This is a genomic window from Microvirga sp. HS2 (genome assembly GCF_055792805.1).
The window spans coordinates 54,252-108,328 of the sequence record NZ_JBVVAJ010000002.1; the positions used below are offsets into that span (position 1 = coordinate 54,252).

Here is a 54,077-nt window from a genome sequence, read left to right on the forward strand (position 1 = left end):
GCCCTTGTCGTGGTCGAAGAACACGCCGGGCGAGCGGTGCATCTGCGAGACGATGACGCGCTCGGTGCCGTTGACGATGAAGGTGCCGTTGTCGGTCATGAGCGGCATGTCGCCCATGTAGACGTCCTGCTCCTTGATATCCTTCACGGAGCGGGCGCCGGTATCCGGGTCCACATCGAACACGATGAGGCGCAGCGTCACCTTGAGCGGCGCAGCAAAGGTCATGCCGCGCTGGCGGCACTCATCGACATCGTATTTCGGGGGCTCGAACGTGTACTTCACGAATTCGAGCAGAGCAGTGTTCGAAAAGTCCGAAATCGGAAAAACCGATTTGAAGACGGCTTGCAAGCCCTCTTCCGGCCGGCCGCCCTTTGGTTCTTCGACCATCAAGAATTGGTCGTAGGATGCCTTCTGAACCTCGATGAGGTTCGGCATCTCCGCCACTTCCTTGATTTTCCCGAAGAACTTGCGAATGCGCTTCCGGCCGATCAGTGTATTGGCCATCTGGACCTCGTTCCTCATACACGCCTAATCAAGAACCCCGGGGATCGGGACCCTGGATTAGCCGTCCGGCGAAAGCGCCGGCGCTGGACAAATCCGGGCTCGTGCAAGAGCCCTTTCGGAAGGCCGCCAAAGAAGCTCGACCTCTTTGACGACACAACGGCCCCAAGCGAAAATGCCTGGGACCGTGTGTTTTTGAGCCCCGATCGCTCGGGGGTAACCCTGCGGCCCGAAGGCCGCAAAATTACTTAAGCTCGACCTTGGCGCCGACCTTCTCGAGGGTCGCCTTGATCTTCTCGGCTTCGTCCTTGGATACGCCTTCCTTAACGGGCTTCGGCGCGCCTTCGACGAGGTCCTTAGCTTCCTTGAGGCCCAGGCCCGTGATGCCACGGACTTCCTTGATGACCTCGATCTTCTTGTCGCCGGCCGAAGCGAGAACGACCGTGAACTCGGTCTGCTCTTCAGCCGGAGCAGCAGCGCCAGCAGCGCCAGGAGCAGCAGCAACGGCCACAGCCGCGGCAGCGGAAACGCCCCACTTCTCTTCGAGCATCTTCGAGAGCTCGGCAGCCTCGAGAACGGTCAGCGACGACAGATCGTCAACGAGCTTGGCAAGATCAGCCATTTTTTACTTCCTTAAGTTCAGTTCGAACAATGTGGTGGTTGAGGTTACGGCCTCACGCCGCTTCGCCTGTCTTGGCATAAGCCCCGAATACGCGGGCGAGCTTCGCCGCCGGCGCAGTGCTGAGCTGAGCGATCTTCGTAGCCGGAGCCTGGATAAGGCCGACCAGCTTGCCGCGCAGTTCGTCGAGGGACGGCAGAGTGGCTAGCGCCTTCACTCCGTCCACGTTCAGGGCGGTCGTGCCCATCGCGCCGCCGAGGATAACGAGCTTGTCGTTAGTCTTGGCGAAATCGACAGCGACCTTGGGCGCCGCGACCGGATCGCTCGAATAAGCGATCAGGGTCGGACCTTTCATAAGGTCCGAGATGGACGCGACGTCCTTGCCTTCGAGAGCGATTTTGGCGAGGCTGTTTTTTGCGACCTTCACGGTAGCACCAGCCTGCTTCATCTGCGTACGCAGCTTCTGCATGTCGGCGACCTTGAGGCCAGCATAGTGGGCGACGACGACAACGCTCGTGCTGGAAAACACGTCGTTGAGAGTCGAGACGAGCTCGCGCTTTGCTGCTCTTTCCACTGGGCTCTCTCCGGTTGGCGGAAAATGTCCGCCGGTTGCATTTGCCGTTCAAGGCCCAGGCCTGCGCCCGAGGCACCCGAACGGCGCTCTCGCAAGCCCTGTCCCCCTGTCGCGCCGTGCGGCGCAAAGGGTGAGATGGTTCGAACCGAAACTCGCTGCCTGCGTTGAACAGGCATGAAACTCGGCTTCCCCGTCTATGCAGGCCCTCACGAATTAAGCCGGACAAGCCGGCACCTGCAGTCTCGGACAGGACATAGCCGGAACGCGCCAAAGGCTGCCCTTTGACCCGCCGGCCTGTCACCGCCCCGTCTCCGGAGCGGATTCACAGCCAAAAGCGCGCGCGAAAGCGCAGCTTCGGCATATGTTGGAATCTCAACGCGTTCTAATAAGCCTTCCCGACCCGGTTGCCAAGAGGCTTTTCAAGGAATTTTGACGCTTTATTGATGATACAGTGCTACCCTCAGGCAGCATCGCAGGCCCCTGCCCTCCGGAGGAGAAAGGCCCTCTCCCTCTCGTTGCGGCTCAAGGCCGCCGAGCGTTCGAACTGAGCCTTTGCTTCGGGCAGCCTGCCGGCACGGAACAGGCAATCGCCCTTTGCGGCCGGCAATGGGGCGTAGCCCTCCAGCGCCGAAGACCGCTCGATTTCGGCGATGAGAGCGAGGCCCGCCTCGGGCCCACGGGCCATGCTGTACGCCACCGCCCTGTTGAGATCGACCACCGGCGAGGGCATGACGACACGGAGCGTGTCATAAAGTGCTGCTATGCGGTGCCAGTCCGTCTCCTCGATCCGGGAAGCTCTTGCATGGCAGGCGGCGATTGCAGCCTGGAGGGCATAGGACCCGCTTGCACCCCCCAGAGCCTCCGCCCGGCGGAGGGCCGTAAGACCCCGGTAAATCAGAAGCCGGTCCCAGAGAGCCCTGTTCTGCTCGGTCAAGGGGAGAAGCTCACCTTCTGGCCCGCGACGGGCCGCCAGGCGCGAGGCCTGGATCTCCATCAGGGCGAGAAGGCCGAAGACATCGGGCTCCTCCGGAGCCAAGGCGGCAAGGATACGGCCGAGACGCTGGGCCTCGGCGCACAGGGCGGGGCGGATCAGGTCGCGGCCCGACGTGGCGAAATAGCCTTCGTTGAAGATCAGGTAGATCACCTCCAGCACCGATGGGAGGCGCTCCTCCCGCTCCCGGCCGCTGGGAACCTCGAAGGACAGACCTGCCTTCGCGATCGTCTTCTTGGCCCTGACGATGCGCTGGGCGATGGTCGCTTCGCTCGTGAGGAAGGCTCTCGCGATTTCCTCCGTCGTGAGGCCGCCGATCAGCCGCAGCGTCAGGGCCGCTCGCGCTTGTGGCGGCAGAACCGGGTGACAGGCGGTGAAGATCAAGCCCAGCACCTCGTCGCCCACATCATCGTCCATGGCCGCCTCGACCTGCTCCATATCGGCATCGCGCCGCTCGGATGGGTCGCGGCCGATCTCCGCATGCTTGCGCGCCAGTATCCTGTCGCGCCTCAACCGGTCGATGGCCCGCCGCTTGGCCACGGCCATGAGCCATCCGCCGGGATTGGCTGGAATCCCGGCCCTGCCCCATTCGGTGAGCGCGGTGAGGAAGGCTTCCTGGGCCAATTCCTCCGCCAAGCCCACGTCCCGCACCATTCGGGCCAGGCTTGCGATCAGCCTGGTCCGCTCGATCCGGAAGGTCGCCTCGATGGTTTGCAGGATTTCGGGTGCCGCCACGCAGATCTCATTTGGAGGGGAATGGAAGGCGGGGGCGTCCCCCGCCGACGGTGAGGCTCAGCAGCCTGAGATCTGGGCGCGAAGCCTGCTCTCCCGATCGGCGAGATCCGACGGAAGCGCATCGCCGAAATCCTCCAGCTCGTAGACCGGGCGGATCTCGATCTCGCTCGGACCGGGCATCGGGTTGGGGCAGCGCCTCACCCATTCGATCGCCTCGGCCATGTCCTTGACCTCCCAGAGCCAGTAACCAGCCACGAGTTCCCGGGTTTCCGCGAAGGGCCCGTCGATGATTGTCCGGCTGGGGCCGTCGAAGGCCACGCGTTTGCCCTGTGACGAGGGCTTGAGGCCGTCCCCGGCGAGGAGAATCCCGGCCTTTCCCAGCTCCTCGTTGAACTTCCCCATGGCCTCGAAGAGCTCTGCGGTGGGCATCACCCCCGCTTCGCTGTCCTCGGTCGCTTTCACCATCACCATCACACGCATCGTTCTGTCTCCCTTGGTGCAAGGAGGCCTCGACGGGCCGTCCTGCTCCTATGACGAGCGGGCCTCGACGGAATCGACATCCCGTCTGAACTTTTTTGCACGAAGACGGCGCGGAGGGGATTCCCAAAACAAAAAGCCCGGCGACGAGCGCCGGGCTTCCTGCATTCAATTCGTACAGCCGATCAGCCGTTGAGGACCGAAGACGGATCCACCTTCACGCCGGGGCCCATCGTCGACGAAACGGCGATGCGCTGGATGTAGGTGCCCTTGGCGCCCGAAGGCTTCGCCTTGGAGACGGCATCGGCGAAAGCCTTGATGTTCTCCACGAGCTTGCCCTCGTCGAACGAGGCCTTGCCGATACCGGCATGGATGATACCGGCCTTCTCGACGCGGAACTCGACGGCGCCGCCCTTGGCGGCTTCGACGGCGCTCTTGACGTCCATGGTGACCGTGCCGACGCGCGGGTTCGGCATCAGGCCGCGCGGGCCCAGCACCTTACCGAGACGGCCGACGAGGCCCATCATGTCCGGGGTGGCGATGCAGCGATCGAACTCGATCGTGCCGCCGTTGACGGTCTCGAAGAGCTCCTCGGCGCCCACGATGTCGGCACCGGCAGCCTTGGCCTCGTCGGCCTTGGGCCCACGGGCGAACACGGCCACGCGCACCGTACGGCCCGAGCCGTTCGGCAGGTTGCAGACGCCGCGGACCATCTGGTCGGCGTGACGGGGATCGACGCCGAGATTCATCGAGATCTCGATGGTCTCGTCGAACTTCGCCTTGGCGCGATCCTTGATCAGCTTCACCGCATCCTGGATCGGATACAGCTTGTTGGCATCGATGCCCTCGCGGGCGGCGCGGATGCGCTTACCTTCCTTAGCCATCGTGCCCTCCTTACGCCACTTCCATGCCCATCGAGCGCGCGGAGCCCTCGATCATGGCCATGGCGGATTCAACGGTGTCGCAGTTGAGATCGACCATCTTCTTCTCGGCGATCTCGCGGATCTGGTCGCGGGTGACGCGGCCGACGTTGCCGCCCTTGCCGGGGGTCTGCGAACCCTTGTCGATCTTCGCGGCCTTCTTGAGGAAGTACGAGACCGGGGGCTGCTTCATCTCGAAGGTGAAGGAGCGATCCTGGTAGGCGGTGATGATCACCGGGATCGGGGTGCCCTTCTCCATCTGCGCGGTCTTCGCGTTGAAGGCCTTGCAGAATTCCATGATGTTCAGTCCGCGCTGACCCAGCGCAGGACCGATCGGCGGCGACGGGTTGGCCGCGCCGGCGGGCACTTGAAGCTTAACGTAGCCCGCAATTTTCTTTGCCATAGGACTGCTCCCAATGGACCACCTGCCCGGAGCCAACCGAACCAGATGGGAGTTGCAGATCGCGGTCCAGCCCATCGCTCCCGGCTGGCGACCGGGTAGACCTCCCGCGGATGAAGGCTCTCGAGAGAGCCGGACGAGAGCGCCCGCGAGGCGCCCTCAGACGGTTCAGATCTTCTCGACCTGGCCGTATTCGAGCTCGACCGGCGTTGCGCGGCCGAAGATGGACACCGCCACCTTGAGGCGGGCCCGGGCATGATCGACTTCCTCGACGACGCCATTGAAGGATGCGAACGGGCCGTCGGAGACACGCACCTGCTCGCCGACCTCGAAGCTGACGGACGGCTTGGGATGATCGACACCCTCCGCCACCTGCCCCTTGATGCGCTCGGCCTCCCGGTCCGGAATCGGAACCGGCTTGGCCTTGTCGGCGCCCAGGAAGCCCGTCACCTTCGGCGTATTCTTGATGAGGTGATAGACCTCGTCGGTCAGGTCGCACTTCACCAGGACATAGCCCGGGAAGAACTTGCGCTCGGCATCGACCTTACGGCCGCGGCGCACCTCGACCACCTTCTCGGTCGGCACCATGACTTCGTCGAACTTGTCCTCCAGGCCGCGCTGCGCCGCCTGATCCTTGATCGACTGAGCCACCTTGTTTTCGAAATTCGAGTAGGCGTGGACGATATACCAACGCTTCGTCATGCCATCCACCCCTTAACCGCCAAGCCCGAGGATCACCGAACGGACGCCCCAGCCGATCGCCTGATCGACGACCAGAAAGAAGACGCTCGCCAGCACGACCATCACGAAGACCATCGCTGTCGTGATCATGGTCTCCTTGCGGGTCGGCCAGGTCACCTTCGAGGCTTCCGAGCGGACCTGCTGTATGAAATCGAACGGGTTCGTCTTCGCCATTTGCTTACGTCCACAGGCTTTGAGAGCGACCGCAAACGTTCCCTAAGGGCACGCTTGAGCCCAAATTGAAGGGGCGCGAGGCTGTTTCGCAAGCCTCGCGCCACCTGTTCAAACCATCTTGAGGACGCCTCTTAATCGAAAACGTCCATCTTGTCGACCCGCTGGCAGGAGTGGAGGGACTCGAACCCCCAACCCCCGGTTTTGGAGACCGGTGCTCTAGCCGATTGAGCTACACTCCTACGAGCGGGTCGACAGGTGGCGGCGGACCGCCACCCGGTTGTCTTAATCCATCACGGCGGCGACGACGCCGGCGCCGACGGTACGGCCGCCTTCACGGATTGCGAAGCGCAGCTTCTCTTCCATGGCGATCGGCGCAATCAGCTCGACTTCCATCGTGATGTTGTCGCCCGGCATCACCATCTCGGTGCCCTCGGGCAGCTTCACCACGCCCGTCACGTCGGTCGTGCGGAAGTAGAACTGCGGACGGTAGTTGCCGAAGAACGGCGTATGACGGCCGCCCTCTTCCTTGGTCAGGATGTAGGCCTCGGCCTTGAACTTCGTGTGCGGCTTGATCGAGCCGGGCTTGCACAGCACCTGGCCGCGCTCCACGTCCTCGCGCTTCGTGCCGCGCAGCAGAACGCCCACGTTGTCGCCCGCCTGGCCCTGGTCGAGCAGCTTGCGGAACATCTCGACGCCCGTGACCGTCGTCTTCACCGTCGCCTTCAGGCCGACGATCTCGACTTCCTCACCGACCTTCACGATGCCGCGCTCGACGCGACCCGTCACCACCGTGCCGCGGCCCGAAATCGAGAACACGTCCTCGATCGGCATCAGGAACGGCTGGTCGATCGGACGCTCCGGCTGCGGGATGTAGCGGTCAACCTCGGCCATCAGCTCGAGCACGCGCTCGCGGCCGATCTCCGGCTGACGGTCTTCCAGCGCGCACAAAGCCGAGCCCTTCACGATCGGAATGTCGTCGCCGGGGAAGTCGTACTTCGACAGAAGCTCGCGCACTTCCAGCTCAACCAGGTCGAGCAGCTCCGGATCGTCGACCATGTCGACCTTGTTCATGAACACCACCAGCGCCGGCACGCCGACCTGACGCGCCAGCAGGATGTGCTCGCGGGTCTGCGGCATCGGGCCGTCGGCCGACGACACCACCAGGATCGCGCCGTCCATCTGCGCCGCGCCCGTGATCATGTTCTTCACGTAGTCGGCGTGGCCGGGGCAGTCGACGTGGGCATAGTGCCGGTTCGCCGTCTCGTACTCCACGTGCGCCGTGGAGATCGTGATGCCGCGCGCCTTCTCTTCCGGCGCCTTGTCGATCTGATCGTACGCGGTGAACGTCGCGCCACCCGCCTCCGCCAGAACCTTCGTGATCGCCGCCGTCAGAGACGTCTTGCCGTGGTCGACGTGACCAATCGTCCCGATGTTGCAGTGCGGCTTCGTCCGCTCAAACTTTTCCTTCGCCATTGATCTCTACCTTACATAGGCCAGGAACAAAAAACCCAGGGCGTCCGATATTGCGGTTGCGCCAAATGCGCAAGTGGCAATTTCAGTCTTGCAGAACGTAATTATCGGACCAGCCCTTCTAAAGCCCCCCCTCGGCAGGGACGCTCAAGACTCGTCTGGTCGCGGATTGACGCCCTTAAAGCGAAGCTTCGCGTTCAAAGCAACACAAAACTTCTTGCGAGAAACTATTCTCGCGAAAAGTGAAACCTTTCACGCGAGAAACAAAGAAAACCCAAAGATAAAGAAAGAAGAAGTGGAGCGGGTGAAGGGAATCGAACCCTCGTATTCAGCTTGGAAGGCTGCTGCTCTACCATTGAGCTACACCCGCATGCTCTGCCGGTTGGATGGTGGGGGAAGTAGGACTCGAACCTACGAAGGCATAGCCAGCGGATTTACAGTCCGCCCCCTTTGCCGCTCGGGACATTCCCCCTTGCCAACCCTGACGCAGTGCGCCGAGGTCTTCACCCGAAGTGCCTCACCGGAGTGCGGCCGCTCGGTGGCGCTCTTATGGTGACCTGGATGCCCGGTGTCAACAGCAAAGAGCAATCTTTGTAAGGGAGATCGTGTCCGGCCTCAGCCTGTGGTATGGGCGATCCCCCATCAGACGAGATCGAGAGCCATGAGCGAGCGCCCCTTCCATTCCCGCAAGCCCCGTTTCCAGCGTCCGCAGGGGAAGAAGCAGGGCCGCCGCGATGCCCAGAGCTGGCGTCCGGCGCACGAGATCGACACGACGATCCTGTATGGCTGGCACCCTGTCGTGGAGGCGCTGCGCAACGACAGGCGCACGATTCGGCGCCTCCTGGCCACCGAGAATTCTTTGCGCCGCCTGCAGGAGGAACTGGGAGCGCCCCTGCCCCTGGAACCTGAAATGGTGCGCCCGGACGAGATCAACCGCCTCCTGGAGCCCGATGCCGTCCACCAGGGCCTCTATGCGGAAGCGGATCCCCTGCCCTCGCCCTCCGTCGACACGTTGAGCGGCAAGCGCGTGGTTCTCGCCCTCGATCAGATCACCGATCCCCACAACGTAGGTGCGATCGTGCGCACGGCGGCGGCCTTCAACGTGGAGGCCATCATCACCACCGCCCGCCACAGCCCGGCAGCCACCGGCGTACTGGCCAAGTCCGCCTCCGGCGGCCTGGAGCACGTTCCCTTCATGATCGTGAAGAACCTGGGCGACACCCTGACCGCCCTGGGCGAGCGCGGCTTCCAGCGCATCGGCCTCGATTCCGAGGGCGAGGCCAATATCGATGAACTCCAGCTCAGGCTGCCCCTGGTTCTCGTCCTCGGCTCGGAGGGCAAGGGCCTGCGGCAGAGAACCAGAGAATGCTGCGACGCGGTCGGCCGGCTCGACATGCCGGGAGAGATCAAGAGCCTCAACGTCTCCAATGCCGCAGCCATTTCGCTTTTCGCGGTGACGAAAGCCGTTGCGCGATCGGAATGATTCGCGCAACGTTCACCCAACCCTCTGAATATTAATGCATTTCTAGTCGGACCCCGCATCCTTAGACGGAAGTCGAAACTACGAATTGGCAATTGTGGAGAGTAGCAGCGGCGCTAGCCTCACCTTCCATGGGATTCTTGGCCATCCATCTGGCCACGACGCCTCAGCTCAAGCGAGCAGCCCTCGACTTGACGCGACAGACCCGGACCACCGGGCTGACCAAAAATGGAAGGGAACGCTATGGCAACAGCAGCCACGACAGCGCGTTCGGCCGCCGCACCCCGGCCGATGACGCGCGAAGAGCGGAAGGTGATTCTCGCCTCCTCGCTCGGTACCGTCTTCGAATGGTACGATTTCTATCTCTACGGATCACTCGCCACGATCATCGGCGCGCAGTTCTTCTCCGCGTTCGACGTGACGACCCGCAACGTGTTCGCGCTCCTCGCCTTCGCGGCGGGCTTCCTGGTGCGCCCCTTCGGCGCCATCGTGTTCGGCCGGATCGGCGATCTCGTCGGCCGCAAATACACCTTCCTCATCACCATTCTCATCATGGGCACCTCGACCTTCTTCGTCGGCCTGTTGCCCAGCTACAACCAGATCGGCTGGGTCGCCCCGGTGATCCTGATCGCGCTGCGCATGCTCCAGGGCCTGGCGCTGGGCGGCGAATACGGCGGCGCGGCCGTGTACGTGGCCGAGCACGCTCCCGTGGGGCGGCGCGGCTTCTACACCAGCTTCATCCAGATCACGGCCACCTTCGGCCTTCTGCTCTCCCTCGTCGTGATTCTCCTGCTCCGCACCTGGATGGGCGAGAAGGGCTTCCAGACCGGTGAAGGCTATGCCATCGCCGGCTGGCGCATTCCGTTCCTCCTCTCCGTCGTGCTTCTCGGCATTTCGGTCTGGATCCGCATGCAGATGCAGGAATCGCCGGCCTTCAAGAAGATGAAGGAGGAAGGCACCCAGTCGAAGGCTCCGCTGAAGGAGGCTTTCGGCCAGTGGCGCAACGTGAAGATGGTCCTCATCGCTCTCATCGGCCTCGCCATCGGCCAGGCCGTGGTGTGGTACACGGGCCAGTTCTACGCTCTGTTCTTCATCCAGAGCATCCTCAAGGTCGACCTGCTCACCTCGAACGTGCTCATCGCCTGGTCGCTGATCATCGGCACCGCGGGCTTCGTGATCTTCGGCGCCCTCTCGGACAAGATCGGCCGCAAGCCCGTCATCCTGGGCGGCTGCCTGCTCGCGGCGATCACGTACTTCCCGCTGTTCCACGCCCTCACCAGCGTCGTCAGCCCGCGACTGGAACAGGCTCTGGAAACGGCGAAGGTCCAAGTCGCGGCCGATCCCGCCTCCTGCGGATCGGTGTTCGATCCGGTGGGCATCCGCACCTTCAGCGCCGATTGCGACATCGCCCGCGTCGCCTTGGCCCGCGCCGCTGTCAAGTACGAGCTCGTTCCGGCTGCTGCCGGTTCGCCCGTGAAGGTCACTTTCAACGGGAAGGAGACTCCTCTTCCTCCGACCGATGCGCCCAATCGCCTTGCAGCTAGCATGACCAGCTTCACCAATGCTGCGGCGGAGGCAGGATATCCCAAGGCTGGCGATCCGAGCATCCTGAAGGTCGGCGGCTTCTTCGACGCCCTCGGCAATGCCCAGGCTCTCAAGGCGATCGGGATTCTCACCATCTTCGTGATCTACGTCACGATGGTGTACGGCCCGATCGCGGCGGCTCTGGTCGAGTTCTTCCCGACCCGCATCCGCTACACCGCGATGTCGCTGCCCTATCACATCGCCAACGGCTGGTTCGGCGGCCTGCTGCCTCCCACCGCCTTCGCGATGGTGGCGGCCACCGGCGATATCTACTACGGTCTGTGGTATCCGATCGTGATCGCCCTGGTGACCTTCGTAGTCGGCCTGCTCCTGGTGCCCGAAACGAAGGACCGTGACATCATGACCTACGAGGGTGCACGCTAGGGCATTGGACCCAAAAGCGGATTCTACCTTTGGGATCCATCCGATGCCCCATCCCCAGTGAGTGCATCGTGCAGTCTGAAATGGAAAGCCCCGCCTGAGGCGGGGCTTTTCGTATCTGCGTCAGGTGAAACCTTCGCTCAGTAGCAGATCGTGACCCGCCGCACGATCCAGCCCTCGCCCTCCACGAAGAGCCGCTTGCGGGAGCGATCGCAGGTCGAGGTGTCGGCCGCCTCGGTCTGAATGGAACCGGTCTCGTCCACATCCTTCGCGGCCACGGTCGTGCCTGTGGCCGTCATGGGTTTGGCAGCCGGAGCCTCGCGTGGCATGCGGGCCGCCTCTGCCGGGAACGATGCCAATGCCACCCCGGTCGCGATTCCGAGAGAGGCGATGAATACAATCCTGCCCCCGAAAATGGAATTCCATGTTTCAGTTAAGTCACTTAGACCTTTCACAACACCGTCTCCTTAGCCATCCTTTCCCAGACAATTCCATAATCCGGGGATGGTTGCGGTGCTCTGGAACACTTAATTTTTCGCTTGCGATGGAACTTGCGTCGCGGGCAGGCTGCTGCTACCTCAACATCCACATGAGAGCCGGTGTAGCACAGCGGTAGTGCAGCGGTTTTGTAAACCGAAGGTCGGGAGTTCGATCCTCTCCACCGGCACCATGTTTCTTTCCCCTACCCATATGCAGCGCAAACGATCCGCTTGAACCCTCAGCGGATCCGCTCCTTGCCCCAATTCTCGTGCGCGCCGCGCTCGGACACCTCCCGCTCGACCCGGTTCAGGCGATTGCGGCGATTGGCGAAGAGAAGCATGAAAATCGCGATCAGCACCGGGCCACCGATGATCACGAAGGCCCAGACCCACCCATCTGCAATATCGACCATTCTCGAACTCCTTCCTGAGGGCCGCGAAAGAGAGGCTCCCCCGAATCTGGAAGGCTAACCGGAAGTGAAAGTCGTTGTTCCGCCGGCATTGCTGCCATAGGAGAATGCGCGCCGCGAGCTGTTGCGGTCTATGAAGGACAGCCAATGCCGATTGCCATTTCCGATCCTGACGATCTGCGGATCGAGCCGTATCGCGCCGTGCGCGAGCGGGATCTGGTAGGACGGCAGCACCGCTTCATTGCCGAGGGCGAGGTCGTTCTGCGCGTCCTGCTGAAACAGCGGCGCTTCCAGATCGAATCCCTTCTGCTCGCCGAAAACCGGCTCGAGAGCCTGACGGACGCGCTCGGGAGCCTGCCCGAGGATGTGCCGGTCTACACGGCCAATCGCCAGGTCATGGACGCCATCGTGGGCTTCCCGATCCATCGCGGGATCCTGGCCGTGGCGCGCCGCGAGCCTCTCCCGACCGTCGAAGACTTCCTGGCAGGACTTGCGCAGGACGCGCTGGTCGTCGGCCTCGTCGGATTGGCGAATCACGACAATGTCGGGGGCATTTTCCGCAACGCCGCCGCCTTCGGGGCGCAGGGCGTTCTGCTCGATCACGACAGCTGCGATCCGCTTTACCGGAAAGCGATCCGCGTGTCCGTCGGCGGGGCGCTCGTGGTGCCCTTCACCCGCGCGGCCTCTGCCGATGCGATGGTGCAGGTCCTCCATGCCGCCTCCTTCGAGATCCTGGCGCTCTCGCCTTCCGGAAGCGAAATTCTCTCGCAGGTGAAGCCTTCGCGCCGAACGGCGCTGCTGCTGGGTGCGGAAGGTCCCGGACTGCCGACCGATCTCCTTGCACGGACGCGCACCGTCTCCATTCCGATGAGCGGCGGGTTCGATTCGCTGAACGTCGCCACCACGAGCGGCATCGCCCTGCATCACCTGACCTCCCGAGCCTGTTGAAGGGCCCGGCCCGCCCTCGAGGAACCGTTCCCTGCTCGCCTAGTTGTGAAGAACCGTTCTCTTGTCCGGAACCTTGGCCGTTCTACGCTCATGGCGTCGCTGTCGAGAGGACCCGCTTCATGATCGTCACACGCCGTACCATCCTGGCCGGAACCGCCCTTGCCGCCGCTCCCATCGGAGGATCCATCGCCTTGGCCCAGACCAATACCGCCACGCCCAGCACCTCTCCCTCCCCTACCACCACGGGCCCGCGCCAGGCCCCCGGCTTTTATCGCTACAAGGTGGGCGACGTCGAAGTGACAGCCGTCAATGACGGCTTTGCGCAACGTCCGCTCGAGGGTTTCGTCAGGAATGCGGAGATCAAGGACGTCCAGGCCGCCATGCAGGAGGCCTTTCTGCCGAACGATGCTCTGCCGATCACCTTCAACACCCTCGTCCTGAACCGGAACGGGCGGCTGACCCTGATCGACACGGGCAACGGCGACATGGGTGCGCCGACCTCCGGCCGGTGGATGGAGAATTTCCGCGCCGCGGGCTTCGAACTCTCGCAGGTCGACGCGGTGGTGATCAGCCATTTCCACGGCGATCACATCAACGGCCTGCGCCTGAAGGACGGCACGGCTGTGTTCCCCAACGCAGAGGTGATGGTGCCCGAGGCGGAATGGGCCTTCTGGATGGACGATTCCCGCATGAACCAGGCCCCGGAAGGCATGAAGGGCGCCTTCCAGAATGTGCGCCGGGTGCTCGGCCCCATCGAGAAAGACGTCAAGCGCTACGGAATGGACAAGGAGATCGTGCCCGGGCTCACGAGCATCGCCGCTCCCGGCCATACGCCGGGCCACACGGCCTATATCCTCTCGTCGGGCTCCGGCAAGCTGATGATCATGTCGGACGTCACGAATCACCCGGCCCTGTTCGTGCGCCATCCGGACTGGTCCGCGATCTTCGACATGGATGCCGATCAGGCCCGCGCCACCCGCCGCCGCATGCTCGACATGGCGGCCACCGAGCGGGCGCAGGTTGCGTTCTACCATGCTCCCTTCCCGTCGACCGGTTATATCGCCAAGGACGGCAGCGGCTATCGCTTCGTGCCGGTCCAGTGGAGCCCGGCGGTCTGACCCATCACGCAGGCGGCTCTATCCGCCCGCCGTCTCGGCGACCAGCCAGTCCAGGGTGGCCGCATCGGCGCCCGCGGGTTCGATGAAGAAGATGACCGGCGTCTCGTAGGGATGCCGGTCCTTCAGGGCCTCGTGGACCTGATCCCGGAGGCCGATGCGGGTCTTGAGAATGCCCACGGCCTCCTCTCCCCGCTCGATGGCGCCCTTCCAGGCATAGACCGAGCGCATTCCCGGCAGCACGTTGATGCAGGCGATCAGGCCGTCGCGCACGAGGCTTTCCCCGATCGCGAGCCCGGTGTCCACATCCGGAAAGGTCGTATAGACGAGAAGTGGGCGTTCCATGTTATGCCTGTGCCTCGTAGCCCTTTTCACGAGCAGCGAGGGTATCTGGGCATGGCCCGTCGTTTCAACAAGATTGCATTCGTGGCCAGCGCTGCCCCTGACGCGCAGAGCGCGCTCAAGACCCTGACCAGCGCGTATGAGAGCGTCGCCCCTGAGGAGGCGGACGTCATCGTGGCGCTGGGCGGCGACGGGCTGATGCTGCAGACGCTCCATGCCACCATGGGCACGTCCAAGCCCATCTACGGCATGAACAAGGGCACCGTCGGCTTCCTGATGAACGAGTTTCGGGAGGACGACCTGTTCGAGCGCCTGGAGAGTGCCGAGCGCAGCGTCGTGCACCCGCTTCTCATGGTCACCTGGGACGTGCACGGCGTGGCGCACACGGCCCGCGCCATCAACGAAGTGTCGATGCTGCGCCAGACCTATCAGGCCGCCAAGCTCCGCGTGAGCATCGACAACCGCGTCCGCATCACCGAGCTGATCGCCGACGGCATTCTCGTCGCCACGCCCGCCGGATCGACAGCCTACAATCTCTCCGTCGACGGGCCGATCCTGCCGCTGAACTCTCCTCTCCTCGCCCTGACTCCGATTTCCGCATTCCGTCCCCGCCGCTGGCGCGGCGCGCTGCTGCCGGATTACGCCAAGATCGAGATCGAGGTTCTGGAAGCCGCAAACCGCCCGGTGAGCGCCGTGGCCGACCACACCGAATTCCGCAACGTTTCCCGCGTTCATGTTTCCATGGACCGGAGCGTCGACCTCGTGATGCTGCACGACCCCGGGCACAGCCTGGACGAGCGCATCCTGCGGGAGCAGTTCGGTTATTGATTTCGAAGAGGCATGATCGAAATGCTCTTTCCGGCCCAAGGAGGACAGCATCATGAACGATGAGAACAGGCATCCACGCGGCGGCCTCTATTTCGAGGATTTCGAGGTGGGCGCCGTCATCAGGCACCGGCTGACGAGAACGGTGACGCAGATGGACAACATGCTGTTCTCCAACATGACGCTGAACCCGCAGCCGCTCCACATCGACGCGCATTTCTGCGCGACGGAAACGGAATGGGGACAGCCGCTCATGAACTCCCTGTTCACGCTCGGATTGATGATCGGCATCTCCGTCAACGACACGACCGTGGGCACGACGATTGCCAATCTGGGCATGACGGACGTGAAGTTTCCCGCTCCTCTCTTCGAGGGCGATACCGTCAGCGCGACGACGGAGATCGCAGCCAAGCGCGAGTCGAAATCGCGCCCGAACGCAGGCATCGTCGAGTTCATCCACCGCGCCTACAAGCAGGACGGCACCCTCGTGGCCGAATGCCGCCGCCAGGCCTTCATGCGGAAAAGGAGCGCCTGATGCGCTCGCTTCTCTTCGTTCCCGGCGACAGCCACAAGAAGCTCGGAAAAGCCCTCCTATCGAGCGCCGATGCTCTTCTGATCGACCTGGAGGATTCCGTCGATCTGAACGCGAAAGAGGAGGCACGGCGCGTCACGGCCGAGTTCGTTTCGGAGCATCGTTCCGACGCCGAGCGTCCTCGCCTCTACGTGCGCGTGAACGGGCTCACCACCGGCCTGATCGACGCCGATCTCGATGGAGTCATGAAGGCTGCGCCCGACGGGATCGTCCTGCCGAAGGCCGTCGGCGGCTCCGACGTGGCGCATCTCGGCGCGAAGCTCGCCGTACGCGAGGCCGAGTTCGGCTTGGGCGACGGCGTCACCCGCATCCTTGCCATCGCCACGGAAAACGCCGCGGGCGTCTTCGCGCTCGGCACGTTCGGCGGCGCGAGCCATCGTCTCATGGGGCTGACCTGGGGCGGCGAGGATCTCTCCGCCGATCTCGGCGCGGAAACCAATCGCGATGAGAGCGGCCGCTACACCGACCCCTACCGACTCGCCCGTTCGCTGACCCTTTTCGGCGCGGCCGCCGCAGGCGTCGACGCCATCGATTCCGTCTTCACCAATTTCCGCGACATGGAAGGCCTGGCCGGGGAATGCCGGGCAGCGCGCCGCGACGGTTTCGTGGCCAAGATGGCGATCCATCCGGCGCAAGTCCCTGTCATCAACGAAGCCTTCACGCCGTCGCCGGAGGCGATCGCGCGTGCGCAGGCCGTGATCGACGCCTTCAAAGCCCATCCGGGCGCGGGCGTGGTGGGGGTCAACGGCGAGATGCTCGACCGCCCGCACCTTTTGCGCGCAGAGCGGCTGTTGAGGCGGGCCGGGAAGCTCTAACCGCCCGGCCGCGTCATCGAGAACTTCGTCTCCGGCGTCGCGGCGAAATAGTCGCGATATCCGGCCCGGGTGATAGGGCGCATGGCCGCCGTATCGACAAATCCGTCCACGATGTAGCGGTCATCGACATAGACCCCGACCACCTGGCCGATCACCATGAAGTAGGACGGCTCTCCGCCTCCGAGCGGCGCCAGCGGCACGGTCTGCAGCCACTTGCATTCGAGGGCCGCCGGAGCCTCGGCCACGCGCGGAGGCCTCACGAGGCGGGAGGGCGCGGCAGTCAGCCCCGCAAAGTCCAGCTCGCTTTCGCCGCGCGGCAGAACCTTCGAGGTCGCGTTCACCTGCTCGCGCAGGTCGTAAGCAGCGAGATTGCAGACGAACTCCTGCGTCTCCTCGATGAAGGTCAGCGCATCCTTCCTTCCCGCCGACGAGAACATGACCATCGGCGGGCGTTCGGAAACCGCGTTGAAGAACGAATAGGGCGAGAGGTTCACCTCACCCTTCTCGCTCATCGCCGTGATCCAGCCGACGGGACGGGGCGCGACGATGGCCTTGAAGGGATCGTGCGGCAGGCCGTGGGCGTTGCTGGCGGTTTCGTAGTACATGCGCTTAGAACCGGGTCACGATATCGGTGAGGTTCGGGCGATCCCGATCCGTGGGTTTTTCCTTGGCCGTGCCGATATGGACATATCCGGCCATGCGCTCCGTGGGGCCCAAGCCCAGCGCATCGAGCACCCGGCGGTCGAAGCAGGCCCAGCCCGACAGCCACGAGGCGCCATAGCCCAGAGCCGTCGCCGCATTCAGAAGGTTCATGCACACGGCGCCGGCGGAGAGCACCTGTTCCCATTCGGGGATCTTCACATGAGGGACGACCCGGGACACCACCGCGACCACGAGCGGCGCGTTGGAGAACCGTTCCCGCTCTGCGGCGACCTTCTCCTGGTCCGCGTCCGGATGGTCGGCCAGGAAGGCTTTCACGAGAACCTCGCCCATCCGCTGCCGGGCCTCGCCTTCGATCAGGATGAAGCGCCAGGGCACCAGCTTGCCGTGGTCCGGCACCCGGGCCGCCGCCGTGAGCATGGCCTCGATCTCCTCAGCGCTCGGCCCCGGCTCTCCCAGCCAGCGCGGCGGAACGGAACGGCGGCTCAAAAGGCGGGAAAGGCTTTCATTCATGGGATCTTCATCCGAGCTGAATATTGTGGGACAATGCTTGCGAATGTCCGTGAAGAATAGGGCGGACGGTGGAGGCCTGCCTTGGTCTCGCCGCCTTGCTGCTGTTGAGAGCACGGGCGTTCCAAGACGCGATCCGTTGCACAGTCAACAACCGGCAACGGATGTATAGGGGGAGTGCGGTGATACGCCAAGCCGGTTTTGGTCCTGCGGCAGCTCGGAGAGCTTGCTGAGGATGGAACTGACGCGCAGCGCCGCTTGAAACACATGCAGACATCCGTGTTCGGATCTCACACTTCCGCAGCGACCCTGGCATGGTCCAGGCGCCAGACGCTTTTGGCCGTCGGCCTCATTCTCGCTGTCTGGGCCCTGGCGGCGGCCGTCTGGCCCCTGACCGGCTCCGTCGTCCCCTGGGATTCCAAAAACCAGTTCTACCCCACCCTGCGCTATCTCGGATCCGCGCTCTCCAACGGCGAGCTGCCCCTCTGGAACCCCTACCATTTCGGCGGCCACCCTTCGGCGGCCGATCCCCAGTCGCTTCTGTTCACCCCGACCATGCTGCTGTTCGGATGGCTCGTGCCCGAGCCCTCCATGGAACTGTTCGACTTGGTGATCTTCGCCCATTTCCTTCCCGGCGCGCTGGCCTTCATCCCCCTTTTCCGGCGGCGCGGCTGGCATTGGTCGGGCGCGGTGGTGGCTGCCATCGTGTTCATGCTCGGCGGCTCGGCCAGCGCCCGCCTGCAGCATACGGGCATAATCCTGAGCTACGGCTATTTCCCCCTGGCCCTCTGGCTCCTCGAAGAGGCCCTGGACCGGCATTCCTACCGCTACGGTATTCTCTTCGCCGTCTCGGCCACCCTGATGGTGATCGGCCGCGATCAGGTGGCCTTCCTCTGCGCCCTGACCCTGATCGGCGTGGCGGTTCATCGCATCTGGTCGGCCCCCCGGCGTCTCGCTTACCTGCGCTCGCGCCTCGGCCTCCTGCTCACCATGGGGCTGATCGGCGGCGCGCTGCTGGCGGTTCCGGTCATCCTGACCATGCAGTTCCTCGCCACATCGACGCGGCCCTCCTTCGGCTTCGGCGTTGCGGCCATGGGGTCCCTGCCCCCGGAGAGCCTGGCGACGATCCTGTTCGGCAATATTTTCGGTTCCCTGCGCTGGACCTACGACTACTGGGGGCCGGACTGGCACAGCCTATCCGAAGGCACCTGGACGGACAGGGCGACGAACTATCTCTTCATCGGCACGATCCCAGCCCTGTTCATCCTCTGGCATGGCATCGCCGGCGGCAGGCTTTTCGCCCGGGAGTTCCGGTTCTTCCTGATCGTGGGCCTGGTGGCGCTGTTCTACGCGCTCGGCCGCTATACTCCCGGCTTCGAGGTGATCTTCGATCATCTGCCGGGCGTGAATCTCTATCGCCGTCCGGCTGACGCCACCTTCCTCATCAACATCGCGCTCGCCTTCTCCTCAGGTTACCTCGTCCATCGCTATGCGGCCGAGGGCATGCCGAGCTGGAGCGATGCCGCCCTCGGCCAGACCCGGATCGCGCTCACGGCCCTGGCCTTCGCCCTGGTGATGGCGGCCATCGCCAGCGGCGTCGCCTTCTCCATCGAGGGCGGTCACGTTCTCTCCTCCCTGATGGAGGCGGGCGGCGGGCTGCTTGCGGCGGCGCTCGTCATGGCCCTCCTGGCCAAGCTCAGCGGCAGCCCATATCGGCGGGAAGCCCTCGCGTTCGCCCTCGTGCTTGTGACAGGCGCCGAACTGATCAGCCGACACGCCGCCTCGGCGCTCAATGCCGAGCCTGCCGAGCGGTATACGGTCTTCGCCAAGCTGCCGCCGGAACAGCTGCAGGGCTTGCAGATCCTTAAGCGTGAGCTGGCGGAGCGGCATCGCGAGGGAGAGTATCCGCGCGTAGAAATTCTCGGTCTGGCGGGTTCCTGGCAGAACGCCTCGATGGTTCTCGAAATCGAGGACATCATCGGGTACAACCCCTTGCGTCTCGCCGATTACGAGCGGGCCATCGGCCCCGGAGAGAACGCCGAGGACCCGAACCTGCGCCAGTTCCCCGCATCGTTCCGGGGCTACGAATGCGAGCTCGCGGGCCTGCTCGGGCTCGACTATCTCGTCCTCGACCGCCCGGTCCAGAAGCTGCCTCGCCATTTCCCCCGCCTGGCGGATGCGGAAGTGGTCTACGGAACCGGCAAGATGTGGATCTACCGCCTCAACACCACCGGTCGGCGCGCCTATGTGGCCCATCATGTCCAGGCCGTGGATTCGGAAGCGGTCGTCGGGGCCGACGAATTGCCCGACTTCGACCGTGAGACGGAAGCGCTGATCGACCATGCGAGCATGCCGCTGCTCAAGGCCCATTACGCTCCGGTTCGTCCGACCGCGGAGAAGCCCGCAGACAAGGTCAAGATCGTCAGCTACCGGCGCAATTCGGTGACGCTCGAGGTCGAGAGCCAGGAGCATGGCGTGCTCGTGCTGCACGATATCTATTATCCCGGCTGGGAAGCCCGCGTCGACGGAGAGCGCCGCCCGGTGCTTCGCGCCAACCTGCTGTTCCGTGGCGTGGAGGTTCCGGCCGGGACCCACCGCGTCGAATTCTCCTTCCGCCCCCTCTCCCTTGAGAATTTAGTTGCGGCGGCTTCCGATCTCGTGGAAACCGAGGAGGCACCGATCCAGACCGCAGTCGCCGCTCCTGTCCGGTAGCAGGATTTTTGAACTCTTTTTGATGATGACGTTCCTGATCTCCCGCCTCTCGTTTGTGAGCCTCCTGATGGGGCTGACGGCTTCCGTCGCCTCGGCCCAAACGCTGACTCGGCCCCTCGGAACGGCTCCCCAGCCGTTTGGTCCGCCCGCCCCCGGCGTGCCTTCGCTCTCCCAGGGGCTGCCCCCTCCGGTCGCGGCCAAGCAGGTCGCGGTCAGCACGAGAGCGGTCTTTTCCGAAACCAACGAGCCGATCCGCTCGGGCCTGCTCTGGCGCGTTTTCGAGGACCGGGGCGACACCTCGCAACCGAGCATCGTCGCGCGCTCCAGCAGTCCCATGCCGAATTTCACCCTGGCTCCGGGCAACTACATCGTGCACGTGGCCTATGGCTTCGCCAGCTCCTCCAAGCACATCAGCGTGCAAGCCGGCAGTTTGAACGAGCGCCTCGTCGTCAGCGCGGGAGCACTCAAGCTGAAAGGCGCCGTCGGCGACACCCCGATCGCTTCCAGCCGCGTGACCTTCTCGGTCTACGTGCCGGAGGCGCAGAACTCCGAAGGCCGCCTGGTGATCGCCAATGCCAAGTCCGACGAGGTGATCCGCCTGCCCGAGGGCACCTATCACGTGGTGTCCACCTACGGGGACGCCAACGCCATCATGCGCAGCGACCTGAAGGTGGAAGCCGGAAAGGTGACGGAGGCGACCCTCAATCACCGCGCCGCCACCGTGACGCTCAAGCTCGTGGCTTCCGAAGGGGGCGAGGCTTTCGCGGGAACGGCGTTCAGCGTGCTGACCCCCGGCGGCGACGTGATCCGCGAGGCCATTGGCGCATTCCCCTCCGTCACCCTGGCGGAAGGAGAATACGTCCTGATCGCCCGCCACGAGGGCAAGGTCTACACGAAGGACTTCAAGGTCGAGAGCGGTCTCGACCGGGATATCGAAGTTCTCGTCACCGACAACCCCTGAACCTTTTTCACCCTCGCGGCATTGACCGGGCACGAATTCGGTCGCGCCGGGCATGCGCCCGCACCTCCCGTGCATCGTGGTTTTCCTTCTCGGATCCGATGCCGGGGCGCGACCCTGCGAGGGATGACGCTCATGAGAATTTCAGACATCATGACCCGCAACGTGCGCGTGGTCTCGCCCGAACGAACCATTCAGGAAGCCGCCCGGCTGATGGATGAGATGAATGTCGGCGTCCTGCCCGTCTGCGACGGGCGCCGCCTGCGTGGCATGATCACGGACAGGGACATCACCGTCCGCGCGACGGCGGCGGGCCTACCGCCCGATACGACCCACGTGCGCGACGTCATGTCCGACAATGTCTGGTGGTGCTTCGACGACGACGATGTCGGCCACATCGTGCAACTGATGAGCGATCATCAGATCCGCCGCCTGCCCGTCGTCGATCACGACAAGCACCTCGTCGGCATCGTGGCGCTGGGCGACCTTGCAACCGACAGCGAAGGCGACGCCTCCCGCGCCCTGCACCGCATCTCTACGCCGTCCGAACCCGACCGCACGGGCACGCCGAGCTCGGCCCGCGCCGATCAGACCCGCCAGGGCGGACAGCCGCGCCTGAGCAACGACGAGCGGCGGGAGCTGGATCAGCGCCTGGGGCGCGAAGACGACGACTGGCGCCACCGCCCTCACGACTACCATGAAGGCGTCCGCCGGTATGCGGAGCGCGACAGGCGGCGCGGCGGCGTCGAATTCCGCTACCGCGACGAAGACGATGTGCGCGCCGCCTTCGGCAGCTTCGGCTATCCCGGCGAGGAAGGCATGCGCGATGCGCGGATGCGCGGCGGCTTCGGCGGCGAAGGCTATCAGAACTACGGCGACGAATATGCGGGGCGCGGCTCCGCCGGTCGCGGCTATCGCCCCAAACGCTACGGCGCTTCCACGATCACGGGCGAGCGGGCGCGCCCCGGCGACGACAGCAGCGAGAACGACCGCCTCATGCAGGATCGCGAGCGCACTTGGAGCCTCGTGAATGAGCGCCGGGATCACAGCAACTACGGAGTCGGCCCGGGCAATACCCGCTTCGACAACGATGCCACCGCGAGCCGCGGCGAGGTTCGCCGCGAGGATCATCGCGGGCGCGGGCCCCGCAACTACCAGCGCTCGGACGACCGCATCCGCGAGGACGTGAACGAGCGCCTCAGCGACGACGTGCGGGTCGATGCATCGGAAATCGAGGTCATGGTGCAGAACCGGGAGGTCACCCTCACCGGCACCGTGCGCGACCGGAAAGAGAAGCGCTGGGCCGAGGACATCGTCGAATCCGTCTCGGGCGTCGCGCATGTGCAGAACAACCTGCGCATCGGCCAGCGCCAGGGCGAGCACAGGACCGGCACGGAGGCCGGCGACGCCGTCGCCGCCAGCGGCAATCCCGGTAGTGGCACCGCAGGCACCACGGCCGGAACGGCTCCTGGCGGACGCAAGAGCGGGCGTCAACGGCAGGCGACCTGAAAGATGAAACAAACCTTATCCCCTCCCCCTTGTGGGGAGGGTTAGGGTGGGGGTGTGAGCGATAGCCTATTCAGGTCTGGCGCCCACACCCCCACCTCCATCTCCTCCCCACAAGGGGGAGGAGAGTCACCAAAGCACTTCAGGCCACCGTGCGCGCGACCACGTGATGACCATCGAGAGTGGCGTGGGCGTCGGGCTCGGACACGGCCTGCGCGGCGCGCCTGCGGTCCGGCGTGATCGCCTCCACGGCGAGCGCCCTCAAGGCGTCGTCCAGCCCCATGGTCTGCTGGTTGGGGCTGCCGAGACGGCGGATCGACACCGTGCGCTCGGCGGCCTCCTTCTTGCCGACCACGAGGAGTACCGGCACCTTCACCAGCGAATGCTCGCGGACCTTGTAGTTGATCTTCTCGTTGCGAAGATCGGCCTCCACCCGCAGGCCCATGGCTTCCGCCGCCCTGACCACTTCCATGGCATAATCGTCGCCCTCGGAGGTGATGGTGGCGACGACCGCCTGCACCGGCGCGAGCCAGAGCGGGAAATGACCGGCGAAGTGCTCGATCAGGATACCGGTGAAGCGCTCCATGGAGCCGCAGATCGCGCGATGCACCATGACAGGCGTCTTCTTCTGGCCGTCCGCATCGACATAGAACGCGCCGAACCGCTCCGGCAGGTTGAAGTCCACCTGCGTGGTGCCGCACTGCCAGTCGCGACCGATGGCGTCGCGCAGCACGTATTCGAACTTCGGACCGTAGAACGCGCCCTCGCCCGGGTTGATGGCGGTCTTGATGCGCCCGCCCGACTGCTCCTCGATCTGCTTCAGGACGCGGGTCATCACCTCTTCGGCGTGGTCCCACATCTCGTCGGTGCCGACGCGCTTCTCGGGGCGTGTCGAGAGCTTCACGACGATCTCGTCGAAGCCGAAATCGGCGTAGGTCGAGAGGATCAGCTCGTTGATCTTCAGGCATTCGGCGGCGAGCTGATCTTCGGTGCAGAAGATGTGCGCATCGTCCTGCGTGAAGCCGCGCACGCGCATGAGGCCGTGCAGAGCGCCCGAGGGCTCGTAGCGGTGTACGTTGCCGAACTCGGCGAGGCGCAGCGGCAGGTCGCGATAGGACTTCAGGCCGTGCTTGAAGATCTGCACGTGTCCGGGGCAGTTCATCGGCTTGATCGCGAAGACGCGATCATCCTCTGTCTGGGTCGCGAACATGTTCTCGCGATACCAGCCCCAATGCCCGGAGGTCTCCCACAGGGCCTTGTCGAGGATCTGCGGCGCGTTGACCTCCTTGTAGTCGCCCTTCAGGCGGCGGCGCATGTAGGAGATCAGCTCCTGGAACACCGTCCAGCCCTTCGGGTGCCAGAAGACGACGCCCGGCCCCTCCTCCTGGAAGTGGAACAGGTCCATCTCGCGCCCGAGGCGGCGATGGTCGCGTTTCTCGGCTTCCTCAAGCTGCCGGATATAGGTGTCGAGGTCTTCCTGGCTCGCCCAGGCGGTCGCGTAGATGCGGGTGAGCATCGCGTTGTTCGAATCGCCGCGCCAATAGGCGCCGGCCACCTTCATGAGCTTGAAGGCGTTGCCGATCTTGCCCGTGGAGGTCATGTGCGGACCACGGCAGAGATCGAACCAGTCTCCCTGGAAGTAGATCTTGAGATCCTGGCCTTCCGGGATCGCGTCCACGAGCTCGACCTTGTAGGCCTCGCCCTTCTCGGCGAACACCTTCTTGGCCTTGTCGCGGCTCCAGACCTCCTTCGTGAAGGGTTTGTCGCGCGCGATGATCTCGCGCATCTTGGCCTCGATCGCCGGGAAGTCCTCCGGAGTGAAGGGCTCGTTGCGGGCGAAATCGTAGTAGAAGCCGTTCTCGATCACGGGACCGATGGTCACCTGCGTTCCCGGGAACAGCTCCTGCACCGCTTCCGCGAGCACGTGCGCGCAATCGTGCCGGATCAGCTCCAGCGCGCGGGGATCCTCGCGGTTGAGGAATTCGATCTTGGCGTCCTTCGTGATGGGATCGGCGAGATCCGTCACGGTGCCGTCGAGAGCCATGGCGACGGTGCGCTTGGCGAGCGACTTGGCAATGCCCTCCACGATCTCGCGGCCGGTGGTGCCGGGGGCATATTGGCGCTGGGCGCCATCGGGGAATGTCAGGTTGATCATCGTAAAATTGTCTCCTGGCTCACTCCTGCCAACGGAGCAGGTAAGCGGGGGCCGACGGGTTCTTGGACAGGGCGGGATCAGTCGCCGTCAGGTTCGACTGACTCGCAGGTGATCGCAGAAGGGTTTTCCGGCGCGTTCACGCCCCGCCAGCGACCATAGGCCCACGGCTTATACCAGCCGGAGCCTTCGGGCAATGTTTCGGGAACATTGTCGATGCCGTGGGTGCCGAACGGGCCGCAGCGGCAGATGCGGGCGAAACCCATCCAGCCTCCGGCCCAGAAGCCGTGCCGCTGGATCGCCTCGTCGGTGTACTCGGAGCAGGAAGGCAGGTGCCGGCATTGACGGCCGACCAGGCCCGAGAGGCTCAGCTGATAGCCCCGGATCGCCCAATGGGCTGCCCGCTGGACGGGATTGGGCATCACTCGCTGTCCTGCGAGCGGCGCGCCTCGATCCGGTCGAGGGCGTCGACCACCGCGTCGAAGGTGAGAAGAATCGACGCATGGCGGGCCTTGTAGTCCCGCAGCGGCTCCAGGACCTTCAGGTCCTCCCACTTACCCTGCGGCGTCTCGCCGCCGGCCTTGAGGAGACGGGTTGCCGCCTCTCGCACCTGCCGCAGCTCGGCGGCGGTCGAGCCGATGACATGCCGCCCCATGATGGCCGAGGAAGCCTGGCCGAGGGCGCAGGCCTTCACGTCATGGGCGAAGGCCGTCACGATGTCGCCATCGAGCCTCAGATCGACCGTCACGGTGGAGCCGCAGAGCCTGGAATGGGCCGTTGCGGACCCGTCCGGCTCGGGCAGCCGCCCGAGATGTGGAATATTTGCCGCAAGCTCCAGGATACGGCGGCTATAGATATCGTTCAGCATTCTGGTCTATTGAGTTGCTCATGGGAATGTGCTCCGCTCTCCCATCTATGCCTATATAGAGATCATAACCGAACTCCGCGACAGGCTGTGTGTTGGCTTTAGATCGGAAGACGGAAGTGGATACGCCGGAAGCGCTCCCCCGCTTCCACGAGGTTCTAGTGTGAGAAAGAGGCTCCACGTGAGTGATGTGGTTAAGTCCTTGTCCCCGCGTCTGATTCCAGCCGCCGACAAGCCTAAGGAACGGCCTACCCGCGAAGAGGCCGAAGCGGCTGTTCGCACCCTGATCCGATGGGCAGGAGACGACCCGCAGCGGGAAGGCCTGCTCGAAACCCCGAAGCGCGTCGCCAAAGCATTCAAGGAATTCTATTCGGGCTACGACGACGACCCCAAGGACGTCCTGAACAAGATCTTCGCTGAGGTCGAAGGCTACGACGACATCGTGCTCGTGCGCGATATCCCCTTCTACTCTCACTGCGAGCACCACATGGTGCCGTTCTACGGCATGGCGCATATCGCCTACTACCCCACGAAGGGCGTGGTGGGCCTGTCCAAGCTCGCGCGCCTGGTGGAGGTTTATGCCCGCCGTCTCCAGACCCAGGAGACCATGACATCGCAGATCGCGACCGCCATGGTGCATGCCCTCGAGCCGCGCGGCGTGGCGGTGATGATCGAGGCCGAGCATATGTGCATGTCCATGCGTGGCGTGCAGAAGGCCGGCGCCATGACGCTCACGACGCAGTTCACGGGCGTCTTCAAGGAAAATCCCGCAGAGCAGGTCCGCTTCCTTACCCTCGTGCGGCAAGGTAAGGGGTGAGGCTTCCTCCTCACTCCTGCAGAGACCTTACCATGTGCGCGTCCGGTACCGGCTTATTCCCCGCCCCAGGCTCGAAACCCGACCTCGAAGAAGGAACCGTCCTCACGCCGCGCTTCGGCGCGGACGGGCTCGTCACCTGCGTGACCACGGATGCGCAGACCGGAGAGCTGCTGATGGTCGCGCACATGAACGCAGAGGCGCTCGCCAAAACCCTTGAAACCGGCGAGGCCTGGTACTGGTCGCGCTCGCGCGGCGAACTCTGGCACAAGGGCGCCACGAGCGGGCAGGTCCAGACAATCGTCGAGATGCGGGTGGATTGCGATCAGGACGCCCTCTGGCTCAAGGTGAACGTGGCGGGCGACGGCGGCTGCTGCCACACGGGCCGCCGCTCCTGCTTCTACCGCACAGTGGAGATTTCGGACGGAACGCCGGCCCTCGTTCGGGACTGATGCAGCCTCCTTTCATTTTCCCTCCTTATACGGGAGGGATCGAGGGCCTAGATCGGAACGCGATACGCAATTCAGCGAGCGCGCCATCTCCCCCTGCCCTTCCATGGCTGCGGGCCTCCCTCACACCGCTGGCGGCTTTCAAATCACTCCGCGCCCGCTAAAAGCGTTGCATGACACGACGCGATCTTCTCCCGGCCCGCGCAGCCGCCAGCGCTGCCTTTTTCGGTAACGGCTTCGGCATCGGCATCTGGGCGGCGCAGCTGCCCCGCTTCAAGGCCGCGCTCGGCCTGTCAGACGGACAGCTCAGCCTCGGCCTGCTGGCTTTCTCCATCGGCGCGGTCGCGCTCATGCCTGTCGTTGGATGGGCGGTCACAATCGTGGGGAGCAGGCTTGCGACCCTGACGGCAGCCTTCGCCTTCACGGTCACGCTCCTCCTGATCGGACTGGCTCCCTCGCTCCCTCTCTTCATCGCCGCCTCTCTCCTGGTCGGGGCCTGCAACGGCACCATGGACATTTCCATGAACACCAACGCCACCGTGGTCGAGAAGGCCTGGGGATCGGCGATCATGTCGTCCTTCCATGCCTTCTTCAGCCTCGGCGGCCTGGCGGGAGCGGCTCTGTCCGGACTGCTGATCGCGCTCGGCTTCTCGATTTTCGGCACATTGCTCGTTGCCTGTCTCGGCATGGGGACGCTCTTCGCCGCCGCAGCCTTCGGCATGATGGGCGAGGCGAAACCGGCGCAGGACGGGGAAGGCCACGGCTTCGCCTGGCCGCGCGGCCCCGTCGTCATCGTCGCCGTGCTGGCCATGTTCTGCTTCGTCGTCGAGGGCGCGATGGTCGATTGGTCGGCGATCTACCTGCAGACCGTCACGGGCGCGGACCTGCAGGCTGCCGTGACAGGGTTTGCCGCCTTTTCCCTTGCCATGACGATCTGCCGCTTTCTCGGCGACGCGGTCGTGCGCGCCCTGGGCCGCGCGCGGACGGTGCAGCTCGGCGGTTTTCTCGCGGCCACCGGCCTGTCCCTCGCGATCGCCCTGCCGCAGCCGGTCCCGGCCATGATCGGGTTCGCCCTGGTCGGCTTCGGACTCGCCAATGTCGTGCCGGTGCTCTTCAGCACCGCGGCGCAGATGGAGGGGATTCCGCCGAGCGTGGGCGTGGCGATGGTCGCCACTCTCGGCTACGGCGGCTATCTCACGGGCCCGCCGCTCATCGGTTTCGGCGGCGACCTGTTCGGGCTGCGCGCCATGCTCGGCGTTCTGATCCTCTTTTCCGTCACGATCATCATCTTGTCGCACCGGGCCCTGCGCTCTTCTGCTGTTCAGTTTTCGGCGACGCGACCTAAGTGAAACTTGAGGGCCGCATTCATGCGGCCTTCACAACCTGGGCGCATGATCGCTTAAAGCGGCCTTGGAGTTGAGCGATGTTGTGGGACGGAATAGCCCGGCGCAACGCCGGAATGGGCGGCGGGGGCGACGTGGACATCAAACAGCCTGTGGAGCGTGTTCCGCGCACGAGGGTGAAGATCGGCCTGGCTCTCGGGGGCGGCGCGGCCAGGGGCTGGTCGCATATCGGCGTGCTGCGGGTTCTCGAAGAGGCGGGCATCGTTCCCGACGTGATCGCCGGATGCTCCATCGGGGCGGTGGTGGGCGGCTGCTACGCTGCCGGCAAGCTCGACGAGCTCGAAGCCTTCGCCCTGTCCCTCACGAAGCGGCGGGTCATGGGCCTGCTCGATTTCCATTTCAGCGGCGCGGGCCTGATCGCGGGCGGGCGCCTGCAGCGCCTTCTGGATCAGGACCTCACGGATCGCCGGGTTGAGACGCTGCCGATCCGGTTCTGCACCATCGCCACCGAGCACACGAGCGGGCACGAAATCTGGCTGACCCGAGGGCCTCTCGTGCAGGCCATGCGGGCGTCCTACGCTCTTCCCGGCGTGTTCGACCCGGTTCTCGTCGGCGGACGATGGCTCATGGACGGCGCCCTGGTGAATCCCATCCCCATCACCGCGGCCCGCGCCCTCGGCGCGGATCTCGTGATCTGCGTGAACCTCAACGGGGAAGTGCGCGTGCGGGGAACGGTGATCCAGTCATACGACGCGGAGACGAGCGACGAGAAGGAGATGGAAGAGGTTATCGAGGAGGCGCCGCGCAAATGGGCCCTCTTCTCGGGGTCCCGAGCCGACAGGTCCCGCAAGCCGAACGCGCCGGGCATGGCGACCGTCATGGTCGATGCCTTCAACATCACCCAGGACCGCATCGCACGCTCACGCCTCGCGGGCGATCCGCCCGACGTGATGATCGCGCCGAAACTCGCCAAGATGGGCCTGTTCGAGTTCCACCGCGCGCAGGAATGCATCGGCCTCGGACGGCAGGCCACCGAGCGCGCCCTGCCGGATATTCTGGAGCTCATCCAGGAGTCTCAGGGGGCCTGATCAGGCGGTCGCGATATATTCCTTGATCGCCTGGCTTTCGGCCTCGACCTCCTCGACGTGCTGCTTCACCACGTCGCCGATGGAGATGATGCCGACGAGCTGGCCTCCCTCGACGACGGGCACGTGCCGGAACTTCTGCTGCGTCATCAGCTCCATCAGCTCGTTGACGGAATTCTGGCCCGTGCAGGTGACGACCTCTCCGGTCATGAAGCGCGACACCGGCTCGTCGAGAGCCCTCGCGCCCTGCGCGGCGACGGCCCGGACGATATCGCGCTCGGAGAGAATGCCGGAAACGGGCTGCCTGCCATCCACCACCACGAGAGCGCCGATCCTCCGCTCGGAGAGAAGCCGCGCGGCTTCGCTCAGGGAGCGGCCCGCTTCGATGGAGACGACATTGCGTCCTTTCAGCGAAAGGATCTGATCGACATTCATGTTTTTCCTCCCGTTATGCGCAGGCGAGGATAGTCAGCCCTCGCGAGCGCCCAGCCGACGGACGGCATCCCAGGCAGGAGATCGCCCCTCCATCAGCCAAAAGGATGATTGGGCGCAACCAAGGCGCTTTCAAGCCGAGAGGCGGTTTCGGTGCGCCGGCAGCGGGTCGAACCACGGAAAAACGACAAGGCCTACGAGAAAGCCGCCTACATGCGCCTCCCAGGCGATGGTCCCCTCTCCGATCCCGATCGGCTGAGCAAAGGCGAACAGGTAATTGGTGGCGAACCACACGCCGAGGAAGATCAGAAAGGGCCGGTTGCGGACGAGATCGCCCAAGGCCTGCCGGGGTCGCTCATGAGGTTCGGTGAGCCGCCCTTCCCAATGCCAGGTCGCCGGCGCGAACATGAACCAGGAGGCAGCCGCCATGAGGCCGGACACCGCGCCCGAGGCGCCGATCAGCGGGAAGACCTGCATCGGGTTCATCGCCACATAGAGAACGGCCCCGCCGATCGCCGACAGCGCCGATAGAAGGAAGAACCGGCCGGCTCCGCAGCGCCGGGCGATCGGCGTGCCGAAGGCCGCGAGCCAGATGCTGTTGATGAGCACATGCGCCCAGGATCCATGCAGCAGCGCGTAGGTCAGCGCCGTCCAAGGGCGTCCCTCGCCGTCGCCGAGGACATATTGGGCATAGGCTGCGATCGGCCCACGGGCCTCCTCCGATGCGCCTTCCTGCAGCATCCGGACGATCTCGTGACTTTCCACACCGCCATAGGCAACGGACCAGCGGGCCGGGATCACCGCCCAGTCGATCACCACCTGGAAATCGGTTTCCTCGGCAAGGAGGAACATGCGCAAGGCGTGGATGGCGACAAGAGCGAGAATGCTGAAGGTCACGATCGACGGAAGATTGAAAATCGGCTCGCGAGCGCGGGGCTGAGGCAGGGGCATGGACAACTTTTTCTCGGGCTGGCAGCATAAGGGAATCGGGGCCGCCAGCAGCGGTGACGTTTCACTTAAGCCTTCTATGTGGCCTGCAGCGCAAGCGAAACCAAGCGCTTAGCTCGACCTTACGATCCCCGTCGAGGAAAGTTATCCTCGCCAAGGCTGGCATCTCACTTTTTGTCAACCATAACGGAACCACCTTGGGGCGCGACGCGTTAACTCACCTTTTACTTTCTGCTTGAGCCTCAAATCCAACCATGTCAGTTTGGTTAAAAGAACATTAACCGGCTGGTGGGGCATGCGGCAGGATTCTTTCACAAACGGCTTTTTCAACGATCTGAACGAGAAGTTTTCCCTTTCTCACACTCTCATCAAAGCAGTTACCGCCTCAGCTCTTCTGGCTTTCGCAGGAGTGGCGGCCGAGGCCCAAACCGTTGCGTCCCTGCCCACCTCCAGCAACCCAATTGCGAGCATGGGTCCGGCCAAGCCCCTCCTGGCCTGGACGAAGTTCTGCGACAGCAATCCCGTCGAATGCGCCGTTGATAAGACGGAACCGGACGTGATCGAGCTGACCCCGCAGGTCTGGAAAACGATCGTTTCGGTCAATCAGCGCGTCAACTCCACGGTCAAGGCCGTGACGGATGCCGATCACTGGGGCACCGTCGACGTGTGGGACTTCGCCGAGGACGGCCGGGGCGACTGCGAGGATTTCCAGCTCCTCAAGCGCCGCATTCTCGCCGAGAGCGGCCTCCCGCGTCGCGCCATGCGTATGACGGTCGTGATCGACGAGCTCGGCGAAGGCCATGCGGTCCTTCTGGTTCGGACCAACAAGGGCGATTACGTGCTCGACAACAAGACGTCGTCGGTTCTCCCCTGGACCCGCACCGGATATGTCTACATCAAGCGCGAGAGCCAGTACCAGACGGGCTGGGTGTCGCTGGGCGGCATCGCCACCTCGCCGACCACCACCGCGAACCGCTAAAAAAGAAACCGGCGCCAAGACGCCGGTTCACATCGCCTCAGCATCATCCGAGGCGGGTCAGTCGATCCGCCTCATTCCGTTTGCGAAGCGTTTCCAGTTCGCCACGTAACTCTGCGCCGCCCAGCGCAGGTTCTCGATCGCGGCCTCGTCCAGGACGCGGATCGCCCTGGCCGGGGCGCCGACGATGAGGGAATTGTCGGGAAATTCCTTACCTTCCGTAACGAGCGCGCTGGCGCCCACAAGGGAGTTTCGGCCGATCCGCGCATGGTTGAGCACGGTAGCCCCCATGCCGATCAGGGAATTCTCCCCGATGGTGCAGCCATGCAGAATGGCGCTGTGGCCGATGGTGCAGCCGTGACCGACGGTGAGCGGCGCTCCGATATCCGTGTGGAGCACCGCCCCTTCCTGAATGTTGCTGCCCGCGCCGATGTCGATCAGTTCGTTGTCGCCGCGCAGAACGGCCCCGAACCAGATGCCCACATCGGCCCCCAGCCGCACCTTGCCGATCACATGAGCGTCGGGAGCGACCCAGAAGCGACCCTCTTCGGGAAGGATGGGAGCAACATCGTCGAGGCTGTAGATCGGCATCGTTGGGTCCGGATACGAAGGCGGCAGAACCTGCGAGAGTTCTGCCGCGAATGGTGCCGCTTAGTCCTCGAGGTCCGTATCGAGGATGGCCATGGTGAAGTTGAAGGAACGGTCCCCGTCCTCATCATCGACGAAGAGCACGCCGACGAATTCCTCACCAATGTAAACTTCCGCCGAGTCGGTCTTCTTCGGGCGACCGACGACTCGGATCGAGTGGTTCGCAAAGGTCTGGCGCAGGTAACGCTCGACTTTCGCCATCTCCGTTTTGTCCACTAGAGGTCCTTTCTGAATATGTCCGGCTTCAGCCATTGCCACGCCATGGCAATGCGGGCAAGCGGGGCTGGATCCTTGTAGCCTCCTTTTCTCTCCCGTCAGTCCCCGTCCGCTTCCGAGATCAGGTGATCCATGGCGCGGGCAGGCTCGTCGCATCCAGCGGTCCCGATCACCTTGGCCGGAACGCCGGCGACGGTCGCGTTGTGCGGCACCGGCTTGAGAACCACCGAGCCTGCGGCGATTCTCGCGCAATGGCCGACCTCGATATTGCCCAGGATCTTGGCGCCGGCCCCGATCAGGACACCGTGCCGGATCTTCGGGTGGCGGTCCCCGCGCTCCTTGCCGGTGCCGCCGAGGGTCACGTCCTGAAGCATCGATACATTATCCTCGATGACGGCGGTGGCTCCGACCACGAGGCCGGTGGCGTGATCGAGGAAGATGCCGCGCCCGATCCGGGCGGCCGGATGGATGTCCGTCTGGAACGTGTCAGCGGAGCGGCTCTGGAGATAGAGCGCCAGATCCTGCCGCCCCCGGCTCCAGAGCCAATGGGCGAGGCGGTGCGTCTGGATGGCGTGAAAGCCCTTGAAATAGAGCACGGGCTCGATGGCCCGGGTCACGACCGGGTCGCGGTCGAGCACGGCGCTGATGTCGGCGCGGAACGCCTGGCCGATGCCCTTGTCCTGCTCCGCCGCCTCGAGGAACACCTGTTCGATGATGTCGGCAGGCAGCGCCGCATGGCCGAGGCGGGACGCGACGCGATGGATCACCGCCGCTTCCAGGTTCGGCTGATGGAGGATGGCGCTCAACACGAAGCCGGCCAAAGCGGGCTCGCTCTGGACGATCGCCTCGGCCTCCGAACGGAGGCGGTTCCAGATCGGATCGACCTTGCCGGCGAGAAAATCCGGACGTGCGGACTTCAGGCGGGTCTGTGTCATGCTAATCTCCTGCCGGCTCGCTCTTTCAAGGGCATACACGGGAAGCAAAGGGAATACATAAGAAGCCCCTGCCCCTTACCATAGGTCTCCGGACGCCATGAACGCCTCTTTTTCGCCTAGCAGCTCCAAGCTCAACGCATCCGTCGACGGCCCCGTCGCGACGCTCTCGATCGACAATCCGGCGAAGCACAACGCCCTCGACCTCGACATGTGGCGAGCCCTGCCGGGCCTCATCGCGGACCTTGAACGGGACGAGCGCGTGCGGGTCATCGTCCTGCGCGGAGGCGGAACAGGGTCCTTCGCCTCCGGCGCGGATATCGCGGAGTTCGAGACTGCGCGGGCAAACGCCGAAGGCGGACGGCGCTACGAGGCCATCAACGAGGCGGCCTTCTGGGCCGTGGCCCATTGTTCGAAGCCGGTGATCGCCATGATCCGGCGCTTTTGCCTGGGAGGTGGGTTCGGGCTCGCCCTCTCCTGCGACCTGCGCATCGCCTCCGAGAACGCCATCTTCGGCGTGCCCGCGGCGCGGCTGGGCATCGGCTACCCCCCTGGAGCCGTGAAGCTGGTGACGGCGGCACTCGGCGCGCCGGCAGCCAAGGACCTGTTCTACACGGCCCGCCGCATCGGCGCGGAGGAAGCGCAGCGCCTCGGCGTCGTTCAGCGGGTCGTGCCCGACGAGGCGCTGGAGGACACCGCTTTCGCACTTGCGCGGGACATCGCGGCGAATGCGCCTCTCACGATCCGCGCCGCGAAGGCCGCCATCGATGCGGCCATGGGCGTTGCCCATCCCGATGTCGATCCGATCGAACTCGCCGATCGTTGCTTCGACGCCGCAGACGCCGTGGAGGGGCGCAGAGCCTTTCTCGAAAAGCGCAAACCCGCCTTCACGGGACGGTGAATCTCAGCGCCGGTAGACGAAGTAGCGCCCTTCTGCAACGCCGGTCCGGGACGAGATGTCGGTGCACGAGGGAAGATCGAAGGAGCGGTCCGCAATGAGCAGGCCGCCCGGCTGCAGGAGGGTTTCGAGCAGAGGCGACAGACGCTTCACGAGCCTGCTGTTGGCCTCTTCGTCGCCGGTTCCGATGTCACTGTGAATCAGCGCGGCGGAGCCAGCCCCGAAACGCTCGGTGAAGAGCGGCAGGGTCTCGAAAATGTCGCCGACGATCAGGTATCCGTCCGGCGGGATGCAATCGGGATGCGCAGCGGGCGAGCGCTCGAACACATAGATCTCGCGCCCAGGCATCCGGGACCGCAGATGGTCGTAAGTGCGCCCGTTGCCGAGGCCGAGTTCGAGCACGAGCCCCTGCGCGGAAATTTCGCGCGTGGCCCAGTCCAACAGATCGCGTTGCGCCGTCAGCCGCCGGATGACGCTGTCGAGTCGTGTCATTCCCATCTCCTCCGCAGGAGGGAACTGGGGTTGCCGGGCCCTAAATCAACGATGGAATGCTCAGGGGCGTTGGGCGAGGAACGCGAGCACGCCCTGCTTGTGAACCTTGTCGCCGACGGCGAGATTGTGGTCGCGGCCGGGAATGTCGAGCGCGGTTGCATTCGGCATGAGTTTTGCGAGCTCCGGCCCCGATCCCGCCACGTCGTCGCTGGTGCCCACCGCGACGAGGGTCGGCAGGGAGATGGACGCCACTTCTTCCCTCGTCAGTGCCTGGCGCGACCCGCGAATGCAGGCGGCGAGCGCCTTCAGGTCACTGCCGGTCTGTTCCGCGAAGGCGCGGAACATGCGCTGCATGGGATCGGTCAGTTCGTCGAGCGAGCGCGCCTCCATGGCATCGGCGATGCCGAGCGGGAGACCGACACCCTCGACGAGATGAATGCCGAGGCCACCGAGCATCGCGGAGCGCATGCGCTCGGGCGAGGCCAGCGCCATATGCGCCGTGATGCGCGCGCCCATGGAATATCCCATCACGTCCGCCCGTTCGATGCCGAGATGATCGAGGAGCCGGCGCGCATCCTCCGCCATGCGATAGGAGTGATAGCTCTCGGGATCGTAGAGCTTCTCGCTTTCCCCATGCCCGCGATTGTCGAGCGCGATCACACGGTAGCCCTCTCGCGTCAGCGTCTTCACCCATAGGGTGTTCACCCAGTTCACCGCATGGTTCGATGCGAAGCCGTGAATGAGCAGAACCGGCTCGCCCTGCCCTTCATGAGGCGGAACGTCGATATAGGCGATGCTGACGCCGGCGGAATTGAAGTAGCGCATGAACGGACCGGAAAGCTGGTGTCGGGTGCGGCGAACCTAAGCACCCGCCCTCTCAAATACAATCGTCTTGGCCGCCCGGGGGGCCTGCGTGCCCCGAGACCGAACTGTCCGTCGTCCAGCGCTGTCGTCCCCGGATCGGATCCGGCCATGAGGCGCGGGGCGGAGCAGGGGTCATTTTGGGTCTAGGCGCATGGCGCTTCGGCCATTATGGTGCGCCCGAATTTCACAGTTTCAGAGCAAGGGCAATGGCTGACAAAGGCACACCCCATTTTCACAACGATGCTGGCGTTCCCGTCATTCATGTGGGCTCCAAGGAGTTCATGTGCATCGGAGCCACGCCGCCCTTCGATCATCCTCACATCTTCATCGACATGGGCTACGACACGGAGACGATCTGCTCCTATTGCTCGACCCTGTTCAAGTACGACCCGTCCCTGAAGGCCGACGAGGCGCGCCCGGCTGAGTGCGTCTGGGAGCCGGATTTCGCAACCGATCCGTCCTCGCGTTAAGGTGCCCAGGCTCTCCATCGCCATCGTCGGAGCGGGAATCGGCGGCCTGACGGCGGCCCTGAGCTTTGCCCGCCAGGGCCATTCGGTCACGCTGATCGAGCGCCGCACGGGGTTCAGCGAAGTCGGGGCGGGCCTTCAGCTCTCGCCCAATGCGAGCCGCATCCTGGTCAAGCTGGGCCTTGCCCCTGCCCTGCGCCGGGTCGCCACGGTGCCCGAGCGCGTGGTCGTGCGCGGCATCTCGTCCGGTCAGCGCATCGGAGAGGTCGCCCTCGGCGCCTATGTGCTGCAGCGCTATGGCGCCCCTTATTGGGTCATCCACCGGGCCGACCTGCAGACGATCCTGCTCGATGCCGTCCGATCGGAAGCCTCGATCCGCATCATGACGGGACGGAAGATCGAGGAGGTGCGGGAAAATCCCAAGGGCGTGGAACTCGCCTGGACCTCCTCCAGCGGAGCGCGGGAGACTCTGGCGGCGGATGTCGTGATCGGCGCGGATGGGATCTGGTCCAAGGTCCGGCAGGTCATCGGCGATACCGCCCTGCCGACATTCCACGGCTATGTCGCCTGGCGCGCCACCTTCGACCGCAAGCTCGCCCCGCCCGAACTGGCCCGCAACGAAACAGGCCTTTGGCTCGGAGCCAAGGGTCATGTGGTTCACTACCCGATCTTCAGCGGCAATCTGATCAACGTGGTCGCCATCGAGAGAGCCAAGGAGCCTGTCGAGGGCTGGGCCGCTCCAGGACGCCCGGAAGAGCTGCTCTCTCACTATACCAAGGCCGCTCCCGCCCTGCGCGAGCTTCTGGGCAGGCCCCAGGAATGGCTGCGCTGGTCCCTGTTCCGGCATCCGATCAAACGCCTCGCGCAAGGCCGTATTGCCCTGATCGGCGACGCCGCTCACCCGGTTCTGCCCTTCCTGGCGCAGGGCGCGGCGCTCGCCATCGAGGATGCAGCTACGCTCAGCGCCCTTCTGGCCCGCCATCCGCAGGACCCTGCCGAGGCCCTCGCGGCCTATGAGAACCAGCGCCTCGAACGGGTGACCCGCATTCAGTCCGAAGGACGCCGGAACGGCCGGATCTATCATTCCGGCGCCCTCGTCGCGTTCGGCCGGGACAAGGTCATGCAAATGATCGGTCCCGAGAGCATGTCGAATCGCTACGACTGGATCTACGGCTTCCGGACACCCGAATGAACGGCCGGGACATGCGGCAGACTTGCGCTCCAGGGCAGAGACCGATAACCCTCATCACAGCGCGGACGTGGCGAAACCGGTAGACGCAAGGGACTTAAAATCCCTCGGGCACTGCCCGTGCGGGTTCGACCCCCGCCGTCCGCACCAACCCTCCTTAGCCCACAGAAGGTCCAGTGTGGGCGATCCGATCCAGCCGGGACGATCGTGGGCGGTGAGGCCCTAGGCCCTTGCGGAGTGGGTCCAGGGATTGGCTTCAGAGCCCTTATGTCCGGCCGATCATGCACGGCGTCACACGTTCGAGCAAAAAGCCGAATTGGAAGCCGAAGCAATCTTTCCCGACATGCGACATGGCCTGCTTTGGGCAATGAAAAGGGCGGCCACTCGGGCCGCCCCTCAGCGTCGACGGAAAGGCGCTTCTTACTCGATCACCTGAATGACCTGGCGGGTCTGGGGATCGACCAGGACCGTACGGTCGTTCACGACAGAGTAGCGATACGGGGTCTGTACACCGACGTCGGACGGAACCGCGTACAGCTCCACCTGGCGCGGGAGCGGCTGACCGACGACCACCTGCTCCTGAACCCGAACGGACGGGGTGCCCTGGGTCACGACGTATTGCTGAACCTGTGCAGCCTGGGGCGGAGCAAGAGCTCCCCCGGCGATAGCACCAATCGCCCCACCGACAACCGCACCAACCGGGCCGCCGACGATAGCGCCTGTAACGGCACCGGTCGCCATGCCAGCACCGGCGCCGGCATTCTGGTTGGCCGTTTGGGCATTAACGGCAGCCGGAAGAGAAACAGCCGCCACGACAAAAGCAGAAAGAAGAATACGCATCGCATGACCTCGTTTATGTCCGGATGGCAAACGCGTTTTACTTGTCGAGGTTCCTACGAGTCTGCCGGATCAGCGCAGCGGCAGGTAAATCATGATCACAAAACATTAATGAGCATTACGAAAACGTCTATAAGAACGAAAACGACGTGATCGAAGTTGGCCTATGGCCGTCGAGGCTTGGTCCCGACTTTGTCTGTCAGCTTCGGCAGTTCCTTCGTCATCCATGCGACCATCTCTGAATTCGTTTTGAGATGGCTCGGCATCGGGATGAGGGGCTCGTCGTCACCAGCAGCCGCAGGGAGCCCCTGCTCTTCTGCAGCCTGCATGTCATCGAAGGGAATTGCGGGAGACGCTGTCCACGCGCCGAACCGCGCCAGGAGCAGCCAGAGCATTCCAAAAGCGCTGGCGAGGATCGCGAGGACATCGAGCGTGAAGCTGGCGAGCAAGTGCGGCCTCCGGTGAGCGGCCTAATTTAGCAGGTCCATCCTGAGCGCGAAAAGTCCTCTTCGTGCCACACCGTTCGCTGCCGTTGGCTTCGGCCGTGTCTTCAGTTCGAAAACGGATCTCTCCGTTACATCCGCGTGGTTGGGTCAGCCGGCAAGCGGCGCGTCGACCGAGCACAGGACGCCCGCCGGAGCGAATTCGATCCGCACTTCACCATCAAGGTCATGAGCCAAACTCCGCTCGATGAGCCGGGTCCCGAAGCCGCGCCTGACCGGCTTGTGGACGGTCGGTCCACCCCTCTCCTCCCACATCAGGTGCAAACGGTATGGAGCGTTCGCGTCGTTCAGTTTCCAGAGAACCCTGATTTGTCCGGTGCCGTTCGACAATGCCCCGTATTTCACTGCGTTGGTGGCCAACTCCTGCAATGCCATCGCGAGCGCGAGGGCCATACGCGGCGGTATTTGGATCAACGGACCCTGCACGTGGATGCGGTCCTCCCCGCGACTGCGGTAAGGCTCGACGGCCTGCGCGACGATGTCGTGCAGGCCCACGCGAGCCCAGCTTTGGTCGGTGAGGACGTTGTGGACGTGGGACAGAGCGATGAGGCGGCTTTCCATGGCACTCGAGGCGTGTTCCAGGTCTGGCGCATTGCGGAGGGTTTGGGAGGCGATGGACTGTACCGTCGCCAGAGTGTTCTTCACCCGATGGTTCAATTCGCCGATGAGAAGGTCCTTCTCTCTCACCGCCGCCCGTAACTGATCCACCACGCGCAGGCGTTCGATGGCAGCGCCGAGCAGATTGGCGTAGCTCCTGAGGAAATCGATATCCGCTTGCGTGAAATCTCGCGGCCGTTTGCTGTCGACCTGGAGAACGCCGAAGGGCTTGCGTCCGTTGCTGCTCAAGATCAGCACATTCGCGAACGCTCTCACCCCATGCTCTTTCATGAAGTCGTGGTAGTCGAAGCGCACCTCCTTCGCGATGTCGTTCGAGATGACCGCGCCGTCCTTGAGGGTCAGGCCCTCCGGTGAGTGTTCGTCAGCTGTGACGAGCGCGTGCCCGATGACGCCCGGCTCCCAACCATAGCCTGCGCGAGCTTTGAACGTCTTGCCGTCAGGCAGGAGCTCCATGACCTTCGCGAGAGAAGTATCGAGGGCCCGGCCAACAAGTTCGCTGCCCTTGTTGAGGATGTCGTCCAAGGCTTCCGTTTTGAGCGCAAGCTCGCCGAACTCCGCCAAAACGCGCTGATGCTCCAGCACATCGTCTTGATTTGTGTCCTGTCGGTCAGCCATCTCGCTTCTTGCCAAGGTCGTTACAGCAAGGTTTCCAATCCTGTTGATCGGCTTATGGTTCCAAGCGAGAACGGCCAAAAGCTACGAGGGAACGCTGGCGGACGGCGTCGCACTTCGCCGCGGGATGTCTCACTCTGCGACGGCGACAGGGTGTGTCGTCACGGTGCAACGACCGCCGCTGCCAGGATCGTCGCCGCGTAGGCAGACAAGGCAACGAACGGCACCAGGACCGTGGCTCCGACAAGGAGGCTGAGGGCTGTTTTGAGGGTATGCATCGCGAGGTTCCTTTGTTCAGCCTCAACGGTGGCCCCATAACGCTAACCAAAGGTTAACCTTGACAGTAAGGCAGCCTCATCGAGCACGCGCGCAACTGAGGCCCGCGAAGCCAATGGGCATTTTAAAACAAGGCCTTCAGGCTAGGAATTGACCGAGGATGAAACGGTCCCTGCATTGATGCTGCGCCCACGGTCGATCAGAGGAGCGACCGTCTTGGCAAGCATGATCGCGTTAGGATCCTTGCTGCCGGCCTGGAGAAAAGAGACGTACTGCCGCATGAGCTCGACCGTCACATAGCGGAAGGCCGCATCGGAACCGCGGGCGGCTTCCATGCGGCGGGCCGCGGTCTCAAGTTTCTCCACATAGGCTTGCTGCTCGATGGCTGAGGCATCCTGAAATGCGCTCACGCCGCCGAACCCATCGATGAAGGCGTCCCATAGGAGGGCGAGGCTATGCGCGACCTTGTGGTGCTGGTCACAAGGGAGGCTCTCAAGATCGCTCAGCACCAGCGCAACGTGGTCCACCTCCGCAATCTCGTCTGCATTGGACGCCGCCGCTACGAAGCGAGAGGGAAGCAGCTTGCGAATATCATAAAGGGCAACGGCCGGGATCTTGTTCTGCGCCGCCTGAAGCTTCCAGACAAATCCCTGAGTGAGCAGAACAGCCCGAGCAGCCCATCCATTGACTTCAAGCCTGACGGGATAAGCACCGAGATCCTTGCACAACCGAAGGACACGATCGAGCGCCAGAGTATAAATTTGTGGAGGCAATGTACTTTTATCCCTATGGGATAATTTACCTGCCTCTGGAGCATAAGTATCGGTCGGTTGTGCCGAGCTAACCATCTACGAACTGCCCCTCTTGTTGGTACGTCTTTATTAAATTTTTGAAATCGGCCCGAACCAATCTGGAGAACCACTTGGCGATTTAGCCGAAATACGCTCTAGCTGTATGGCGATTTGGAGGCGTTACCCTACCCCAAAGGTGGTAGCCGCAGGATGGATCAGGCCTTGGAAAGGCCCGAGAACTGATGGCTGCGGCGCTGACCGGCTGGATGAAAGCCTACAAGGGATGAGGATGAGCGCCGATGGGGCGGAGAACTCGGCTTCATCGTGTGCGGGGATGAGGTCGTCCGAGTTCCGACAGCAGATACTTCTTAAGGTGTTTTTAAGGGCTTTCCTGCCGGTCTCGGCCCCGTCATCACCCAATCGATTCGGCAAAAGCGCTGCCGCGGGTCTATTCCTATCCTTTGGTCAAGGCTCCTACAGCGCCCTCGCGGCCCTGGCGATTTCGGATTAGCACTTCGCCGGCGAGAATTGGCCGCCGCACGAACGGCGAGCAGGCCCCCACTCCTCTCCTACCGGAATCGCACTTCAAGAGAGCGCTTCGAGCGATAGACCGTTTGGTCTAGTTGCCCGCTTCAAGGGGCCCGCGTAAACAGATTCTATTGATGAAGATGACGACCGTTGCAATCATATAGATATTATCTATCGAGACCTGCCGTGGTTTCCTCAATGCACGGCTATTACCGCGATCAGTGAAACACCTGATCGCGGTTTTTCTTTCAATGCCAGCCATGAATTGAAAAGAAGAAGAGCCGCGCCTGCGCTTTATTATTGGAATGCAGGTCGCGGCTCTTGTGACAGAATGCCCCTAACGGCAAGCTAAGCACTATCTGATTTGCCTTTGCACGGGCAACACGGAAAAGCGCAGCGGCACCCATTATGGATAGGACCTTTAGGAGTAATGCTTTTGATCCTGCAAAGCAGGATGGCTTTTTTGAAAAGAATCAATACCTAGGAGAGACGATCCATTACTTGCCCCTACGGATCGCAACTCAAGGCGCCCCTACCGGGCGCTTTTTTTTAAGACCGCCGATGATGCTCCAGTCTTTGGTTGCGTGCGTCGTTCGGAGCCCGCACGACACGCCACGATGCGCTACGTCGTTTCCAGGGAGATCGGCTCCCTACCCCCGGCCCCCATCCAGAATCCGCCCGATGCTCTCGATAAGCCCCACGGCCGAGAAGGGCTTGGTGAGGAGCTGGACGCCGTCGTCCAGCCGCCCGTGGTGGATGATCGCATTGCGGGTATAGCCCGTGGTGAAAAGAACCTTCAGATCGGAGCGCATCCTCAACGCCTCGTCAGCCACCTGACGGCCGTTCAGCGGCCCCGACAGCACCACGTCGGTGAACAGAAGCGCGACCTCGTCACGATGCGCGCGAAGCAGTTCCAGAGCCTTTGCTCCATCCTCTGCAACGAGGACGCGGTACCCGGCCTCTTCGAGGATCGAGACCGAGAAATCCCGGACCATCTCCTCATCCTCGACGACCAGGATGGTCTCCCCCTCCACGACGGTCGTTTGCGGCCAGGGAAGGCTCTCCGCGGGAGACGGTGTTTTCTCCGCATCCCGCATCGCGCGCGGGAAATAGAGTTTCACCGTGGTTCCCTGGCCCGGTTCCGAATAGATCGCCGCATGTCCGCCGGACTGGCGCGCGAACCCGTAGACCTGGGCCAGCCCGAGACCCGTGCCCTTTCCGACCGGCTTCGTCGTGAAGAACGGCTCGAACACCTTCGCCTGCACATCGGGCGTCATGCCGGAACCCGTGTCGGACACGCTCACCATCACATACTGACCAGCCTTCACCTCGCCTCCGGTCCTGGCGGCATAGACTTCGTCGAGATGGGCATTGGACGTCTCGAGCGTGAGCTTGCCGCCTTCCGGCATCGCATCTCGGGCGTTGACGGCAAGATTGAGAATGGCGCTCTCGAGCTGGTTCGGATCGACCTCGGTGCGCCACAATCCGCCTGCGAGCACCGTCTCGATGGAGATGGTCTCGCCGATGGTGCGCCGGAGCAGCTCGGACATGCCTCCGACGATCTTGTTCAGGTTCACGATCTCCGGCTGCAGCGGGGATTGCCGTGAGAACGCCAGGAGGCGGTGCGTCAACTGAGCGGCGCGCCTGGCCCCTTCCACGGCGTTGTCGACATTGCGCACGAGCCGCGGATCGCCCACGTTCTCCACCTTGCGCCGGAGCATGTCGAGATTGCCGGTGATCACCGTCAGGAGATTGTTGAAGTCGTGCGCGACGCCGCCGGTGAGACGCCCCACCGCTTCCATCTTCTGAGCCTGGCGCAACTGCGCCTCGACGTTCTCGCGCTCGGCGATCGCCTCCGCGATGCGCTGCTCGAGGGTGGCGTTCAGCGACCGCAGGGCCGCTTCCGCCTGCTTCTCGCTATCGACATCGAGACATGCGACGACACCGGCAATGATCCGGTTTGCCCCGTCCCGGATCGGAGCCGCCATGAGACGCAGCCATGCCTTGCGCCCATCGCCCCGTTGGTAGAGGAGCTCCATCTCGGGACGCTCCTCCTCGCCACGCAGCACCCGCGACATGGGATATTCCAAGGGCTGAACCTGGCGGCCGTCCGGATGGTAGCCGATCCAGTCGCGATAGCTTTCGAGGTTCTCCGACGGAAGAATGGGGTGGCCGAAGATGCGTTCCACCTGAGCGTTGCCGCCGATCACACGCCCCGAGGGCGCCTCCGCAATGAGGATGCCCACAGGAATGGTATCGAGAATGGCCTGCAGGCGCCGCTCGCTCGCGATGAGCGCCTCTTCCGTCCGCTTTCTTTCGGTGACGTCGATGGCGATGCCCGGAAATCGCAACGGCTTGCCGGCTCCGTCATGATAGCAGCGCCCGCGGACGGTGATCCAACGCGTCAGGCCATCGGAGCCAACGACCCGGTACTCGGCGGAAAGATCCGTTCCCTGTGCGAGCGCCTGCTCGATTTCCGCGCCGGCGGCCAGCCGGTCCTCCGGATGCATGCCGGCGACGAACGCGGACAACGGCGCACCATCCGCCGCGAGCTTCGGATCGACGCCGAAGAACATGGCGAAGGTCTCGTTGGCATAAACTCGGTCGTTGACGACATCCCAGTCCCAGCTGCCGACTCCGCCGGCGGCTTCAAAAGCGAACCGAAAACGCTCCTCGCTCTCGCGCAGAGCCGACTCGGCGCGGTCACGCTCGCGCTCGCGCTCGCGCAAGTCCGCAGAAGCAGCGGCGAGGGCATCGCCGACCTTGGCCATCTCTCGCAACGGCGTCTGCAGGGGAGCGACTCGTTCTCCTCGCCCGAGGGCGGCCGCCCGCGCGGAGAGCATTTCCATCGGCGCGGTGACGTGCCGCCCGAACAGCCATGCGAGCGCCGCTGAGAGAACGGCAAGCGCCGCACCGAGCCAAGCGAAGTAGCGAAGCGACCGGACCAAAGGCGCGATCAGTTCCGCATCCTGAACTCCGACGACAATCCGCCAATCCGAAACTTGCGAGCGCGCATAGGCGCCGAAGACGGACTGGCCCTCGATCGTGGAGCCCTCCCACGTTCCTTCGGGGCCGGTGGTATTGTCCTGAAGGTCGCGCGTCGCCGATTTGCCGACGAACTCGGTGTGCCTCGTATTGCGCGCCACAATCTGCCCCTGGCGGTCGACCACTGCGACCGTCCAACTGCTTGGCACCCCTGCCTGCGCGGTGAGCTCCCGGATGCGATCCGCAGATCCGCTGACCGAGAGCAGATAAGCGATCTCTCCATTGCGTATGACGGGCGCGACGATGGCGAAGAGAGGCTGCTCCGAAACGGCTCCCAGAAACAGATCCGTCACCATCGGCTGCCTGAGCTCGACGGCGGCCCTGTCTTCGGCGAGGAAGGTTTTGGGCAGGGGTTCGCCCCTCGGCATGCGGCTGTTCACGACCTGCTGGCCGTCGGGCGTCCGCAGCACGACGTTGAGACCATTCTGCAGATTCGCTTCTGTCACTTGCTGATAAAAGCCATTCAGATCGCCGGCCTGCAGGGATCTCGAATAGACCAGAACGCCGAGTGCGGAGCGCAATCCGGTCAATTCGCGATCGACATTTGCCGCAATGGCATGCGCCGTTGTCAGCGCGTCACCTTCGAGGCGCGTCCGTTCCGCCTGGGCGAATTGCCAGAGAATGGTCCCGACGAAGAGAAGAATTGGGAAAGCGAGGCCCACGCACATCAGAGCCAGATAGAAACGCAGCGACAGCCGGCCCCGTTGTGCCGGTGACGGGCTCGCCTCGCGAGATTGCCTGTCCAATGTTGGCCCGGTTCTATGCATGACGATCCTGTTGCGCCCGAACCGCTTGCAAGCCTCGAAAGGCTCCCTGTTGCAGCAGGCGCATTTCCGCTGCCCGTTATAGGGGCTCGCCCTATCTTGGGAAAGAGATGCAGGAAGAGGAAGGATGCAGAGAATGCTTCCGGCCGCTCAACGGCTGCTCCAGGCTTTCAGCGCAAGAAGGGATGTGAAGATCGGCCATCCGAAGGCGGCGATGATGAAGTGATTGAACCCGACCTGCTCGTCATCATCGATTGTAGTGCAGACGGCCAGAACGAGAATGACCCCGCACAAATAGACTCCAAAGACTTCACGCATGTCACATAGCCCCCACCTCTGTCGGCAAAGTCGAGCTTGTGAACGAGAGATCGTGTGAAACCAATGCGACCGGCAGTCGCCATGTGGCGCCGGCCAGGAGATGAATGTGGTGCGTCCGTTCTAGGAGCTTTGTCCCTCAAGGCAATTCGACTACCTCCGATTAGTCGAAAATTTAATTTTTCCAGAAGCTTAGCCGAAACCGAAAGCAACTTGCCCCGTTCTTAGGCTCAGGATGAAGCACTGAAGGAGGAAGGAATGCCGAAGCGGCTCCACCAAGCCGATGGGCCGCCTTTAGCCACGGAGAAGCATACGGCCTGGAGCATAGGCTCCAATGGGCTGACAGCGGCTGGCCAGAACGCATTGATGAAGCAGATCGGACATCGGCTCCAAGCCGATTACCAGGATATCTTGAAGGAGCCCGCTCCGGATTCCTTCAAGGATCTGATCGAGAAGCTGGAAGCTCGCGGCATTCCGTCGGACCGCCACGGGGGCGACGAGGATATGTGAGAGCCCTTCTTCTGCATCAACGGCGAGCGCTCCGTGTGCGCTGACCCGACCGTGCCGTCCGTTGCCTGCGGTGCGGGGACTCTTCCTGCGAGGCGGAGCGCGGAATCAGATTGTAGAGCACGAAGCCTGCGAGAAGTCCGGCGCCCAGCATGATGAGGGGATGAGACTGCGCGCTCTGCACGGCTCCGGAGGCAGCGCGCCCCATATTCATCGCGGACAGCGGCGACGAGCCATTGATGAGGCGTTTGGCGCGCCTGATGTTTTCAGGGCGGGTATGAATTTCGAGATCGTATCCGTCATCGTCGTCGTGACGGAGGAGTTCGATGCTGTTGCGTGCGAATCCGCTGGAAACAAGACGCTGGACAGCCTGGTTGGCCTCCTTGCGGGATGGGAAAGATCCAGTGGCGACTGTCGTATGCGGCATCGGTGTTTTCCTTTCTGCTGACGGAAATACCCGGCGAGCGCCAAGGTTCCCTGAAACGGCACACAGAAAGGACAACGAACCGGCATGCACGCCGCGGTTCGACGTCAATGATGGCGATAGCTCTGCGTCGCGGCCCTCTCGGCCTCCATCAGCACCTCAAGCGCGCGCCAGGGCTTCGGCATGAAACGCACATCCCTGGGCATGTCGCCGAGATCTTCCTCCGGAGAAAGGCCCGATGTCAGGACGGTACGAACCCATGGCCACTTGATGCGCACGGTCCGGGCCAGATCCACGCCCGACATGAGACAGGGCAGTCGAACATCCGCGAAAAGGAACGCCACCTCCTCCGCGTGGCGGCGAAGGAAATCCAGGGCCTCTTCGGCGCTGGCCGTCTCCACGACCCGCAGATCGGTCTCCTCCAGGAGAGCGGCCGCCAGTCCTCTGACTTCGAAGTCGTCCTCAACGATCAACGCGATGCGGCGTGCCTCAACATTCTGTCCCATGCGGCGTCTCCATCTACCCGCCTTGTTCTTCGGCAACCGCAGCAGCTCGGCTGCTTGTCGGCACACATTGCCGGCGATCCGGGCGCCTGCCGGCTGGAGGACCGCACCATGCAATCGTCTGGCTACAGTTGGTCGCCACTTCTCGACCCTACGCATCTCCGGCGGAAGCAGCACACAAGCCCCCCAGGCGGGGCCGTGGATCGGCTCCCCGCGCTGAAGGCCGCTGTTCACAGAACGGTGAGCAGAGCGAACCGTTTCAGCTTGGCTGTTGAGAAAAGTGCTCCGCCTGCGTTTTTTATGCCTGGAGGAACCCGGTCGACCCATGTAGTTTTAGCTCATGGACCTGCTTCGCATACGGGATTCAATGGTGTTTAAGGAGACCCAGCTCCATCAGGAATTCCTGGACTTAGAGCGTGCCATGCGCCTCCTGGACATGCAGCTGGCCGATGCCCTTCGGCGAATCCGTCATGGCTCGTCCGAAGATCTCGTCGAGAAAGCCAAGCAGGACGAACAGTTTCTCTTAAGGGAACTTGATCGCCTGATGACTAGAATGCGCGCGATCGAGGGCCAGCTCCTGCAGATCCAGAAGGCTGCGACACGTCATTAATGGCTTAAGATAAGGAAAACCGTGCTGCGAGGTGCGGAACCGCACCTCCCGTTTGCACGAGCGGGTTCAAGGTGCGAACGCTCTCCCTGAGAGCTGTTTGAGGAGATGAGCAATGGTCACCCAGCGCTCTCGACTTTCGCCCCGTCCCACCCTCGTGCAAGACGACGACCGGCGGCCTCGACTGCGGGTTCCGGTCATTCCCGCTCTCGTCGGAGCGCTTGCGCTCGTGAACATCGCCTCCACCATTCTGGTCCTTATCGACTGAGGAGGAACGGCCTCGATCAAGGCCACGGCGCGAGTAAGAAGGCTGCAGGGCAACCCAGGGCTGCCCTTCCAGCACATCGGCAGCGCTTAGCGCAGCCCCAGGAAAGACAGGATCGCAAGGACGACCACGATGGCGCCGATCAGCCAAATGATGTTGTTCATGATGATGTTCTCCTGACGAAGTATTGACGCTATGCCAACCGCTACGGTGGGCGTTCGTTCCCTCGTCTTGCACGTGGTCGCTCGAGCGCGGCATCCCTTTCGGCCCGATGCTCCGCTGCCTTGTGCAGCCGTGAAAGCTCCCGTCAGTGAAAGCGCTCCCGCTTGACGGCCCGCTGCTGCCAGACGGTGAGGACGAGGCTTCGACTGCCTTCCCCGTCATCCGCACATGTCGTGAGGATCCACGTCGCCCCGCCTCTCATGGCCTTCTCTCATGGCCGGCATGGTCCGGCCATCCCCATCCTGAAAGCGATACGCTGAGAAGATCGAAGGCCCGGCATAAGGTCGAGCATGAAGGCGGCGGCATGGTCGCTGATTAGAAGGCAGCAAGGCAGCACGATGCGCGGGACCAGGCACCGCCTTTTGACGGACACGGCTCTTCCCGTTTCTGGAGCAGCCATCCGTGTTACGGAAGTGGCGATTGCGATCCGCAAAGATCGTTGCGCTCACAGGAAAGCGACAAACGGACTTTGAATCGCAGGCCCCCGTCTCACGTCCGATGTTTTAGTCGCAGACGGTCTCTTCCGAAGAGGAGAGCCGCCCGAACGCATCGGTGTGCCGCCTCATAACGGTTCGGCAGTTTTCGGCCCCGATCCCTTGCTGCGTATCCCCATAGACACGGCTCTCATAGACCCGGCCGGATTGATATCCTGGGCCGAATTGATAGGACCCGTAAGAGACGTCGGCCGAGGTCGAGCAGCCTGCGAGGGCCATGCTCATCGCACCTCCGAGGACCGCCCCGATGAAGCGGCAGTCTGAACGCCGGTTCCTCCGCCAATGCATCAATTTCCTCCCGGTTGTCGCAGGACGCGGATCGTCGCCCGCGCCGATCGAGACACATATAGGGGGCATGCCCAAGCTGACGACACGCCAGCGTCGCACTTCCCTACGCTGAGGTCTCTCTAGCGCATTGGACGTGAAAAGTGGATCTGCACTTTCGGGACCCATCCGATGCTCTACTCCTTGGAAGAGCGCATCATGCAGACCCGTCGGGCCGCTCAAACAACGTGCCGGGGCCTAACCGAACCAAGGTGTCGCCACGAGGCTTCGACTTCGTGGTTCATTGCCCTGCACGGCAACGCGGAGGCCGCGATGGTGGAGCTGTTCTGGCTCCCCGACGCGCCGTGATCGGTCATCGAGCCTTCATGCCGTAGAACCGGCCCGGTTCGGAGGCGAGGACGAGCGGGGTATCATCTGCGGCCCGCCCGCGTTTTGACACGGCCCCGGTCGAAAGCGGGCTCTCCGCAGCCGCGCAGACAGCGTGCCCGGACTGGCTATGCGGGCGGCAAATCAAGGCCGTTCGGGAGCGAGATCCAGATGACGGTTTGCGCCTCTGGGGAATGGCGTGACAGGTGGCCCTTGCCGTGTGTGTCCTCCACCAACACGAAGCTACCCGCCTGAACGTGGCGCACCTCCCCGTCGCTCGTCTCGTATTCAACCGAACCATCCAGCCTGACCGTCAGCACCGGCTCCGGGACCGTATGCCAAGCAACCTCGCGCATGCCCGCCGGAATGCGGGTGATGCGGACGCGGGACGCCGGATAGCTGCCCGTCACTTCGAATGGCACGGCATCGGGGTGGACCTGCCTCTTCGTCGTCGGCAGTTCGACCTCATCGAAATGCGACTCACCATCTGGGGTGGCATAGATGCGCAGGCACTTCATTGCGACTGTCTCCTTCCGGTTCGGCAGCCCGAAACGGAGCATGCCTACCATGAAGAGAGCTGGGAACACACGGGTCTGGCGCGAGAGCACGGAGTAGGTCGCAAGTGGAACCTCGCCGTTCGAGCGGTCGAGCCCTCTGCCTCGGGCATCTGACGCAAAACCGGCGCCCATTTTTGCGTGGAAAGCTGCACATCAATCAGCAGCTTAAAGCGCTGGACATGCGGGCGATGTCTCGTCCGATGTTTTAGAGCGGGAGTGGAGCACCGGACGCGCGAATGGGTCTCGGCTTTTTACGTCCGAGGCTCCAGAAAAACGAAAACCCCGATGCTTCCACCGGGGTTTTCGCTAAACGGACGGCGTGAGCCGATTAGAAGTCGCGCTGCACGCGCAGACGGCCTTCCCACGATTCGGTCGTACGCTCGCCGGGAGCACGCGGGTTGACGTTGGCGTAGAGAACTTCGACGCCGAGGTCGAGGCCCGCGACCGGCGACCAGATCACGTTCGTGCCTGCGCGCCACTCGTTGAAGTCGCTGCCAGGGATGCCGGCGCCCAATTCGACGTGAGCATACGACCCGAACAGGTTCTGGCGGATTTCAGGGGTCCAGTAGTGACGCAGACCGCCGGCGACCGACCATGCACGGGTCTTGTCGATATCGCCATCCACGGCGTAGCCGGCATCCGCGACGCCCTCGCCCTCGCCATAGCCGACATAGGCGGGAGCGCCGTCAGCATAGGTCGCGGCGATCCACAATGCATCGCCCGGAGCGAGCGGCAGGTTCACAGTTGCCTGACCGGTCACGGCGAAGCCGTACTCGGTGTCGGGCAGAACAGTGGTACCGGGAACGCCACCAACCGTCGCGAGGATCGGCATGCCGCGGAGCTGGTGAAGAGCGCCGGCCACGGTGGCCGAACCCCAGGTGCCGGTATAGGTCAGGTTTGCCACGACGTCAGGCGTGCGCTGACCGGCGACGAGGTCAGCGCCTTCACCGACGATGGTGCCGGCGAGAGGGCCCCGATCCGTGAAGCGGCCTTCTTCGAGCGACAGGGTGGCCGAGAGGCCGTTGCCGAACGAGAAGGTGTAGGCCAGCAGGTTGACGTTCGGCTGATCCGACCAGCGGAGAGTGCCGAAGGACTGAGAATCGATGTCGCCGTTGTCGAAGAAGGTCTGGGCGCGACCGGCGGTCAGGCCACCGAACTGCACGAAGGCCTGGTCGACGTCGGGCGACGTGGAGACGGTGCCAGGCACACTGTTGTAAACGCCCGTGTTGCGGGTGATCTCGAAGCGGACGAAGGTGCGCAGCAGGCCGTAGGCCGTCGCCGTGCGGGCGTCGAGCTGGATACGGCCGCGGGCGCGGAAGCCGATCGCGTCATCCGCGCGGTCCTCAGGCTCGACGTAGCGGTATTCGGCGCGGACGCGACCGCCGACGCGGAGGCAGGTTTCCGTGCCGGGGATGTAGAAGAAGCCTGCGCCATAGGTGGAGCAGACGCGAACGTACTCCACAGGCGCGGCCTTCGCGACAGGAAGGTCAGCAGCCTGAGCCCCTGCAACCGCGGCGAGACCCGCAACCGATCCGAGGAGAAGGCTCTTAACGAGCTTCATTGTATAGCTCCGATATTCAAAACGTCTGAGTCCGGGACCCATATGCAATCGTGACAATACTCACCTCCCGCCCTCATGCAACATTCCATCACGCGGGTCTTGCCTACGAAATGAACCTAATGCACAGTAAATAGGCAATTTTCCGGGCCTCTCGCAGCTTTCTTGCTGGGTGTGTCATATTCTCAACATGCCCAATCGCGCCTCGGACCACGGCTAGCTCAGGATGTCCACACTCGGAAGCGGCTGCCCGGCCCATCGCGGGCGCGGAACCCCATACGCAAGCTCCCGAGTGAGCCCGGTTTCGCCCAAAATCATGCTCGACCTCGGAAGCCTGAAGCATGGGACATGGATCCGTTTTCCTTTCCGAAACGGTCGAACACTTTTCGACGAAATGCCCCAGTTCGCCGTCAAAAAGCGCGGCGAACCCGAGAAGAGAAATGATTTCAGACACATGGACAGCTCTAGTCGTCGAACCAGTCGAGCTGGGTCTCGCAACGATACCCGATCGGGCATTGCGGAGTATCCCGCGTCGGCACCAATGCGAGTTCCAGCCCCTCGTTGAACTCACAGAAACTTCGGTCGGCGACGAAGCGATCATAGGTATGAGGGCCGGTGCTCAGAACGGCGGCGCCTCTTGAGCGGATGATCTGCTGAGCCTGGCCACATGTGAGACCGAGGGTCGAAAGGCGCTGCTGGGCCTGGACGCCCGAGGCCACGACGATGAAAGCCAGCAAGGCGAACGCGAACCGTTTCATGACGCTATCCATCGATACGACGCTGCCCCCTGGGCAGCCTTGGTGCGGGACAACGCGAAAGCGGCGGCTTTGTTACGCCTCCTGGGAGATCGGTCCTAGGCCCCTCAGAGCATGGCCTGGAGGCGGCGGGCCATCTCCACCGTGGCAGGGTAGTCGGTCTTGCCGGACCCCAGCACGGGAATGGCGGAGACGAGGATGGCCTTCGGGACCCAGAGCTCGGGGAAACCCTGCGCTCGGGCATAGGCCAGCAGCGCGTCGCGATCGGCCTCGGGCTTGTCGGTCACGAGGACGAGCTGCTCGCCCTTACGGGGATCCGGCAGGGACACGACCACGTGGTTGAAGTCGGGCCAAAGGGCCTGGATCATCGTTTCGATGGCCGCGAAGGACACCATCTCGCCGCCGATCTTGGCGAAGCGCTTCGCGCGGCCGCGGATGGTGACGATGCCGTTGTCGACGGTGACGATGTCGCCCGTATCGTGCCAGCCGTCGGGAGGCGGAACGAGATGTCCGGGAGCGGCGGGATCGAGATATCCCCGCATTACGTTCGGGCCCCGCACATGCAGGCGCCCTCCCTCGTGAATGCCCTCGACGGGGTCGAGACGCCATTCGACTCCGGGCAGGAGCGGTCCGACGCTCCCGGGACGGTTGCGATCCGGAAGGCTGACGCTGATCACCGGCGAGCACTCGGTCGCGCCATATCCTTCGAGAATGACGGCGCCGTGCTTGGCCCAGAGCGCTCGGGTCTCGTCCTTGACCCGCTCGGCCCCGGCGATCACGTAGCGCACGCTGGCCAAGTCGTTGTCGCCGGCGGCGCGGGCATAGCCCTGGAGAAAGGTGTCCGTTCCCAGCATGAAGGTTGCGCGCGTGCCGGCAACGAGCTTCGGGATCTGGCGGTAGTGAAGAGGGCTCGGATAGAGCACGGTCTTCATCCCGTTGAGAACCGCCGTCAGGAGCCCCGCCGTCAGGCCGAAGGAATGGAAGATCGGCAACGGGTCGAAGAACACGTCGTCCGGCGTCAGGATATCGCCCGCCAGCGCTTTGACCTGGTAGGCATTGGCGACCAGATTGGCGTTTGACAGTACCACTCCTTTGGGCACGCCCTCGGTACCCGACGTGAACAGCACGACGGCCGGATCGTCCGGGGCGACCTGCGCCCGGGCGTGAACCCTGCGGGCCCTCCAGGAATCCCAAACACCCCGCAGCTTGTCGAGGCTGGTCAGCGTGCCGCGCACATCCTCGAGCCAGAGGATTTGTCTTCCCTCGCCCAGTTCCGCGACGATCTCGTCGAGCTTGCCCTGCTCCACGAAGCGGCGTGACGTGACGATGGTCCTGATCCCGGCGACCTCGCACGCCGCCCTCAGGTTCTTGAGCCCCGAGGTGAAGTTCAGAAAGGCCGGAACGCGCCCGAAGGCGTTCAGGCCGAACAGCGTCACCACGATGGCCTGGACGTTCGGCAGCAGAACGCCGACGGTCTCACGGGCTTCGGTCAGGCCCGCGAGCTTGCGCCCGAGCACCAGGGATCCGAGAACGAGCCGCCCGAACGTGACGGGCTG

At 63.7% G+C, this 54,077-nt stretch carries 58 protein-coding genes and 5 tRNA genes (2 of these 63 cut by a window edge); 23 read left to right on the forward strand and 40 right to left on the reverse strand.

Annotated features, from left to right (window positions below; genetic code table 11):
• From rpoB to ACS5Q0_RS02685, 13 genes are all read right to left on the reverse strand, one after another.
• On the reverse strand, positions 1-504 hold the 5' portion of the coding sequence (gene rpoB / locus ACS5Q0_RS02625; RefSeq protein ID WP_473125051.1) for a DNA-directed RNA polymerase subunit beta. 3,657 nt of this gene lie to the left of the window's left edge; only the first 504 of its 4,161 coding nucleotides appear in the window; the start codon lies at positions 502-504; its stop codon lies beyond the left edge, outside the window.
• A 241-nt stretch (positions 505-745) separates the two neighbouring features.
• A complete protein-coding gene (gene rplL, locus ACS5Q0_RS02630) occupies positions 746-1,123 on the reverse strand; it encodes a 50S ribosomal protein L7/L12 (RefSeq protein WP_473125052.1) in 378 nt (125 codons plus the stop codon).
• Positions 1,124-1,175: 52 nt separating this feature from the next.
• The gene (rplJ, locus tag ACS5Q0_RS02635) at positions 1,176-1,694 is read right to left on the reverse strand and encodes a 50S ribosomal protein L10 (protein WP_473125053.1); all 519 of its coding nucleotides are present in this window, start codon (positions 1,692-1,694) and stop codon (positions 1,176-1,178) included.
• 460 nt (positions 1,695-2,154) lie between these two features.
• Complete coding sequence (locus tag ACS5Q0_RS02640; protein ID WP_473125054.1) at positions 2,155-3,420, reverse strand: RNA polymerase sigma factor; 1,266 nt, start codon at positions 3,418-3,420, stop codon at positions 2,155-2,157.
• Between the two features lie 57 nt (positions 3,421-3,477).
• A complete protein-coding gene (locus tag ACS5Q0_RS02645; protein WP_473125055.1) occupies positions 3,478-3,900 on the reverse strand; it encodes a YciI family protein in 423 nt (140 codons plus the stop codon).
• Positions 3,901-4,082: 182 nt separating this feature from the next.
• Positions 4,083-4,781, reverse strand: coding sequence for a 50S ribosomal protein L1 (gene rplA / locus ACS5Q0_RS02650; RefSeq protein ID WP_473125056.1), 699 nt, complete (start codon positions 4,779-4,781; stop codon positions 4,083-4,085).
• A 10-nt stretch (positions 4,782-4,791) separates the two neighbouring features.
• On the reverse strand, positions 4,792-5,220 hold the full coding sequence (rplK, locus tag ACS5Q0_RS02655) for a 50S ribosomal protein L11 (protein WP_370438060.1): 429 nt from the start codon (positions 5,218-5,220) through the stop codon (positions 4,792-4,794).
• A 165-nt stretch (positions 5,221-5,385) separates the two neighbouring features.
• A complete protein-coding gene (nusG, locus tag ACS5Q0_RS02660; RefSeq protein WP_473125057.1) occupies positions 5,386-5,919 on the reverse strand; it encodes a transcription termination/antitermination protein NusG in 534 nt (177 codons plus the stop codon).
• A 12-nt stretch (positions 5,920-5,931) separates the two neighbouring features.
• Positions 5,932-6,132, reverse strand: coding sequence for a preprotein translocase subunit SecE (gene secE, locus ACS5Q0_RS02665; protein WP_370438062.1), 201 nt, complete (start codon positions 6,130-6,132; stop codon positions 5,932-5,934).
• 162 nt (positions 6,133-6,294) lie between these two features.
• Positions 6,295-6,371, reverse strand: a tRNA-Trp gene (locus ACS5Q0_RS02670).
• A gap of 43 nt (positions 6,372-6,414) precedes the next feature.
• Entirely contained in the window at positions 6,415-7,605 is a 1,191-nt protein-coding gene (gene tuf / locus ACS5Q0_RS02675; RefSeq protein ID WP_473125046.1) for an elongation factor Tu, read from the reverse strand.
• A 293-nt stretch (positions 7,606-7,898) separates the two neighbouring features.
• Positions 7,899-7,972, reverse strand: a tRNA-Gly gene (locus tag ACS5Q0_RS02680).
• A 17-nt stretch (positions 7,973-7,989) separates the two neighbouring features.
• Positions 7,990-8,074, reverse strand: a tRNA-Tyr gene (locus ACS5Q0_RS02685).
• Positions 8,075-8,263: 189 nt separating this feature from the next.
• On the opposite strand from ACS5Q0_RS02685, the gene ACS5Q0_RS02690 reads away from it, so the two are divergent.
• Positions 8,264-9,085 carry a TrmH family RNA methyltransferase gene (locus ACS5Q0_RS02690; protein WP_473125058.1) on the forward strand — a complete coding sequence of 274 codons (822 nt, stop codon included), beginning with the start codon at positions 8,264-8,266 and terminating at the stop codon, positions 9,083-9,085.
• Between the two features lie 240 nt (positions 9,086-9,325).
• Positions 9,326-11,050, forward strand: a complete 1,725-nt coding sequence (locus ACS5Q0_RS02695; protein WP_473125059.1) for an MFS transporter — start codon at positions 9,326-9,328, stop codon at positions 11,048-11,050.
• 137 nt (positions 11,051-11,187) lie between these two features.
• On the opposite strand, the gene ACS5Q0_RS02700 is transcribed toward ACS5Q0_RS02695, so the two are convergent.
• Positions 11,188-11,376 (reverse strand): hypothetical protein, encoded by a 189-nt coding sequence (locus tag ACS5Q0_RS02700; protein ID WP_473125060.1) that lies wholly within the window; start codon positions 11,374-11,376, stop codon positions 11,188-11,190.
• Positions 11,377-11,642: 266 nt separating this feature from the next.
• Between ACS5Q0_RS02700 and ACS5Q0_RS02705 the strand changes: the two genes are divergently transcribed.
• A tRNA-Thr gene (locus ACS5Q0_RS02705) sits at positions 11,643-11,717 on the forward strand.
• Between the two features lie 48 nt (positions 11,718-11,765).
• Here the strand turns inward: ACS5Q0_RS02705 and ACS5Q0_RS02710 are convergent.
• Complete coding sequence (locus tag ACS5Q0_RS02710; RefSeq protein WP_473125061.1) at positions 11,766-11,939, reverse strand: hypothetical protein; 174 nt, start codon at positions 11,937-11,939, stop codon at positions 11,766-11,768.
• 144 nt (positions 11,940-12,083) lie between these two features.
• Between ACS5Q0_RS02710 and ACS5Q0_RS02715 the strand changes: the two genes are divergently transcribed.
• The gene (locus ACS5Q0_RS02715) at positions 12,084-12,884 is read left to right on the forward strand and encodes a TrmH family RNA methyltransferase (protein ID WP_473125062.1); all 801 of its coding nucleotides are present in this window, start codon (positions 12,084-12,086) and stop codon (positions 12,882-12,884) included.
• Positions 12,885-13,003: 119 nt separating this feature from the next.
• Positions 13,004-14,002 carry an MBL fold metallo-hydrolase gene (locus tag ACS5Q0_RS02720; RefSeq protein ID WP_473125063.1) on the forward strand — a complete coding sequence of 333 codons (999 nt, stop codon included), beginning with the start codon at positions 13,004-13,006 and terminating at the stop codon, positions 14,000-14,002.
• A gap of 18 nt (positions 14,003-14,020) precedes the next feature.
• Here ACS5Q0_RS02720 and cutA read toward each other — a convergent pair whose 3' ends face one another.
• Entirely contained in the window at positions 14,021-14,344 is a 324-nt protein-coding gene (gene cutA / locus ACS5Q0_RS02725) for a divalent-cation tolerance protein CutA (RefSeq protein WP_473125064.1), read from the reverse strand.
• Between the two features lie 51 nt (positions 14,345-14,395).
• Between cutA and ACS5Q0_RS02730 the strand changes: the two genes are divergently transcribed.
• The 3 genes from ACS5Q0_RS02730 to ACS5Q0_RS02740 are packed head-to-tail and all read left to right on the forward strand — an operon-like array spanning position 14,396 to position 16,573.
• A complete protein-coding gene (locus ACS5Q0_RS02730) occupies positions 14,396-15,169 on the forward strand; it encodes an NAD kinase (protein WP_473125065.1) in 774 nt (257 codons plus the stop codon).
• Between the two features lie 52 nt (positions 15,170-15,221).
• Positions 15,222-15,701 (forward strand): MaoC family dehydratase, encoded by a 480-nt coding sequence (locus ACS5Q0_RS02735; protein ID WP_473125066.1) that lies wholly within the window; start codon positions 15,222-15,224, stop codon positions 15,699-15,701.
• Positions 15,701-16,573, forward strand: coding sequence for an HpcH/HpaI aldolase/citrate lyase family protein (locus ACS5Q0_RS02740; RefSeq protein ID WP_473125067.1), 873 nt, complete (start codon positions 15,701-15,703; stop codon positions 16,571-16,573). The genes ACS5Q0_RS02735 and ACS5Q0_RS02740 overlap by 1 nt, the downstream gene beginning before the upstream one ends.
• Here ACS5Q0_RS02740 and ACS5Q0_RS02745 read toward each other — a convergent pair.
• Positions 16,570-17,178, reverse strand: a complete 609-nt coding sequence (locus ACS5Q0_RS02745) for a flavin reductase family protein (protein ID WP_473125068.1) — start codon at positions 17,176-17,178, stop codon at positions 16,570-16,572. The genes ACS5Q0_RS02740 and ACS5Q0_RS02745 overlap by 4 nt on opposite strands.
• Positions 17,179-17,182: 4 nt before the next feature.
• Complete coding sequence (locus ACS5Q0_RS02750) at positions 17,183-17,746, reverse strand: nitroreductase family protein (RefSeq protein ID WP_473125069.1); 564 nt, start codon at positions 17,744-17,746, stop codon at positions 17,183-17,185.
• A gap of 276 nt (positions 17,747-18,022) precedes the next feature.
• Here ACS5Q0_RS02750 and ACS5Q0_RS02755 point away from each other — a divergent pair, with 276 nt between their 5' ends.
• The 3 genes from ACS5Q0_RS02755 to ACS5Q0_RS02765 all read left to right on the forward strand — a co-directional run bounded on the left by ACS5Q0_RS02755 (position 18,023) and on the right by ACS5Q0_RS02765 (position 22,922).
• On the forward strand, positions 18,023-20,455 hold the full coding sequence (locus tag ACS5Q0_RS02755) for a YfhO family protein (protein WP_473125070.1): 2,433 nt from the start codon (positions 18,023-18,025) through the stop codon (positions 20,453-20,455).
• Between the two features lie 67 nt (positions 20,456-20,522).
• Complete coding sequence (locus ACS5Q0_RS02760; protein ID WP_473125272.1) at positions 20,523-21,416, forward strand: hypothetical protein; 894 nt, start codon at positions 20,523-20,525, stop codon at positions 21,414-21,416.
• A gap of 132 nt (positions 21,417-21,548) precedes the next feature.
• Positions 21,549-22,922 carry a CBS domain-containing protein gene (locus ACS5Q0_RS02765; protein ID WP_473125071.1) on the forward strand — a complete coding sequence of 458 codons (1,374 nt, stop codon included), beginning with the start codon at positions 21,549-21,551 and terminating at the stop codon, positions 22,920-22,922.
• Positions 22,923-23,061: 139 nt separating this feature from the next.
• Here the strand turns inward: ACS5Q0_RS02765 and thrS are convergent, their stop codons facing one another.
• From thrS to ACS5Q0_RS02780, 3 genes are all read right to left on the reverse strand, one after another.
• Positions 23,062-25,074: a threonine--tRNA ligase gene (thrS, locus tag ACS5Q0_RS02770; protein ID WP_473125072.1), complete on the reverse strand. Its 2,013-nt coding sequence runs from the start codon at positions 25,072-25,074 to the stop codon at positions 23,062-23,064.
• A gap of 77 nt (positions 25,075-25,151) precedes the next feature.
• Positions 25,152-25,493: a membrane protein insertion efficiency factor YidD gene (gene yidD / locus ACS5Q0_RS02775; protein WP_473125073.1), complete on the reverse strand. Its 342-nt coding sequence runs from the start codon at positions 25,491-25,493 to the stop codon at positions 25,152-25,154.
• Positions 25,493-25,939, reverse strand: a complete 447-nt coding sequence (locus tag ACS5Q0_RS02780; RefSeq protein ID WP_473125074.1) for an iron-sulfur cluster assembly scaffold protein — start codon at positions 25,937-25,939, stop codon at positions 25,493-25,495. Before ACS5Q0_RS02780 ends, yidD begins: the two co-directional genes overlap by 1 nt.
• Positions 25,940-26,117: 178 nt before the next feature.
• On the opposite strand from ACS5Q0_RS02780, the gene folE reads away from it, so the two are divergent.
• The 4 genes from folE to ACS5Q0_RS02800 all read left to right on the forward strand — a co-directional run bounded on the left by folE (position 26,118) and on the right by ACS5Q0_RS02800 (position 29,630).
• Positions 26,118-26,753, forward strand: coding sequence for a GTP cyclohydrolase I FolE (gene folE / locus ACS5Q0_RS02785; protein ID WP_473125075.1), 636 nt, complete (start codon positions 26,118-26,120; stop codon positions 26,751-26,753).
• A gap of 32 nt (positions 26,754-26,785) precedes the next feature.
• Complete coding sequence (hisI, locus tag ACS5Q0_RS02790) at positions 26,786-27,202, forward strand: phosphoribosyl-AMP cyclohydrolase (RefSeq protein WP_473125076.1); 417 nt, start codon at positions 26,786-26,788, stop codon at positions 27,200-27,202.
• Positions 27,203-27,372: 170 nt separating this feature from the next.
• Entirely contained in the window at positions 27,373-28,548 is a 1,176-nt protein-coding gene (locus tag ACS5Q0_RS02795; protein ID WP_473125077.1) for an MFS transporter, read from the forward strand.
• A 74-nt stretch (positions 28,549-28,622) separates the two neighbouring features.
• Positions 28,623-29,630, forward strand: coding sequence for a patatin-like phospholipase family protein (locus ACS5Q0_RS02800; RefSeq protein WP_473125078.1), 1,008 nt, complete (start codon positions 28,623-28,625; stop codon positions 29,628-29,630).
• Here the strand turns inward: ACS5Q0_RS02800 and ACS5Q0_RS02805 are convergent, their stop codons facing one another.
• Positions 29,631-30,062, reverse strand: coding sequence for a CBS domain-containing protein (locus tag ACS5Q0_RS02805; protein WP_473125079.1), 432 nt, complete (start codon positions 30,060-30,062; stop codon positions 29,631-29,633). It lies immediately after the preceding gene.
• A gap of 129 nt (positions 30,063-30,191) precedes the next feature.
• On the reverse strand, positions 30,192-31,010 hold the full coding sequence (locus tag ACS5Q0_RS02810) for a rhomboid family intramembrane serine protease (protein WP_473125080.1): 819 nt from the start codon (positions 31,008-31,010) through the stop codon (positions 30,192-30,194).
• A 292-nt stretch (positions 31,011-31,302) separates the two neighbouring features.
• On the opposite strand from ACS5Q0_RS02810, the gene ACS5Q0_RS02815 reads away from it, so the two are divergent.
• On the forward strand, positions 31,303-31,986 hold the full coding sequence (locus ACS5Q0_RS02815; protein ID WP_473125081.1) for a transglutaminase-like cysteine peptidase: 684 nt from the start codon (positions 31,303-31,305) through the stop codon (positions 31,984-31,986).
• A gap of 57 nt (positions 31,987-32,043) precedes the next feature.
• Here ACS5Q0_RS02815 and ACS5Q0_RS02820 read toward each other — a convergent pair whose 3' ends face one another.
• From ACS5Q0_RS02820 to cysE, 3 genes are all read right to left on the reverse strand, one after another.
• A complete protein-coding gene (locus tag ACS5Q0_RS02820; protein ID WP_473125082.1) occupies positions 32,044-32,574 on the reverse strand; it encodes a gamma carbonic anhydrase family protein in 531 nt (176 codons plus the stop codon).
• 60 nt (positions 32,575-32,634) lie between these two features.
• Positions 32,635-32,847 (reverse strand): DUF3126 family protein, encoded by a 213-nt coding sequence (locus ACS5Q0_RS02825; RefSeq protein WP_027315475.1) that lies wholly within the window; start codon positions 32,845-32,847, stop codon positions 32,635-32,637.
• Positions 32,848-32,945: 98 nt separating this feature from the next.
• Positions 32,946-33,782, reverse strand: coding sequence for a serine O-acetyltransferase (gene cysE, locus ACS5Q0_RS02830; RefSeq protein WP_473125083.1), 837 nt, complete (start codon positions 33,780-33,782; stop codon positions 32,946-32,948).
• A gap of 97 nt (positions 33,783-33,879) precedes the next feature.
• On the opposite strand from cysE, the gene ACS5Q0_RS02835 reads away from it, so the two are divergent.
• Positions 33,880-34,680 carry an enoyl-CoA hydratase gene (locus tag ACS5Q0_RS02835; RefSeq protein ID WP_473125084.1) on the forward strand — a complete coding sequence of 267 codons (801 nt, stop codon included), beginning with the start codon at positions 33,880-33,882 and terminating at the stop codon, positions 34,678-34,680.
• A 3-nt stretch (positions 34,681-34,683) separates the two neighbouring features.
• On the opposite strand, the gene ACS5Q0_RS02840 is transcribed toward ACS5Q0_RS02835, so the two are convergent.
• Both ACS5Q0_RS02840 and ACS5Q0_RS02845 read right to left on the reverse strand, forming a co-directional pair.
• Complete coding sequence (locus ACS5Q0_RS02840; protein ID WP_473125085.1) at positions 34,684-35,169, reverse strand: class I SAM-dependent methyltransferase; 486 nt, start codon at positions 35,167-35,169, stop codon at positions 34,684-34,686.
• A gap of 60 nt (positions 35,170-35,229) precedes the next feature.
• Positions 35,230-35,994: an alpha/beta fold hydrolase gene (locus ACS5Q0_RS02845; protein ID WP_473125086.1), complete on the reverse strand. Its 765-nt coding sequence runs from the start codon at positions 35,992-35,994 to the stop codon at positions 35,230-35,232.
• Between the two features lie 245 nt (positions 35,995-36,239).
• Between ACS5Q0_RS02845 and ACS5Q0_RS02850 the strand changes: the two genes are divergently transcribed.
• The 3 genes from ACS5Q0_RS02850 (at position 36,240) to ACS5Q0_RS02860 (ending at position 37,839) form a co-directional block, all read left to right on the forward strand.
• Positions 36,240-36,503 (forward strand): zinc-finger domain-containing protein, encoded by a 264-nt coding sequence (locus ACS5Q0_RS02850; protein WP_473125087.1) that lies wholly within the window; start codon positions 36,240-36,242, stop codon positions 36,501-36,503.
• A 1-nt stretch (position 36,504) separates the two neighbouring features.
• Positions 36,505-37,692: an FAD-dependent oxidoreductase gene (locus ACS5Q0_RS02855; RefSeq protein WP_473125088.1), complete on the forward strand. Its 1,188-nt coding sequence runs from the start codon at positions 36,505-36,507 to the stop codon at positions 37,690-37,692.
• Between the two features lie 61 nt (positions 37,693-37,753).
• Positions 37,754-37,839, forward strand: a tRNA-Leu gene (locus ACS5Q0_RS02860).
• Between the two features lie 270 nt (positions 37,840-38,109).
• On the opposite strand, the gene ACS5Q0_RS02865 is transcribed toward ACS5Q0_RS02860, so the two are convergent.
• The 6 genes from ACS5Q0_RS02865 to ACS5Q0_RS02890 all read right to left on the reverse strand — a co-directional run bounded on the left by ACS5Q0_RS02865 (position 38,110) and on the right by ACS5Q0_RS02890 (position 45,981).
• Entirely contained in the window at positions 38,110-38,529 is a 420-nt protein-coding gene (locus ACS5Q0_RS02865) for a DUF1236 domain-containing protein (protein WP_473125089.1), read from the reverse strand.
• A gap of 161 nt (positions 38,530-38,690) precedes the next feature.
• Positions 38,691-38,975: a hypothetical protein gene (locus tag ACS5Q0_RS02870; protein ID WP_473125090.1), complete on the reverse strand. Its 285-nt coding sequence runs from the start codon at positions 38,973-38,975 to the stop codon at positions 38,691-38,693.
• Positions 38,976-39,119: 144 nt separating this feature from the next.
• Entirely contained in the window at positions 39,120-40,262 is a 1,143-nt protein-coding gene (locus ACS5Q0_RS02875) for a sensor histidine kinase (protein ID WP_473125091.1), read from the reverse strand.
• 416 nt (positions 40,263-40,678) lie between these two features.
• Positions 40,679-41,383 carry a hypothetical protein gene (locus ACS5Q0_RS02880; protein WP_473125092.1) on the reverse strand — a complete coding sequence of 235 codons (705 nt, stop codon included), beginning with the start codon at positions 41,381-41,383 and terminating at the stop codon, positions 40,679-40,681.
• Between the two features lie 1,121 nt (positions 41,384-42,504).
• Positions 42,505-45,645 (reverse strand): PAS domain S-box protein, encoded by a 3,141-nt coding sequence (locus tag ACS5Q0_RS02885; RefSeq protein WP_473125093.1) that lies wholly within the window; start codon positions 45,643-45,645, stop codon positions 42,505-42,507.
• Between the two features lie 168 nt (positions 45,646-45,813).
• Complete coding sequence (locus ACS5Q0_RS02890; RefSeq protein ID WP_473125094.1) at positions 45,814-45,981, reverse strand: hypothetical protein; 168 nt, start codon at positions 45,979-45,981, stop codon at positions 45,814-45,816.
• A gap of 255 nt (positions 45,982-46,236) precedes the next feature.
• Here ACS5Q0_RS02890 and ACS5Q0_RS02895 point away from each other — a divergent pair, with 255 nt between their 5' ends.
• Complete coding sequence (locus tag ACS5Q0_RS02895) at positions 46,237-46,488, forward strand: NepR family anti-sigma factor (protein WP_473125095.1); 252 nt, start codon at positions 46,237-46,239, stop codon at positions 46,486-46,488.
• Positions 46,489-46,504: 16 nt separating this feature from the next.
• On the opposite strand, the gene ACS5Q0_RS02900 is transcribed toward ACS5Q0_RS02895, so the two are convergent.
• On the reverse strand, positions 46,505-46,912 hold the full coding sequence (locus tag ACS5Q0_RS02900) for a hypothetical protein (RefSeq protein ID WP_473125096.1): 408 nt from the start codon (positions 46,910-46,912) through the stop codon (positions 46,505-46,507).
• Between the two features lie 104 nt (positions 46,913-47,016).
• Positions 47,017-47,415 carry a response regulator gene (locus ACS5Q0_RS02905; protein WP_473125097.1) on the reverse strand — a complete coding sequence of 133 codons (399 nt, stop codon included), beginning with the start codon at positions 47,413-47,415 and terminating at the stop codon, positions 47,017-47,019.
• 337 nt (positions 47,416-47,752) lie between these two features.
• On the opposite strand from ACS5Q0_RS02905, the gene ACS5Q0_RS02910 reads away from it, so the two are divergent.
• Both ACS5Q0_RS02910 and ACS5Q0_RS02915 read left to right on the forward strand, forming a co-directional pair.
• A complete protein-coding gene (locus tag ACS5Q0_RS02910; protein ID WP_473125098.1) occupies positions 47,753-48,022 on the forward strand; it encodes a hypothetical protein in 270 nt (89 codons plus the stop codon).
• 112 nt (positions 48,023-48,134) lie between these two features.
• Positions 48,135-48,287 carry a hypothetical protein gene (locus ACS5Q0_RS02915; protein WP_473125099.1) on the forward strand — a complete coding sequence of 51 codons (153 nt, stop codon included), beginning with the start codon at positions 48,135-48,137 and terminating at the stop codon, positions 48,285-48,287.
• A gap of 1,492 nt (positions 48,288-49,779) precedes the next feature.
• On the opposite strand, the gene ACS5Q0_RS02920 is transcribed toward ACS5Q0_RS02915, so the two are convergent.
• The 4 genes from ACS5Q0_RS02920 to ACS5Q0_RS02935 form a co-directional block, all read right to left on the reverse strand.
• Positions 49,780-50,169 (reverse strand): cupin domain-containing protein, encoded by a 390-nt coding sequence (locus ACS5Q0_RS02920; protein WP_473125100.1) that lies wholly within the window; start codon positions 50,167-50,169, stop codon positions 49,780-49,782.
• A gap of 367 nt (positions 50,170-50,536) precedes the next feature.
• Positions 50,537-51,769, reverse strand: coding sequence for a porin (locus ACS5Q0_RS02925; RefSeq protein ID WP_473125101.1), 1,233 nt, complete (start codon positions 51,767-51,769; stop codon positions 50,537-50,539).
• A 461-nt stretch (positions 51,770-52,230) separates the two neighbouring features.
• Entirely contained in the window at positions 52,231-52,524 is a 294-nt protein-coding gene (locus tag ACS5Q0_RS02930; RefSeq protein WP_473125102.1) for a hypothetical protein, read from the reverse strand.
• Between the two features lie 104 nt (positions 52,525-52,628).
• On the reverse strand, positions 52,629-54,077 hold the 3' portion of the coding sequence (locus ACS5Q0_RS02935; RefSeq protein WP_473125103.1) for an AMP-binding protein. It continues 108 nt past the right edge of the window; only the last 1,449 of its 1,557 coding nucleotides appear in the window; its start codon lies beyond the right edge, outside the window — the gene reads right to left on this strand; it ends in the stop codon at positions 52,629-52,631.

Bases quoted from the DNA above. Each gene is read 5' to 3' on its own strand.
- ACS5Q0_RS02850 (WP_473125087.1), top strand. From the start codon at position 36,240: ATGGCTGACAAAGGCACACCCCATTTTCACAACGATGCTGGCGTTCCC.
- ACS5Q0_RS02910 (WP_473125098.1), top strand. From the start codon at position 47,753: ATGGACCTGCTTCGCATACGGGATTCAATGGTGTTTAAGGAGACCCAG.
- ACS5Q0_RS02730 (WP_473125065.1), top strand. From the start codon at position 14,396: ATGGCCCGTCGTTTCAACAAGATTGCATTCGTGGCCAGCGCTGCCCCT.
- ACS5Q0_RS02720 (WP_473125063.1), top strand. From the start codon at position 13,004: ATGATCGTCACACGCCGTACCATCCTGGCCGGAACCGCCCTTGCCGCC.
- ACS5Q0_RS02865 (WP_473125089.1), bottom strand. From the start codon at position 38,529: ATGCGTATTCTTCTTTCTGCTTTTGTCGTGGCGGCTGTTTCTCTTCCG.
- ACS5Q0_RS02840 (WP_473125085.1), bottom strand. From the start codon at position 35,169: ATGACACGACTCGACAGCGTCATCCGGCGGCTGACGGCGCAACGCGAT.
- rplL (WP_473125052.1), bottom strand. From the start codon at position 1,123: ATGGCTGATCTTGCCAAGCTCGTTGACGATCTGTCGTCGCTGACCGTT.
- ACS5Q0_RS02835 (WP_473125084.1), top strand. From the start codon at position 33,880: ATGAACGCCTCTTTTTCGCCTAGCAGCTCCAAGCTCAACGCATCCGTC.
- ACS5Q0_RS02800 (WP_473125078.1), top strand. From the start codon at position 28,623: ATGTTGTGGGACGGAATAGCCCGGCGCAACGCCGGAATGGGCGGCGGG.
- ACS5Q0_RS02810 (WP_473125080.1), bottom strand. From the start codon at position 31,010: ATGCCCCTGCCTCAGCCCCGCGCTCGCGAGCCGATTTTCAATCTTCCG.
- ACS5Q0_RS02690 (WP_473125058.1), top strand. From the start codon at position 8,264: ATGAGCGAGCGCCCCTTCCATTCCCGCAAGCCCCGTTTCCAGCGTCCG.
- ACS5Q0_RS02920 (WP_473125100.1), bottom strand. From the start codon at position 50,169: ATGAAGTGCCTGCGCATCTATGCCACCCCAGATGGTGAGTCGCATTTC.
- ACS5Q0_RS02895 (WP_473125095.1), top strand. From the start codon at position 46,237: ATGCCGAAGCGGCTCCACCAAGCCGATGGGCCGCCTTTAGCCACGGAG.
- ACS5Q0_RS02750 (WP_473125069.1), bottom strand. From the start codon at position 17,746: ATGAATGAAAGCCTTTCCCGCCTTTTGAGCCGCCGTTCCGTTCCGCCG.
- ACS5Q0_RS02875 (WP_473125091.1), bottom strand. From the start codon at position 40,262: ATGGCTGACCGACAGGACACAAATCAAGACGATGTGCTGGAGCATCAG.
- ACS5Q0_RS02695 (WP_473125059.1), top strand. From the start codon at position 9,326: ATGGCAACAGCAGCCACGACAGCGCGTTCGGCCGCCGCACCCCGGCCG.
- ACS5Q0_RS02795 (WP_473125077.1), top strand. From the start codon at position 27,373: ATGACACGACGCGATCTTCTCCCGGCCCGCGCAGCCGCCAGCGCTGCC.
- ACS5Q0_RS02925 (WP_473125101.1), bottom strand. From the start codon at position 51,769: ATGAAGCTCGTTAAGAGCCTTCTCCTCGGATCGGTTGCGGGTCTCGCC.
- ACS5Q0_RS02710 (WP_473125061.1), bottom strand. From the start codon at position 11,939: ATGGTCGATATTGCAGATGGGTGGGTCTGGGCCTTCGTGATCATCGGT.
- ACS5Q0_RS02820 (WP_473125082.1), bottom strand. From the start codon at position 32,574: ATGCCGATCTACAGCCTCGACGATGTTGCTCCCATCCTTCCCGAAGAG.
- ACS5Q0_RS02890 (WP_473125094.1), bottom strand. From the start codon at position 45,981: ATGCGTGAAGTCTTTGGAGTCTATTTGTGCGGGGTCATTCTCGTTCTG.
- thrS (WP_473125072.1), bottom strand. From the start codon at position 25,074: ATGATCAACCTGACATTCCCCGATGGCGCCCAGCGCCAATATGCCCCC.
- secE (WP_370438062.1), bottom strand. From the start codon at position 6,132: ATGGCGAAGACGAACCCGTTCGATTTCATACAGCAGGTCCGCTCGGAA.
- ACS5Q0_RS02805 (WP_473125079.1), bottom strand. From the start codon at position 30,062: ATGAATGTCGATCAGATCCTTTCGCTGAAAGGACGCAATGTCGTCTCC.
- ACS5Q0_RS02760 (WP_473125272.1), top strand. From the start codon at position 20,523: ATGGGGCTGACGGCTTCCGTCGCCTCGGCCCAAACGCTGACTCGGCCC.
- ACS5Q0_RS02700 (WP_473125060.1), bottom strand. From the start codon at position 11,376: ATGCCACGCGAGGCTCCGGCTGCCAAACCCATGACGGCCACAGGCACG.
- ACS5Q0_RS02815 (WP_473125081.1), top strand. From the start codon at position 31,303: ATGCGGCAGGATTCTTTCACAAACGGCTTTTTCAACGATCTGAACGAG.
- ACS5Q0_RS02740 (WP_473125067.1), top strand. From the start codon at position 15,701: ATGCGCTCGCTTCTCTTCGTTCCCGGCGACAGCCACAAGAAGCTCGGA.
- ACS5Q0_RS02880 (WP_473125092.1), bottom strand. From the start codon at position 41,383: ATGGTTAGCTCGGCACAACCGACCGATACTTATGCTCCAGAGGCAGGT.
- nusG (WP_473125057.1), bottom strand. From the start codon at position 5,919: ATGACGAAGCGTTGGTATATCGTCCACGCCTACTCGAATTTCGAAAAC.
- ACS5Q0_RS02900 (WP_473125096.1), bottom strand. From the start codon at position 46,912: ATGCCGCATACGACAGTCGCCACTGGATCTTTCCCATCCCGCAAGGAG.
- tuf (WP_473125046.1), bottom strand. From the start codon at position 7,605: ATGGCGAAGGAAAAGTTTGAGCGGACGAAGCCGCACTGCAACATCGGG.
- ACS5Q0_RS02905 (WP_473125097.1), bottom strand. From the start codon at position 47,415: ATGGGACAGAATGTTGAGGCACGCCGCATCGCGTTGATCGTTGAGGAC.
- ACS5Q0_RS02930 (WP_473125102.1), bottom strand. From the start codon at position 52,524: ATGAAACGGTTCGCGTTCGCCTTGCTGGCTTTCATCGTCGTGGCCTCG.
- ACS5Q0_RS02645 (WP_473125055.1), bottom strand. From the start codon at position 3,900: ATGCGTGTGATGGTGATGGTGAAAGCGACCGAGGACAGCGAAGCGGGG.
- ACS5Q0_RS02765 (WP_473125071.1), top strand. From the start codon at position 21,549: ATGAGAATTTCAGACATCATGACCCGCAACGTGCGCGTGGTCTCGCCC.
- yidD (WP_473125073.1), bottom strand. From the start codon at position 25,493: ATGCCCAATCCCGTCCAGCGGGCAGCCCATTGGGCGATCCGGGGCTAT.
- ACS5Q0_RS02845 (WP_473125086.1), bottom strand. From the start codon at position 35,994: ATGCGCTACTTCAATTCCGCCGGCGTCAGCATCGCCTATATCGACGTT.
- ACS5Q0_RS02745 (WP_473125068.1), bottom strand. From the start codon at position 17,178: ATGTACTACGAAACCGCCAGCAACGCCCACGGCCTGCCGCACGATCCC.
- cysE (WP_473125083.1), bottom strand. From the start codon at position 33,782: ATGACACAGACCCGCCTGAAGTCCGCACGTCCGGATTTTCTCGCCGGC.
- ACS5Q0_RS02735 (WP_473125066.1), top strand. From the start codon at position 15,222: ATGAACGATGAGAACAGGCATCCACGCGGCGGCCTCTATTTCGAGGAT.
- rplK (WP_370438060.1), bottom strand. From the start codon at position 5,220: ATGGCAAAGAAAATTGCGGGCTACGTTAAGCTTCAAGTGCCCGCCGGC.
- cutA (WP_473125064.1), bottom strand. From the start codon at position 14,344: ATGGAACGCCCACTTCTCGTCTATACGACCTTTCCGGATGTGGACACC.
- rplA (WP_473125056.1), bottom strand. From the start codon at position 4,781: ATGGCTAAGGAAGGTAAGCGCATCCGCGCCGCCCGCGAGGGCATCGAT.
- ACS5Q0_RS02780 (WP_473125074.1), bottom strand. From the start codon at position 25,939: ATGCTGAACGATATCTATAGCCGCCGTATCCTGGAGCTTGCGGCAAAT.
- hisI (WP_473125076.1), top strand. From the start codon at position 26,786: ATGTGCGCGTCCGGTACCGGCTTATTCCCCGCCCCAGGCTCGAAACCC.
- ACS5Q0_RS02915 (WP_473125099.1), top strand. From the start codon at position 48,135: ATGGTCACCCAGCGCTCTCGACTTTCGCCCCGTCCCACCCTCGTGCAA.
- ACS5Q0_RS02715 (WP_473125062.1), top strand. From the start codon at position 12,084: ATGCCGATTGCCATTTCCGATCCTGACGATCTGCGGATCGAGCCGTAT.